Source organism: Steroidobacter cummioxidans, assembly GCF_003104955.1.
This window is the reverse complement of sequence record NZ_LSRW01000059.1, coordinates 1-53,365: the sequence shown is the minus strand read 5'-3', so window position 1 is coordinate 53,365 and position 53,365 is coordinate 1. Positions and strand designations below refer to the sequence as shown.

Annotated in this window: 51 protein-coding genes; 13 read left to right on the top strand and 38 right to left on the bottom strand. The window is 61.9% G+C overall.

Features of this window, described 5'->3' with window-relative positions:
• Window positions 1–261 precede the first annotated feature (261 nt).
• The 11 genes from D0550_RS25015 to D0550_RS36510 all read right to left on the bottom strand — a co-directional run bounded on the left by D0550_RS25015 (window position 262) and on the right by D0550_RS36510 (window position 11,036).
• Window positions 262–2,358, bottom strand: coding sequence for a TonB-dependent receptor domain-containing protein (locus tag D0550_RS25015; RefSeq protein ID WP_116811924.1), 2,097 nt, complete (start codon window positions 2,356–2,358; stop codon window positions 262–264).
• Window positions 2,359–2,566: 208 nt separating this feature from the next.
• Window positions 2,567–2,830: a hypothetical protein gene (locus D0550_RS25010; protein ID WP_153067334.1), complete on the bottom strand. Its 264-nt coding sequence runs from the start codon at window positions 2,828–2,830 to the stop codon at window positions 2,567–2,569.
• Between the two features lie 133 nt (window positions 2,831–2,963).
• Window positions 2,964–3,263 (bottom strand): addiction module antidote protein, encoded by a 300-nt coding sequence (locus D0550_RS25005; protein ID WP_116811922.1) that lies wholly within the window; start codon window positions 3,261–3,263, stop codon window positions 2,964–2,966.
• Between the two features lie 2 nt (window positions 3,264–3,265).
• A complete protein-coding gene (locus D0550_RS25000) occupies window positions 3,266–3,562 on the bottom strand; it encodes a type II toxin-antitoxin system RelE/ParE family toxin (protein ID WP_116811921.1) in 297 nt (98 codons plus the stop codon).
• A gap of 185 nt (window positions 3,563–3,747) precedes the next feature.
• Window positions 3,748–4,404: a glutathione S-transferase family protein gene (locus D0550_RS24995; protein ID WP_116811920.1), complete on the bottom strand. Its 657-nt coding sequence runs from the start codon at window positions 4,402–4,404 to the stop codon at window positions 3,748–3,750.
• A gap of 84 nt (window positions 4,405–4,488) precedes the next feature.
• Window positions 4,489–4,989: a GspH/FimT family pseudopilin gene (locus D0550_RS24990; RefSeq protein WP_116811934.1), complete on the bottom strand. Its 501-nt coding sequence runs from the start codon at window positions 4,987–4,989 to the stop codon at window positions 4,489–4,491.
• Between the two features lie 4 nt (window positions 4,990–4,993).
• The gene (locus D0550_RS24985; protein ID WP_116811919.1) at window positions 4,994–8,104 is read right to left on the bottom strand and encodes a pilus assembly protein; all 3,111 of its coding nucleotides are present in this window, start codon (window positions 8,102–8,104) and stop codon (window positions 4,994–4,996) included.
• Between the two features lie 25 nt (window positions 8,105–8,129).
• A complete protein-coding gene (locus tag D0550_RS24980) occupies window positions 8,130–8,657 on the bottom strand; it encodes a pilus assembly PilX family protein (RefSeq protein WP_206606527.1) in 528 nt (175 codons plus the stop codon).
• Window positions 8,654–10,072: a PilW family protein gene (locus D0550_RS24975; RefSeq protein ID WP_116811918.1), complete on the bottom strand. Its 1,419-nt coding sequence runs from the start codon at window positions 10,070–10,072 to the stop codon at window positions 8,654–8,656. Before D0550_RS24975 ends, D0550_RS24980 begins: the two co-directional genes overlap by 4 nt.
• Before the next feature lie 2 nt (window positions 10,073–10,074).
• Window positions 10,075–10,647 carry a prepilin-type N-terminal cleavage/methylation domain-containing protein gene (locus D0550_RS24970; protein ID WP_206606526.1) on the bottom strand — a complete coding sequence of 191 codons (573 nt, stop codon included), beginning with the start codon at window positions 10,645–10,647 and terminating at the stop codon, window positions 10,075–10,077.
• Window positions 10,635–11,036, bottom strand: coding sequence for a type IV pilin protein (locus D0550_RS36510; protein ID WP_116811917.1), 402 nt, complete (start codon window positions 11,034–11,036; stop codon window positions 10,635–10,637). The genes D0550_RS24970 and D0550_RS36510 overlap by 13 nt, the downstream gene beginning before the upstream one ends.
• A gap of 357 nt (window positions 11,037–11,393) precedes the next feature.
• Between D0550_RS36510 and D0550_RS24960 the strand changes: the two genes are divergently transcribed.
• Window positions 11,394–12,488: a VWA domain-containing protein gene (locus D0550_RS24960; protein ID WP_116811916.1), complete on the top strand. Its 1,095-nt coding sequence runs from the start codon at window positions 11,394–11,396 to the stop codon at window positions 12,486–12,488.
• 2 nt (window positions 12,489–12,490) lie between these two features.
• Entirely contained in the window at window positions 12,491–13,516 is a 1,026-nt protein-coding gene (locus D0550_RS24955; protein WP_116811915.1) for a VWA domain-containing protein, read from the top strand.
• On the opposite strand, the gene D0550_RS24950 is transcribed toward D0550_RS24955, so the two are convergent.
• The 15 genes from D0550_RS24950 to D0550_RS24880 all read right to left on the bottom strand — a co-directional run bounded on the left by D0550_RS24950 (window position 13,513) and on the right by D0550_RS24880 (window position 28,157).
• The gene (locus D0550_RS24950; protein ID WP_116811914.1) at window positions 13,513–14,274 is read right to left on the bottom strand and encodes an ABC transporter ATP-binding protein; all 762 of its coding nucleotides are present in this window, start codon (window positions 14,272–14,274) and stop codon (window positions 13,513–13,515) included. The genes D0550_RS24955 and D0550_RS24950 overlap by 4 nt on opposite strands.
• Complete coding sequence (locus tag D0550_RS24945) at window positions 14,264–15,022, bottom strand: ABC transporter permease (protein WP_116811913.1); 759 nt, start codon at window positions 15,020–15,022, stop codon at window positions 14,264–14,266. Before D0550_RS24945 ends, D0550_RS24950 begins: the two co-directional genes overlap by 11 nt.
• 15 nt (window positions 15,023–15,037) lie before the next feature.
• Window positions 15,038–15,472, bottom strand: a complete 435-nt coding sequence (locus D0550_RS24940) for a cupredoxin domain-containing protein (protein ID WP_206606525.1) — start codon at window positions 15,470–15,472, stop codon at window positions 15,038–15,040.
• A 43-nt stretch (window positions 15,473–15,515) separates the two neighbouring features.
• On the bottom strand, window positions 15,516–16,109 hold the full coding sequence (locus D0550_RS24935) for an SCO family protein (RefSeq protein WP_206606524.1): 594 nt from the start codon (window positions 16,107–16,109) through the stop codon (window positions 15,516–15,518).
• 7 nt (window positions 16,110–16,116) lie between these two features.
• Window positions 16,117–17,097 carry an ABC transporter substrate-binding protein gene (locus tag D0550_RS24930; protein ID WP_206606523.1) on the bottom strand — a complete coding sequence of 327 codons (981 nt, stop codon included), beginning with the start codon at window positions 17,095–17,097 and terminating at the stop codon, window positions 16,117–16,119.
• Window positions 17,098–17,200: 103 nt separating this feature from the next.
• The gene (locus D0550_RS24925; RefSeq protein WP_116811910.1) at window positions 17,201–18,421 is read right to left on the bottom strand and encodes an EAL domain-containing response regulator; all 1,221 of its coding nucleotides are present in this window, start codon (window positions 18,419–18,421) and stop codon (window positions 17,201–17,203) included.
• A 3-nt stretch (window positions 18,422–18,424) separates the two neighbouring features.
• On the bottom strand, window positions 18,425–19,561 hold the full coding sequence (locus D0550_RS24920; protein ID WP_116811909.1) for a protein-glutamate methylesterase/protein-glutamine glutaminase: 1,137 nt from the start codon (window positions 19,559–19,561) through the stop codon (window positions 18,425–18,427).
• Window positions 19,561–20,364 carry a CheR family methyltransferase gene (locus tag D0550_RS24915; protein ID WP_116811908.1) on the bottom strand — a complete coding sequence of 268 codons (804 nt, stop codon included), beginning with the start codon at window positions 20,362–20,364 and terminating at the stop codon, window positions 19,561–19,563. The genes D0550_RS24920 and D0550_RS24915 overlap by 1 nt, the downstream gene beginning before the upstream one ends.
• Window positions 20,365–20,412: 48 nt before the next feature.
• Window positions 20,413–22,188, bottom strand: a complete 1,776-nt coding sequence (locus D0550_RS24910; protein ID WP_116811907.1) for a methyl-accepting chemotaxis protein — start codon at window positions 22,186–22,188, stop codon at window positions 20,413–20,415.
• A 32-nt stretch (window positions 22,189–22,220) separates the two neighbouring features.
• Window positions 22,221–22,586, bottom strand: coding sequence for a response regulator (locus D0550_RS24905; protein ID WP_116811906.1), 366 nt, complete (start codon window positions 22,584–22,586; stop codon window positions 22,221–22,223).
• A 15-nt stretch (window positions 22,587–22,601) separates the two neighbouring features.
• Window positions 22,602–23,591: a methyl-accepting chemotaxis protein gene (locus D0550_RS24900; RefSeq protein WP_116811905.1), complete on the bottom strand. Its 990-nt coding sequence runs from the start codon at window positions 23,589–23,591 to the stop codon at window positions 22,602–22,604.
• 22 nt (window positions 23,592–23,613) lie between these two features.
• On the bottom strand, window positions 23,614–24,150 hold the full coding sequence (locus D0550_RS24895) for a chemotaxis protein CheW (protein ID WP_116811930.1): 537 nt from the start codon (window positions 24,148–24,150) through the stop codon (window positions 23,614–23,616).
• 9 nt (window positions 24,151–24,159) lie between these two features.
• Entirely contained in the window at window positions 24,160–25,866 is a 1,707-nt protein-coding gene (locus D0550_RS24890) for a methyl-accepting chemotaxis protein (RefSeq protein ID WP_116811904.1), read from the bottom strand.
• Between the two features lie 15 nt (window positions 25,867–25,881).
• Complete coding sequence (locus D0550_RS24885; RefSeq protein WP_116811903.1) at window positions 25,882–27,852, bottom strand: chemotaxis protein CheA; 1,971 nt, start codon at window positions 27,850–27,852, stop codon at window positions 25,882–25,884.
• On the bottom strand, window positions 27,849–28,157 hold the full coding sequence (locus D0550_RS24880) for an STAS domain-containing protein (protein ID WP_116811902.1): 309 nt from the start codon (window positions 28,155–28,157) through the stop codon (window positions 27,849–27,851). The genes D0550_RS24885 and D0550_RS24880 overlap by 4 nt, the downstream gene beginning before the upstream one ends.
• Window positions 28,158–28,376: 219 nt before the next feature.
• Between D0550_RS24880 and D0550_RS24875 the strand changes: the two genes are divergently transcribed.
• A complete protein-coding gene (locus D0550_RS24875) occupies window positions 28,377–29,015 on the top strand; it encodes a glutathione S-transferase family protein (RefSeq protein WP_116811901.1) in 639 nt (212 codons plus the stop codon).
• 1 nt (window position 29,016) lies between these two features.
• Here the strand turns inward: D0550_RS24875 and D0550_RS24870 are convergent, their stop codons facing one another.
• Window positions 29,017–29,916, bottom strand: a complete 900-nt coding sequence (locus D0550_RS24870; RefSeq protein ID WP_161966035.1) for an ROK family protein — start codon at window positions 29,914–29,916, stop codon at window positions 29,017–29,019.
• A gap of 190 nt (window positions 29,917–30,106) precedes the next feature.
• On the opposite strand from D0550_RS24870, the gene D0550_RS24865 reads away from it, so the two are divergent.
• Entirely contained in the window at window positions 30,107–31,714 is a 1,608-nt protein-coding gene (locus tag D0550_RS24865) for a GAF domain-containing sensor histidine kinase (protein ID WP_116811899.1), read from the top strand.
• Here the strand turns inward: D0550_RS24865 and D0550_RS24860 are convergent, their stop codons facing one another.
• The 6 genes from D0550_RS24860 to D0550_RS24835 are packed head-to-tail and all read right to left on the bottom strand — an operon-like array spanning window position 31,715 to window position 37,489.
• Window positions 31,715–32,188: a DUF6644 family protein gene (locus D0550_RS24860; protein ID WP_116811898.1), complete on the bottom strand. Its 474-nt coding sequence runs from the start codon at window positions 32,186–32,188 to the stop codon at window positions 31,715–31,717.
• A gap of 2 nt (window positions 32,189–32,190) precedes the next feature.
• The gene (locus D0550_RS24855; protein ID WP_153067333.1) at window positions 32,191–32,694 is read right to left on the bottom strand and encodes a DUF6644 family protein; all 504 of its coding nucleotides are present in this window, start codon (window positions 32,692–32,694) and stop codon (window positions 32,191–32,193) included.
• Window positions 32,695–32,712: 18 nt separating this feature from the next.
• Window positions 32,713–33,663 carry a hypothetical protein gene (locus tag D0550_RS24850; protein ID WP_174842515.1) on the bottom strand — a complete coding sequence of 317 codons (951 nt, stop codon included), beginning with the start codon at window positions 33,661–33,663 and terminating at the stop codon, window positions 32,713–32,715.
• Window positions 33,664–33,674: 11 nt separating this feature from the next.
• A complete protein-coding gene (locus tag D0550_RS24845; RefSeq protein ID WP_206606522.1) occupies window positions 33,675–34,454 on the bottom strand; it encodes a hypothetical protein in 780 nt (259 codons plus the stop codon).
• 8 nt (window positions 34,455–34,462) lie between these two features.
• Entirely contained in the window at window positions 34,463–34,897 is a 435-nt protein-coding gene (locus tag D0550_RS24840) for a DUF6152 family protein (RefSeq protein ID WP_116811896.1), read from the bottom strand.
• Window positions 34,898–34,912: 15 nt separating this feature from the next.
• Window positions 34,913–37,489: a TonB-dependent receptor plug domain-containing protein gene (locus D0550_RS24835; protein WP_116811895.1), complete on the bottom strand. Its 2,577-nt coding sequence runs from the start codon at window positions 37,487–37,489 to the stop codon at window positions 34,913–34,915.
• Window positions 37,490–37,850: 361 nt separating this feature from the next.
• Between D0550_RS24835 and D0550_RS24830 the strand changes: the two genes are divergently transcribed.
• Complete coding sequence (locus tag D0550_RS24830; protein ID WP_116811928.1) at window positions 37,851–39,299, top strand: porin; 1,449 nt, start codon at window positions 37,851–37,853, stop codon at window positions 39,297–39,299.
• A 47-nt stretch (window positions 39,300–39,346) separates the two neighbouring features.
• Here D0550_RS24830 and D0550_RS24825 read toward each other — a convergent pair whose 3' ends face one another.
• The 3 genes from D0550_RS24825 to D0550_RS24815 form a co-directional block, all read right to left on the bottom strand.
• Window positions 39,347–41,740, bottom strand: coding sequence for a TonB-dependent receptor (locus tag D0550_RS24825; RefSeq protein WP_116811894.1), 2,394 nt, complete (start codon window positions 41,738–41,740; stop codon window positions 39,347–39,349).
• Between the two features lie 182 nt (window positions 41,741–41,922).
• Window positions 41,923–42,711, bottom strand: coding sequence for a TfpX/TfpZ family type IV pilin accessory protein (gene tfpZ / locus D0550_RS24820; RefSeq protein WP_153067332.1), 789 nt, complete (start codon window positions 42,709–42,711; stop codon window positions 41,923–41,925).
• Between the two features lie 86 nt (window positions 42,712–42,797).
• The gene (locus D0550_RS24815; protein ID WP_116811892.1) at window positions 42,798–43,262 is read right to left on the bottom strand and encodes a hypothetical protein; all 465 of its coding nucleotides are present in this window, start codon (window positions 43,260–43,262) and stop codon (window positions 42,798–42,800) included.
• A gap of 175 nt (window positions 43,263–43,437) precedes the next feature.
• Between D0550_RS24815 and zwf the strand changes: the two genes are divergently transcribed.
• The gene (gene zwf, locus D0550_RS24810) at window positions 43,438–44,901 is read left to right on the top strand and encodes a glucose-6-phosphate dehydrogenase (protein WP_116811927.1); all 1,464 of its coding nucleotides are present in this window, start codon (window positions 43,438–43,440) and stop codon (window positions 44,899–44,901) included.
• Here the strand turns inward: zwf and D0550_RS24805 are convergent.
• Together D0550_RS24805 and D0550_RS24800 are read right to left on the bottom strand one after the other, a co-directional pair.
• Window positions 44,898–45,212: a PEP-CTERM sorting domain-containing protein gene (locus D0550_RS24805; protein ID WP_116811926.1), complete on the bottom strand. Its 315-nt coding sequence runs from the start codon at window positions 45,210–45,212 to the stop codon at window positions 44,898–44,900. The genes zwf and D0550_RS24805 overlap by 4 nt on opposite strands.
• 91 nt (window positions 45,213–45,303) lie before the next feature.
• Window positions 45,304–45,600 (bottom strand): hypothetical protein, encoded by a 297-nt coding sequence (locus tag D0550_RS24800; RefSeq protein ID WP_116811891.1) that lies wholly within the window; start codon window positions 45,598–45,600, stop codon window positions 45,304–45,306.
• A gap of 394 nt (window positions 45,601–45,994) precedes the next feature.
• Here D0550_RS24800 and D0550_RS24795 point away from each other — a divergent pair, with 394 nt between their 5' ends.
• The 7 genes from D0550_RS24795 to D0550_RS24765 all read left to right on the top strand — a co-directional run bounded on the left by D0550_RS24795 (window position 45,995) and on the right by D0550_RS24765 (window position 53,291).
• Window positions 45,995–47,605 (top strand): amidase, encoded by a 1,611-nt coding sequence (locus tag D0550_RS24795; protein ID WP_116811925.1) that lies wholly within the window; start codon window positions 45,995–45,997, stop codon window positions 47,603–47,605.
• A gap of 50 nt (window positions 47,606–47,655) precedes the next feature.
• Complete coding sequence (locus D0550_RS24790) at window positions 47,656–48,642, top strand: glycosyltransferase family 2 protein (protein WP_161966034.1); 987 nt, start codon at window positions 47,656–47,658, stop codon at window positions 48,640–48,642.
• 88 nt (window positions 48,643–48,730) lie between these two features.
• A complete protein-coding gene (locus D0550_RS24785; RefSeq protein WP_153067331.1) occupies window positions 48,731–48,946 on the top strand; it encodes a hypothetical protein in 216 nt (71 codons plus the stop codon).
• Window positions 48,947–49,018: 72 nt separating this feature from the next.
• Window positions 49,019–50,167, top strand: a complete 1,149-nt coding sequence (locus D0550_RS24780) for a DegT/DnrJ/EryC1/StrS family aminotransferase (RefSeq protein WP_161966033.1) — start codon at window positions 49,019–49,021, stop codon at window positions 50,165–50,167.
• Window positions 50,168–50,191: 24 nt separating this feature from the next.
• On the top strand, window positions 50,192–51,391 hold the full coding sequence (locus D0550_RS24775; protein WP_116811887.1) for a glycosyltransferase: 1,200 nt from the start codon (window positions 50,192–50,194) through the stop codon (window positions 51,389–51,391).
• Window positions 51,392–51,447: 56 nt separating this feature from the next.
• Complete coding sequence (locus D0550_RS24770) at window positions 51,448–52,167, top strand: BON domain-containing protein (RefSeq protein ID WP_116811886.1); 720 nt, start codon at window positions 51,448–51,450, stop codon at window positions 52,165–52,167.
• A 131-nt stretch (window positions 52,168–52,298) separates the two neighbouring features.
• Window positions 52,299–53,291 (top strand): ATP-grasp domain-containing protein, encoded by a 993-nt coding sequence (locus tag D0550_RS24765; RefSeq protein WP_116811885.1) that lies wholly within the window; start codon window positions 52,299–52,301, stop codon window positions 53,289–53,291.
• Window positions 53,292–53,365 lie beyond the last annotated feature (74 nt).

Below are 53,365 nucleotides of genomic sequence, written 5' to 3'. Positions count from 1 at the left end.
GGCTCGGAGATGTGTATAAGAGACAGGCTGCAAACAATTCAATTTGCAGGCTCAACACTCCGTCTCACATCGATGTCACACCTCGGTCACAGCGAGGCACTGACGACTGATGGCTACTGTTCGTTAGAGAACATCTCAGAGTCACGCGCTGTCCTGTTCGATTCACTTTGTTGGATCTGCACGGCCGGTGCCCCGATCAAGCACGGAGCTCCACGGCAGACTGCCGTGAAGCTCCGTGACCCGCGACTAGCTCACCGCTGATCAGAACGAAACGCGCAGACCCGCTGTCACACCTCGCCCCGGAAGAGGCACGACGTGAGCGAGGTACGAGGCGTGGTTCCACACGACCTCATCGAGCAGATTCGTGCCTCGCAGATACACCACAGCACCACGCTCACCGCGCGGGCTGTAGCTCAGCGTCAGGTTCAACATGTCGTAGCCCGGCGTGACGGACTCGAAATCCGCGATGTTGTCTTGCTCGTTCACTCGGTAGTACTCGAGCTCTCCGCTGAGAGACTGGACGTTTGCATTCAAGCGCGTGCCATAGCGCGAAGCTGGAATGCGAGGCAGGTCGCCGCCGTTCTTGAGCTCGGCCCGAACAGCGTCGCCGAACAGAGTCGCGGAGAAAGTCTCGTTGAACCGATATGTCGCCTCTGCCTCCAGGCCAGTGAACTCCGCATCGCCCTGCGTGTACTTGATCAGGCGAAAGTCTTCGAACTGATCGAGGGTGCGCGCGTAAATGTAGTCGTCGATCTCGTTGTGGTAGGCGCCGACCGAGAAAGTCAGATCGCCCACATTCTTTTTCAGCGTCACCTCGATGTTGCTGGAGGTTTCAGTTTCCAGCGTCGCGTTGTTCTCCACACCGCCGCAGGTTAGCGGGTGCGGCACCAGACCGCACTCGTAAGTGTTCGTCGCCAGGTGAATCCCGCGCGCGTAGAGCTCCTGTGCATGAGGCATCCGCTCCGAACGCGTGACTGCCAGCGTCAGCGAGTAATCGGGCACGAACTGCCAGATCGCCGCCGCCGAAACGGAGGTCGCGGAATCGTCGAACTGCGGCCGACCGCGTGAGTCGTTCAGCGGCGAATGCTTCTGCCACTCTTGCCGTGCGCCCAACTCGAAGTGCCAGCTCTCGCCCACTTCCACATGCTCGACGGCGAACACGCCGATAGTTCGGCTCTTGACTCGCGGCATGAAGGCTTCGGAGCCGAGCGCAGCGAACTCGTTCTGCGCCAACTGCATACCCACCACACCCTTGAAGGGACCGATTTCCCGGTGCTGCACTTCAACGCGCGCCTCGTAACCGTCGTTCTCGAACGTGGTCGCGACCACGCCCTCTTCCAACTCATAGTGGCGATAGTCGGTGTGGCTGGCCCGCAAGCGGACGCGCTCCACACCGGCGAACGGATCGGCCAGCTCGCCACGCAAGTCGATACGCTTACTCAGCAGCGAAATCTCGGGCACCGCTTCGTGCTCGTGCTCATGGTCATGGTCGTGGTCATGGTCGTCATGGCTGCCACAATGCAGAGCGCTGCCGTGCGGATGGCAGCCTTCGTACTCGTGGCTGTGTCCGGGAACGCCGTAGCCATCGTCCCGATAGGAATAAGCGAGACCGAGGTAGCCTCGCTCCCCCACCCACGACATGCCGAGGCTCGCGTTCTGCGATTCAGAGAACGTGCCATGCACTCGCGATTCGTCCAGTCCTCGTGCGCGATAGTCGTCCGCGTCACGCATCATCGCCTCGGCGTGAAGCACGAGGTTCTCGGTCGCTTGAGCCGTGATCTCGAATGCCCCGGCCTTCTCTTTGGCGAAGCTGTTGCCCCGCAAGCCAAACGATCCTTGCAGTCCGTTCTCCGGCAGCACCGTCGGGATTTTCTTGTCGAGCACATTCACGACCCCGCCGATGGCGCCGCTGCCATACAACAAGGTCGCGGGGCCCCGGAGCACTTCGATGCGATCGATCAGCAAGGGCTCGGCGGTCACGGCATGGTCCGGCGAAATATTCGACGCGTCGAGCAGCGCGGCACTATCCGACAACACCGCCACACGAGGTGCCGTCTGGCCGCGGATGACCGGCCGGCTCGAACCGCCGCCAAAGGTGTCCGAGTTCACGCCGGGAATGGAATTCAAGGTATCGCCGAGCGTCGCCTGCGAACGCTCGAACAGCGCCTGCCCATCCAGGATGCTGTAGGACGCCGCGAGATTCGTTGCATCCTCGTTCACCGCGCTGGCCGAAACTCGCACGGTCTCCAGGACCCGGTCCCCTTGCGTGTCCTGAGCCTGAGCCCCGAATGCGACACCCGAAAGCGAGCTCGCGAGCACCAGCCGAATGCTGGACGCGAGCACCTTATCAATCTTCATGACGATCTCCGAAATATGTTACGCGCACGACGCTCCGTCACGTGCGGCCGCAGCCGCTCGCGAAAGGCGTGAATGGTCTGATCTGAATCCGAGCTCGACCGGCGACCGCGCAAACGACGCGCAGCCGAATCGACGCGAGGCGCATTGCGCTCCACGGCGAAACAAACGGATGGCTCAGTAAACTCGCTGCAAACGGTGCAGCGTTGGATCAGCGCGCCGGAGGACCCTGGCTGAAGTAGAAGAAAGGAACATCGAAGGCAACCCACGCCGTTGCGACATCGACGACGGTTTCCGTCGCGACGAGCACCAGTTGCGAGAGAACAGCGGCGGTAGGAGCAGGTGCACCGGCCGGCAACGACAAGCAGAAGCTGCAGGCATTCGATGGGCCGTTCGAGGACAGCTCATCGCCGGTGTGGACGTGGGTCGCGAAAGCGACGAGCCACAGGCATAGCGCCAAGCCCAGCACGAACACGCGCGAGCGCTGTCGTGTCGGCGATCCACGGAAACGTGAACTCGAGGCTTGGTGCATGCGCGCCAGTGTCGCAGCCGCCTGACAGATTTTCAAGCACTGAGCAAGGCCGCGGCCCGCGTTGCTTCGAAGCGCTTTAAGCAACCTTTGCCGTCAGCTTCAATCCCAACGCCTTCACGACTTTGAGAATCGTCGCCAGACTCGGGTTGCCGTCCGGCGAGAGTGCTTTATACAAACCCTCGCGCGAGATTCCTGTGTCTTTAGCGAGCTGCGCCATCCCTCGCGCACGTGCGATATCGCCTAGCGCCGCGGCGATGTATGCGGCGTCATCGCCAGCCTCTTCCATGCAGGCTTCGAGGTAGGCCGCGATGTCTTCCTCACTGCCGAGGTAATCAGCGACGTCGTAACGAGAGAACTTTTCTTTCTTGCGCACCATGGTCAAGCCCTCCAGTCTTCCGCAATCTCGATCGCACGTTCGATGTCCGCTTGCTGTGTGCGCTTGTCACCGCCGCACAGAAGGAGAATCACGAACTCGTCGTGTCGCGTGAAATACACGCGATAACCCGGGCCGTAGTCGATTCGCATCTCACTCACGCCTGATCCCACCGGCTTTACATCGCCGGGATTGCCCCGCAACAACCGCAGAATCCGCGCCTCGATGCGCGCTCGGGCACGCATGTCGTGAAGGTCACGCAACCAACGATCAAACGTTTCGGATCTGAATACTTCGAGCATGGCGACTGTAAACCATAGATTACATCCCGTCAACCATGGTTAACACGCAGTGTCCCTCCGTGGTTGAAGCCTGTGGACCCATCTGATGGTGCCAGCGCCCGGCCGTGCTCCAGACAACGAAAAAGGGGGCCAAACCCGAGTTTGACCCCCTTTACCTGCTCCGCAATTTCTGCGTCTTGATGACTCTAGTCGGGACTATGCCCCTTGAGCGGAAAGTTCTCGCGCCACGGTCTCGCCTCATCGACGACACGCGCGATCGACGGACGCGCGAGCAAACGCGTGCGATAGCCGCGAAGCGCAGTGAGAGATTCAGGGATGGGATAGCCCCAGTGAGCATAAAAGAGCGCAGGTGCCGCTGCGCAGTCAGCGATGCTGAAGGCATCGTTCGCAGCCCACTCACGCCCTTCCATCCAACGATTGAGCCACGCGTAGCTCTTGTTCAGCGTCGCCTTCGACTCAACGTCTGCATAAGGATCGCGCTTGTCTGCATCGCGCAGCGCGTTGAGCACCATCCGCGACAGGGGTGTCATCACGTAATCGTCGAAGACACTATCCATCTGCCGCGCTTCGATGGCCGCGCGTGGATCAGACGGAATCATTGGCGGCGCGTTACCGTGATGAAGATCGAGATACTCGATGATGGCCGCCGATTCGATCACCGTGCGCTCGCCATCGACCAGCACGGGGAACTGCCCGGTCGGCGCCAGCCGGCCGATGGCCGCGGCGTTGTCCGGGTGATCGGCATCGATCATCAAGAACTCGAACGGCACGTTGCGTTCATAAATCGCGATCAGGGCTTTCCAATAGAACGCAGCGAACGGGTGGCCATAGATTCGCACCATCGACACTCTCCTGACGATCGACTGGGAGCAGTTTAACTGTTCCCGATCCGTCACTGGAATCGTGTCTGTTTCCTGAACAGCCGGCTACGAGCAAACGCCGGTACTGGTGCGCTTCACAAATGCCCGTCCGGTCGCGTCCATGCTCACGACTCGTTCCTGACTACCTGCAGCGGGGCTCGAACGGCACACCCTGAAGACCGCCGGAGTGGCATCGACACCGGTCGATTGAAACTGCAGCGTGGTCGTGCCGGAGAGCTCAGTGAGCTGAAATCCGCTGGGCATGCCGCTCACGATCTGGAGCACATCGGCGCCCCGCATTACCACCCATCCCCCGCTCCAATCGCCACCGCATTCATTGCCCCCTGCAGACGGACACATCGTCACCGTCGCCCCGCCCTTGATCGCCTCGCTGCGTGCCAGATTCATGCTGCCGAGCAGATCGTTCGACGACGCGCGCAACTGACTGTTCAAGCGGGAGCCACTGTACGAGGGCACGGCGACGGCAAGCAGGATGGCCGCAATGGAGAGCGCGACCACCAGTTCGATCAGCGTAAAACCCTGCTCGGAGATGATTCGTGGACCCATGTCGCTAGCGCTCGATGTACCAATACACACGGTTCTTCGGCTGCGCTGGCAGGCTCGACGGCGGAATCTTCGGTTCGCTGCCTTCCAGCGGCGAATCCGCAGTACAGCCGATGCAGAACGGCACCGTGCGCCCATCGTCCAAAGTCACCAGTCCCGCCACCGGTGATGGCGGCAAGCCGATATCAGGCGGCAGCTCCTGCGAGCGGTCACGGTTGCTCCCCTGACCCGCGGCATTCAGATACGAAACGTTGTACACGCGCGCCAAACCGAGGTTGGCGCTACACATCGCGGGAGCCGCTGCGGCTGGCTCGTGCGTGCTGAATGTAAGAGTTCCGAAGATCGTGATCGCCGAGGTGACCACCTGCTCGGTGGCATTGAGGCCGAGATACCAACCCTTCTTGGCGGCAAGCTGGTCGGCAGTAGGCATCTCGCCGTCCAGAATCGGCGTGAGCGAGCTCAAGCACAGCACGGCCGCCGAGCAATTGCTGGCCTCGGTCGTCAACCAGGTGGCATCCTGCGGCTTGTCCTTCAGCATGAAGAAATAATTCTGCACTGTGCTGACATACTCGCGCGGCTTCTCACGATCGCCTGAGCCGAGCAACAGCACATAGGCACCATTCTCGAGCAGCACGTCCGGCGCGAACATGAACTTGCGGTTGTAGCTGCAGCTGGTGTTAGCAGTATCGCAGCCAAGCGAAGCGATCTTCGTCATCGTCCAGTCGGCGGGCGCGTTGTTGCCGATGTTGATGCGATACACGTTGCCGCCGAGATCGACCACATAAGCATACAAAGCCAGGCCGCTGGTGAGATCCGGCACCACGGCCACTTCGGCGATCACGCCGCGTTCGGTGTTGAAGCTGCGCTGGACCGCGCCCGTAGCCGCATCGAGCACATACACTTTGTGCCCCTTGCTGCTCGACGTGCACGTGTGCGGTTTGGCGTCTTCGCAGTTGTCGTAGCCGCCACCCATGATCAGCAGCGGCTGCGGCGTGCCGGCCGAGCTGTAGCCTGTCGCGGTGAATGTTTTGACAGGCGACCAGGTCTGGCCGATGTCGCTGAAGTCGCTGCTGGTGCATTGTGAGTCGTCGCAGCCGACCTTCCACGCCAGCTTGATGTCGCTCGGATGAGCAGCATCGATATTGAACGCGTAGACGGCGCGACCGCCCCGTCGCATCGTCGCGAACACGCTGGCTTTCGAGCCCGATCGATAGGCCGTGATGGCACCGTCCATGGCGTAGGGCTTGGGTTCCGGCGAGCCGGTGGTCACCGTCGGAAAGTTGATGGGAACGACGTTCTCGTACAGACGCTTGAAGTGTTTATGGAACTCCGGCGGCACAAAGCCCCACAGCTCGCCGCCCGGCGCCACGCCATCGATCTCGCCATCGCCGCTGCTGCCGCCCGGACGGTTGCCGTTGACCGCGCGGAACACGCCATCGTTGGCGGCATAGAACACCACGACTTCCGGATTGGAATCGGTGCCGAAGTTGAGGGCGACGGGCCGTGAATGCACCACATCGCCGTGCGCCGAGGGGCGCATCGCAATCGACGTCGTAGCCGTGGGCGTGATCGAATCGCCCGTATGCTCGTCATCGACATCCTGACCGCGCGCCCAGTTGATGATCTTCTGGCGTTGCGCGTCGTTGGTAACGCCGAGCATTGCCGCGGTCACGTTGCTGACATTGAAGCTCGTCACCGATGAGCAAGTGAAGCCGGTACAGGTGCTGAGCAGACGATTGGCGCTCGGGGTCGCTCTGAGCAACTGCGCCTGACCGCCCTTTTCGACAAACTTGCCGTCCGGATAATCCGAGCTCATGGGCGGAAACGAGCTGTTCTCGACCGCACAACCTTCCTGGCCCTCGAACTGCTGCGCCCGGAAGTTCCAATATTTGTTGGGGCTGGTCCAGAAGCTCTTGGAACAGACTCGGACGAAGCCCGAGACGGGATCCACCGCCGGTGAGCCCAGTGCATCCTGCAACCGCAAGTCACTGCCACTATAGCCCAGCTTGTATTGCTTGAGGTTGCCGACCCAGCGCGGCAACGCTGTGCCATCGGGGCGGAACAGACCGACATAAACTTGATTGAGGTACGTGCCCTGAGTGCTGGCGCTCAACGGCAAGCTCACTGAGGCGAACACGCTGTTGGTCGCCTGGATTTGCGCGAGCACGTCACGAACCGCTCTCTCGATCTCCGAGCCCACGTCGCTCGTGCTCTGATACGTGCCGCCGTTGGACAACGCCATGTTCTCCAGCAAGGACGACCAGCCCGGTCCCTGCCCGCTGGTCTTCTTGTTCACCTCGATGGCATACGTGATCACGCCCATCCGCTCATGGAGAAAGCGAGCCCATTCGTCGGTGACGTTGTCCTGCGAGCCGGCGATCGGCAGCGGGATGGTCTTGGTGTTGCCACCGGCCTCCTGCAGCATCGCAGTGGCCGTCGAGACGATCGAGGAGTTGTCCTGCGACGGGCCGTTGCTGAGATAGACGATGAACCGCTTGCTGCAACTGGCGCCGGCGCCGGGCGCGTTGTAGCTGGCTGCCGATTTCGAGCCGAGCGCATTGCCAGGCAGAGCGTAGATCGCCTTCATGGCTGCTTTCGAAGCAGCCGTCGTGGCGCTGTTCGACCAATCCGCGCCCGTGTTGCCAGTGTAGTCCGCCTTCGCCTTGTTATTGCCCGAACGCGCCTGGCCGCCACTGAGATAACGATAGGCCTCGGCCATCACCAAACTGGATTGCCCGCCGTTGCCCTTGTCCTTATTGACGTCCATCGCCGTGAACATTGCGGCATACAACGCTTTGTTGGCCGCATTCATGGGCCGGATCGCCGCGCGCACGTAGCCGCCCGGTACGTTGCTGTCGCTGCCGCTGGTCTCGGCCGCAAACATCACGCCCACCTGAACCTTGTCGGCGGGCAGGCTCGCAAAGACATTGCGCAGAGCGGTCATTTCGTTGTCGAAGGCCTGCGACCAGTTCGCCGTGTTGTCGATGATGAACAGCACTTGCGGCTGATCGCCGGAGCTGGCCTGGGCACCGATGAACAGATCGATATCTTCGGCCGCCGCGTTCCAGCAGGCGCTGGCGGCGAGCATTCCGATCAACCACTTCCTGGACCGCGTCATAGTTCGCTCCCGCAACCCCATGCGCTCAGACATTGCAAACGGCGTTGTATTGGACTTCAGTCAGCAGCACACGCACGCCCTGATGGACCTGCACAGCCGTGCCCTGCGCGACCGTGCCTTGATCGAAGGCCGAAACATTGGCGTGCAGATCCCACAGCGTGCGATACGCATCACTGGTCGACGCCGCAAACGCCGTGCCGAGGAACACGCTGCTCGGCGGCACGTTGGTTCCGGCGATGCGCTCGGCACTGATGCAAGTGGGTCTGGCGAAGTCGACGTGAAAATCCATGATGCCGTCGTTGTCGATATCGACGTCCACAGTCTGCGCCGCCGGCGCCGCGGTAAAGGCTGAGCTCATCACGAGCTCGATGCCGCGATTGGCCGCCGCGATCGCTTCATCGCGCAACTGCATGTTGCCGACGGATTGCACGTTCGTATTGGTGAGATTGAATGCGCTCACGACCATGACGGTGATCAGCGTCAACAGGATCAATCCCACCACCAGCGCGGCGCCCCGCTGCCGTGCGGCTGCATGGATGGATGGCATGTTCATGGCTCGGGGGTTTCCCTGCGGCCGGAGATATTGTTCAGCCGCATGCTGGTCGTGAAAACGTGGCGCTTGAAGTGGTCGTTCGCGGCGGCGATGGTGTTGGCCGCCGGGCATGAGCCGTCGATCTCTGGCTCACCCAAGCAGTAGATTTTGCTGTCCGTATAACCTTGCGAAGGATCGCGGCTGCGAGCCAGTACGTACAGCTTCACAGCGACGACATTCATGAGCTCGTCGGCGGTACACGGATCCGCCGTCGTGCAGCGTCTGAAGAAATCAGGCGCACCGTCGCCGCGATTCGTCGAGCGCATCTTGGTCGACACATCCTCCCAGTGCACCGCCTGGCCGTAGTCGACATCCGCGCCCGTCTTGCCCGTGTGGTCGATGCCCAGCTCGACGCGCAATGCTTCCACGCCATCGAGCAATCTCACCGGCGTTCGCTGGGCGGTCACGCCACCGGAGACGTCGAGTTGCGAACGCATCAGTGTTGGCACCGTGCGTCCGTCGTCGTCCGGATGAGGCAGGTCCGCGATGTAATAGATGTTTGAGATCAAGCGACGCTTGTCCGCCAGTGTTCCTGCGGTGAGCGGCAGGCTGGCCGGCGTTCCCGTGCCGACGCAATCGCGCCTGTGCAAGGGAAAGGCGCTGGTGCTCAACGCATATTCGAAGCCATACACGGAGGTGGAGTCGGGAATGACGGCCCACGGCGAGTCGAACACGGCCGTCCTGCTGCTGCCCACATACGTGCTGATGTTGCGCAACTGGCCCATGCCGGTGCCGCTCACGATGCGCAAGGTGACACCGGCGTAGGCACCATCGACTGTCGACGCATGGCTGTCGAGAACGATGCTATTGGAAGTGGCGCCAGTCACGACGCCGGCGTTCTTCTCCGCCGCGCACATGCCGGTTTGCATGTACGGTCGACCTGCCGTGTCGGCATCGCAATTCAGTCCACCGGGGACACAGGTTTCCAGATGCCGAACCACGATCACATCGGTGCCCGCGCGCTTCGCCGGGAACGACACGCAGCCCGCTCCGGACGGCAAGGCATCCGAGCTTTGCACCGGTACGCCGATCAAATTGATCTTGTACTGACCGGTCCACGACGCATAGGCGAGGCACGCATTCGGAACCGCTGTCGGCACGTCGGCGGGGACATGCTCGAACGTCAGATCGTCGAACTGCGGCACGAAGCCCGCCCAATAGCCGGCGTGCACCAGATCGTTCTGTAACAGCTGGACGGCCGAGCGCCCGGTATCGATCAGGCTATTGCTCTTCGTCATCTCGTCGTTGGCGCGTGCCAGATTGACGTAGACATTCACCATCGCCAGCAGCACCAGCAGGGAGATGGTCATTGCCACCATCAACTCGACCAGCGTCATGCCGACCTGGCGGCCCCGGATTGTTTTGATGGCGTTCACGGCTACTTGAGATCCGCGATGCGAACCAGGGTAGTCACGGCGCGTCGGCACAGATCGCCCGGACACTGCGCATCGTCATAAGCGCCCTGCCCGCACCCGAGGCTCGCTGGGGGACTTGCCACCGGCGCAATGCCCTGCCATGCAACCGTGATCAAATATTCGTTACTGGACAGCGCTTCGACGCAGCCTCGCGCTCCGATCATCGCGCCGGCTTTGCTGCCGCCCTCGATTTCCGCCGCGCCGAGCAGTGCGTTACACCATTGATTCGCGTCGATCTCCGCTCGCGTACCCGCCAACAGAGGGCAAACGCCGCCATCCGCCAATGGATTGGTAGTGCCGGTGACATAGCTCGCCGCATGCGCGCGATTGGTCGCGAGGCGGCTCGACATGTCCTGCAAAAGCATCAACGCTTGCGTGCGCTGATAGCTCTCCACCTGCGAGACGCCGAGACGGGATTGCAATCCAGCCAGGCCCAGCAGCCCGATTGCCAGAATGACGACAGTAATCAACACCTCGATCATGGAGGTGCCGTACTGACTGAGTCGTTTCGGGCCGGCCGCGGTCATCGCGACCATTTCTCGGCGGGCGCCTTTCTTCCTTGGCTGTCGAGGGTGATCTCGCCATCGCTGGACTGCGATCCGATGGGAGTGAAAGTGATCTGGAACGTCGGCCTGGACATGCCCTCGATCGGGCCCATGCTCCAGGTGTAGTGGCTGCTGACCTCGGCCGGCAAGGTGTAGCCCGTGGCCTCGAAGGCAGACTTATCCGCGTAACGGCGGTTAGCCAGTAAAAAGTGCTGCTGGCGATTGGCGATGTCCATCATCGCCTCCTTCGCCGCCGTGCGGTTCGCCCGAATCATGTGCTGGCGATAGCTCGGCACGGCAATGGCCGCTAGGATCGCGATGATCATCAGCGTGACCATCAGTTCGATCAGCGTAAAACCTTGTTGCGAAGAGTCGCGCATGCTCCGGCCAGTGGTGAAAACTGGGCGGATTGTTCTGTGCTGCTGGCAGGGAATTCTCGGCAACAATCACACTTTGCAGGGTGCGTGTGGCATTTACTTATCGCATCGCTATGCACACCGGACATAACGATCGCGTGAGCCAGGGTTTCGCTGATGCGTCAGCTCGGAGTACTCCCCTTCGTTGCGAAGTGCCAGGTGCGCGCCCAGCACATCGTGTCGGAAATTACAGCGCGATAGCGCCGCGCGCCTCGACCCACGTTACGAAAACTTAAGCGGATCTTCATCCCGTTCCGCCGCCGCGTTCTTACCATCGACGTTGAACTGGTGTTGTCGTAACGGTGTATCGAGGGGCTTGCCATGGCCCGCCGCAAGACCGAAGTCTTCAGCATGTCGTTTCTCGACTGCATCACCTGCGCGTTCGGGTCGGTGGTGCTGGTGTACACGCTCATCAATGCGCAAGGCGGTCTGCGGCGAATCACCGAAGAGCGCACCAGCGACGCGGAAGTCAGCCAACTCGAAGAACAGGTCCTGGAGGGCGATCAGCAGCTCGTGCAGCTGCGCAACTCGCTGCAAAAGACCGACGCGGAAATCGTACGCACCGAAGGTCTGGCACCGCGCGTGCTGGCCCAGATCGAGCACACCAAGCTGCAGCTGGCCGACTCCGATAAGGAGACGCTCGCCAAGCACGATGACATCGAGCGCCTCAAAGCGGACTTGAAGTCCCTCGAAGAGGGTCAACGACGGCTCGAAGGCGGCGCCCGCAGCCCAGGCCCACGCGGCACCAACATTCGCGGCTTCGAAGGCGAAGGCAATCGGCACTACCTCACCGGCTTGAAAGTGCGCGGCGAGCGCATTTTGTTTCTGGTCGATACGTCCGCCAGCATGCTCGATGAGACGCTGGTGAATGTCCTGCGACTGCGCAACATGTCGGATGCACACAAGCGTACGGCGGACAAATGGCGGCGCACCGTGGCAATCACGGAGTGGTTGACCGCGCACATTCCAGAGACCAGCAAGTTTCAGGTCTACGCCTTCAATACCCACACGTGGCCGCTCAAGAAGGACAGCGCGGGCAAATGGCTGGACGGCAACGATGCCGATGCGCTCGACGCGGCGATCAAAGGGCTGCATGAGCTCGTTCCCAACGACGGCACCAGTCTCGAGAATGCCTTCGCTGCGATCTCTGCGCTGACGCCCGCACCGGATCGGGTGATCCTCATCACCGACGGTCTGCCCACGCAAGGCAGCTCGGCGCCGATGATCCGCAAGACCATCGATGGCGACGGCCGCTACAAATTGTTCGAGAAGGCGATGGCGAAGTATCCACGCAATGTGCCGTTGAGCGTGGTCCTGCTGCCCTTCGAAGGCGACCCCCAAGCCGCCAGCGCCTTCTGGGTCGCCTCGCGACGCAGCGGCGGCGAATTCATGATGCCCGCCAAAGACTGGCCCTGACCATGGCACGTCATCACATCCGTCGCGAAACCGAGGTGTTCAGCATCTCCTTCCTGGACTGCATCACCTGCGGACTGGGGTCGGTCATTCTGCTGCTCGTGCTGAGCAATATGCGTAACCCTGCCATCGAAGAGGCCCAGCAAGCAAAGCACGCACGAGTGCTCGACTTGCAAGACCAGTTGGTGGACATTCGTGGCGAGAGCGAAATCTTGAATCGCGATTTGCGAGCCAAGGAAGAGCAGCTCGCCGACGAGAAGGCCCGCATCGCCCGCCTGTATGGCGACCTGAGCTCAGTCCGCGGCAAGTTCTCGGCATCGAACAAGGACTCCGAAGCCGCCAATCGCATCCAGGGACAACTGGTCGCGGCCCGCGAGAAGCTGACCGAGGAAATGAAACGGCTGTACGCCGGCCCGCAGTTCAAGCATCAGAACGGCGACATCGTCGGCGGCGTGCCCATCGACAGCGAGTACGTGGTCTTCATCATCGACACGTCCGGCAGCATGTTCAACTATGCCTGGCCGATGATGCTGGCGAGCATGCAGGAGATCCTGAACATCTATCCGCACCTGAAGGGTTTCCAGGTGACCAATGACGTCGGTACGCCCATGTTTCCCGGCTATCAGGGCAAGTGGATCATGGACAGCCCGGAAGCGCGCAAGATGGTGCTCGATCGATTGCGCACCTGGAATGCGTTCTCGGCGTCCAACCCCTCGCAGGGTATCGTCAGCGCCGTCCGCACGTATTGGGCTGCGGACAAGAAGATCAGTCTCTACGTTTTCGGCGACGAGTTCACTGGGCCCTCGATCGACACGGTGGTCAAGACCGTCGACATGGTCAATCGCACCGATCAGAGCGGCGAGCGCCGCGTGCGCATTCACGCCATCGGTTTTCCGGTGACTCCGCAGGCGCCCCAATACACCAGCATTCGCTTCGCCACTTTGATGCGGATCATTTGTCAGAAGAACAACGGCATGTTCGTCGGCATGCACGAGGCCGAGAACCGCGGCCCCAGAATGAAAGTGAGCTAGCTCGGGTCGTCGCTCTCCACGCCCAGCTCCTTCAAGATCGCCATGCGCAGCTGCTGCACTTCCGGACTGGTGAGCTTTCTCGGATGCGGCATCTTCACATCGAAGGTTGCCTGAATCCGGGTGGGCCGGGGTGACAGCACCATGACGCGGTCGGCGAGATGGATCGCCTCCTCCACGTCGTGAGTAATGAGCAGCACGGTATGGCGCTCCCTCCCGAGAATCTTCAGCAGCTCGTTGCGCATGCGCAAACTCATCAAGGCATCCAGCGCGGAGAACGGCTCATCCATGTAGAGAATGGCGGGTTTCACCGCGAGCGCGCGCGCGATCTCGACCCGCTTGAGCATGCCACCGGAGAGCTCGTGCGGATAACTGCCTTCGAAACCTTGCAAGCCGACGATGTCCGCGTAGTGGTCGGCGATCGCAATCTTCTCGCGGGTCGATTGGCCCCCGTTGAGTCCGAACATCAGATTCTCTTGCACGGTGAGCCACGGGAAGACCGAGCCGTGCTGTGAGATGAGGATGCCTTGCGGGCCCGGCTGAGTACGCATGGCGCCATCGATGAGGACGCGACCGGAATCGGGCGGCATGAAGCCCGCGATCATACGCATCAGCGTGGACTTGCCGCAGCCGGAGGGGCCGACGATGGCGATGAACTCACCGTCCCCGACCTGCAGACTCACATCGTCAACGACACCCAGCGCACCCTGGTCGGTAGCAAAGCTTTTGCGTAGACCCGCTACGTCGATCTTAATGGGCATAGCGCCACCGCACGATCTTCAATCCCTCCAGCCCGCGCATCAGTCCGTCCAGCAGCAATCCGATCAAGCCGATGATGATCATGCCCGCGATCACGAGGTCATAGCGATTGCCGGCATTGCGCGAATCGATGATCAGATAGCCGAGCCCGGAGCGCAGCGCGATCATCTCTGCGGCGACCACCACCAGCCACGCGACGCCCAAGCCGATGCGCATGCCGACGATGATCTGCGGCAACACGGCCGGGATCACGACCTGAGTAAACAACTTGTAGCGCGACACCCCGAAATTCTCGGCGGCGCGCAGATAGCGCTTTTCGATGGTGTGCACGCCCGCGACCGTCTGCACGATCATCGGAAACACCGAGGCGATGAAGATCAGATAGATTGGCGACGCATTGCCGACGCCGAACCACAGAATCGCAATCGGAATCCAGGCGATCGGCGAGATCGGACGCAGGATCTGAAACAACGGATTCAACGTGTCATAGGCGCCGCGCATCCAGCCCATCCAAAGGCCGAGCGGCACCGCTACCGCGACCGCCAAGGCAAAGCCAGCGCCAACGCGCCCTAGCGACGCACCGATGTGTAGCCACAGCGTGCCATCGCGGATCAGCTCGATGGTGCCGGTCACCACCTGCCACGGCGTTGGAAAGATCACACTGCGCGTCGTGCTCACGACCAACCACCAGGCGGCAATCAATAGCACGATGATCGCGATGCCCGGCAGGGACTGCCGAAGTCTGCTCATGCGTCCACACTCGAATCATCCATGATGTTCATGGGGTTCATGGTTCTTGTTACCGAAAGCCTCGGTCAGTTGCAGCGCCCGCCAGCGCAGCCGGCCCCAGAGCGAATCTGGAAACGCGTCGACAATGATAGTCATTTGTCCGCTGCTGTGCGCGGTGCAAGCGAACTGATATTCCGAGGCGACTTCGAACGGCAGGCGAAAACTCTGTCCTGGCATGAGCAACGCCGGGCCGAAGGTCTGAGGCACCGTATCCTGGTTCGTCAGCAACAGCACATCATTGATACCGAGCGTGAGGCGGATGTGCTGTGGAAGGATATCGACGAGGTCACCCGACATGCGTCGCTGCCACGTGCCTTCGGGAATGACAAAGGGTTGCTCACGGCTCGCACGCGCAGGCAACGGAGCCAATGCGCCCCAGCCAACAACGCCCACGACGCCAAGAGCGAGCATGGATAGCCAGCCTCGGCGACTCATGTTGTACGCACCCGCGAGCTCATTCGCTCAGCAACGCACGAACATCATGCACATAGTCATCCGGCAGTCGGCCATATGGCATCATCCCGCGCAGCAGGCCTTGCCGATCGATCAGATACACCGATGAGGAATGGCCGACGGTATAACTGTTGCCCAACGGCTTGCGATCGGCCATGACGCCGTAGTTCTTACGAACAGCCTCGAGCTGCGCGGGCGTACCCGTGCCACCGATAAAGGTGCGATCGAAACCGCCCAGATAAGCTCGCATCCGCTCGGCGCTATCGCGTTCCGGATCGACAGTCACATAGACGACCTGCAACTGTTCGCCCTGCGCACCGAGGCGCTTGCGTGCTTGAGCCAGCGTGGCCAGCGTCGTCGGACAGACTTCGGGGCACGAGGTGAAACCAAATCCCAACAGGACGACCTTGCCCCGATAGTTTGCCAGCGACAGCTCACCCCCGCTCGATGCCTGCAACGACAGCTCCGGCGCGGCGCGCGGCGGCTCGAACACACCGGCCTTGAACGCTGGGCGATCGGCGGCAAGCGCAGTCATTGCCGACAACACTACGGTCATCGCCATCAGCCAGCCCGCAACGCGTCCTCGATGGTTCATGATGGCATCAAATATTGATGACCGCCGGTTGCGCGGCCTTGGCGAAGCTCTCATCCATGTAAGTCTCGTAAGCAACCGGATGTTTGATCGTGCCCGCCTCGATCGACAGTTGCATGAGCTCTTCGAACTCGCTGCGGATCATGCGCAGATCGCCATACGTGACCCGGTCGGTCGGGTTCTCCATAACGAAGCGAATCACATTTGGATCCTGATTGAAGTACTGGCGGCCGGCAGCAATCTGCACCGCCTTTTCGCGATTGGCTTGCTGCAGATCGAGCCACTGGCCCGCACCAAGCACATGGTTCACCAGATCCTGCACCAGCGGACGATTCGACTGAATCAACTCCTCACGCACCGTGAGCACGCAGCAGATGTAGTTGCGCCATTCATCCCGAGTCATGCGCAATGGCCGCGCATATCCGGCGCTCTGAGCCGCCGCGCCGAACGGTTCGCCGGTGCAGTAGGCGTCGACCGCGTTTGCATACAGCGCCGCTGGCATATCGGGCGGCGGCATTTCAATGATATCGATCTGCGCCGGCGTCATGCCCTCCTGCGCCAGCATCTTGCGCAGGAACAGGAAATCCACCGCGAACCGGCTGGGAATGGCGATCCGCTTGCCCGCGAGCTGTCGAAACTTCTGATAGGGCGAATCGGTGCGCACCATGATGACCGCGCCGGAGCGATGCCCCAGCGACACGATCTTCACCGGGATCCTCTTGTCCGCCAGGTCCATGACCAACGGCGCCAGCATGTACGCAGCCTGGATGCGCCCAGCCATGAGCGACTCTTTGATTTCCGGCCAGCCGCTGTACTTGCTGTACTCGAATGTCATGCCCTGCCCGGCGCCTTGTGGCGCATTGGCGCGAGCGACGCAGGCCACGGGCAAAGTCAGGTTGCAGGTCACAGGCAGGCCACCCACGACCAGGGGCCCCGACGATGTGTCACGGGAACAGGACACCAGGCCAGCGGGCACAGCCGCAGCCATCATTGCCTGAATCAATTGTCGACGCTGGAGCCGATAGGTAGGGAGCATCGTCGATACAAGCCGAATAAAATTCGGCCGGTAGTGTATCCGAATGCCCTGAGCAACCCTAGGCGCGCAGCTGCGCGGCCTGCACCCGATATTGTTTCATCCAGCCAATCAAATCATCGCCCGGCATGGGCCGTGCGATCAGCCAGCCTTGACCGAGCGTGCAGCCGAATTCCTGGAGCATGCGCCACTCCTGCAAAGTCTCGACGCCTTCGGCGACGGTGACCAGGCCGAGTCGATTGGCCATCTCGATCGCCGAGCGCAGAATCACCTGAAGGCTGTCGCGCTCCGGCGCGCCCCGCACGAAGCTGCGATCGATCTTCAGCTCCGTGAAAGGAATGCGCGCGAGCTGCTGCATGGAAGAGAAGCCGGTGCCGTAATCGTCGATCGATAGCCCAAAGCCTCGCAGACGCAATTGAGCCAGCACGCTCAACGCCGTTCCGACGCGAGTGACCAGCGAGCTCTCGGTAATTTCGATGACGATCTGATCGGGCGTGAGACCGTGACACTGCTGCAGTGATGCGATTTCCAATGCGAGGTCGGAGCGTTCCAGCAGCATTGGCGACAGATTGATTGCCACAGGTAGATGCAGACCCCGTGCGCGCCACGCTGAGCTTTGCAGCATCGCCTGATTCATGACATCGATCGTCAGGCGATGAATCAATTGATTGCGCTCCGCCACCGGGATGAACTGATCCGGCGGAATCGGGCCGAGCGTCGGATGCGTCCAGCGCGCGAGCGCTTCCACTCCACGCACGATGCCGGTACGAATGTCGGCCTTGGGCTGGTAATGCACGTAAATCTCGTTGCGCTCCAGCGCGTCCGACAACGCCGCCGCATCGATGGCCAACTCTGCACGTTGCGCAGAGCGCCGCAGCTCCCGCCCCTCCGCGCTCTGAATGGCTTGCCGCAAGACATCCGCCTGCAGCGGCTTCTGAACCGCGGCGAGCACATGCAATCCGAGCACGCCGCCCATCTCACGAACGGTATCGATCAAGGCGCGCTCGCGCGACGATGCGACGATCACGGGAATATCGAAGCCTCGCTCCTGCAGCTTCACCAGGAACTCCGGCCCGTCCATCGTCGGCATTTCCAGATCGACGATCACCAGCTCGGGCCGGGGCGAGAGCGCGGTCAACAGCGCCAGCGCTTCGCGACCGTTGCTGGCCTCGTGGAGCTTTTCTATGCCCAGCTCGCGACAGATGGAGAGCGCGTAACTACGCTGCACATGGCTGTCATCGACGATCAGCACCGAGCCAATCCCTACAGGTGCGGCGGTCATATTTTATTTCCCTTCTATGCGCTTCCCGGCGCCGAAATCCAACATGGAGCGCGGCAGCTCATTGAGCGGCAAGACACGTTGCGCTCCACCCAGGCGAATCGCCTCTTTGGGCATGCCGAACACCACGCAACTGGCCTCGTCCTGCGCAATCGTGCTGGCACCGGCGTCGCGCATTTCTTTGAGGCCACGCGCACCGTCATCACCCATGCCCGTCATGATGATGCCGAGGACGTTGGCGCCGGCGCACTTGGCGGCAGAACGAAATAGCACATCGACCGAGGGCCGGTGCCGGTTCACCAAAGGACCGTCGATGACTTCCAGGTAGTAATAAGCACCGCTGCGCTTGAGCATCATGTGCTTGCCGCCCGGCGCAATCAGTGCGAGACCCGGCAACAGGCGATCGCCATGCTTTGCCTCGCGCACTTCGATCTGACAAAGGTTGTTCAAGCGGCTGGCAAATGCCGCAGTGAACTTTTCAGGCATGTGCTGGACGATGGCCATGCCAGGGCTGACTCGTGGCAGACAGGTCAGCACTTGTTCCAACGCCTGCGTGCCGCCCGTCGACGTACCGATCGCAATGATGCGCTCGGTGGTCTGTTGCATGGCCTTCGGACCGCTCGGCGAGAGGATCGCGTCCGCGGTGAGTTTCGGTATCACGCCGGGCTGCTGGTGCGGCTCCGGACGATGCGCCCCACGCAGCCGATTCACATTCGCATGCGATGCCGCTTTCACGGCGGACGCAAGATCCGCCGACGCGTCTTCGATGAAGCGACGCAGTCCGAGCTTCGGTTTGGTGACGATGCTGACCGCGCCTGCGGCCAACGCCTCGAGGGTGGTGGCGGCACCCGCCTCAGTCAGCGTCGAGCAAATGACCACGGGCGTCGGCCGCTCGCTCATGATCTTGCGCAGGAAGGTCAATCCATCCATGCGCGGCATCTCGACGTCGAGCACGATGACCTGCGGCCATTTGGTCTTCATGCGCTCCATCGCGAGCAATGGATCTGCAACCGCGCACAGCACCTCGATGCCGGGATCGGCATTGAGCACCTCAGTCAACGCCTGGCGCACCACCGCCGAGTCATCGACGATCATCACCTGCACACGGCGCTGCGAGCTGTTCTGCACGGGGTGTGCGTTCATCACGGCTTGCGATAGATCGAGGGAGCGACCGCGACTGCCGTCGAGTTCAACTCGTTCAAGGTCTCGGAGTGACCGATCACCAGGTGGCCACCGGGCTTGAGTACCGACATCACACGCTCCACGACCTGTCGCTTGGTGTCAGCGCTGAAATAGATCATCACGTTGCGCAGGAACACGAAGTCGAAGGGTCCGAGCTTGGGCAGCGTGGTGTTCAAGTTGACCTGCATGAACCGAACTTTGTCGCGCAATGGACGGTCGACGAGCACCGTGCCTTCCTGCGCGCCAGTGCCACGCAGGCAGTACTGTTGCAAATAGGCACGCGGAATATGCGTGGTCCGCGAGACGGGATAGTGACCGGTGCGCGCCCGGTCGAGCACGCGTGAGCTGATATCGGAACCGAGAATCTCAAATGGCGTGTGCTGCAAAGTCGCCGCAAGCACCATCGCGATGCTGTAGGTCTCCTCGCCCGTCGAGCAGGCCGCGCTCCATACTTTGAACGTCTGCCCGCGACCGCGAGCCTGTTCCGCCTGCTCGCGCAGCAAATCGAAATGTTTCGGCTCGCGAAAGAAGTATGTTTCGTTCGTGGTCAGCAGGTCGATCGCAACCTGCACCTCCTGCGCGTCGTGACCGCTGGAAAGCACCTTGAAGTACTCGGCGAAGGTCGGCAACTTGCGCAGATCGAGCCGTTTGGACAAACGGCTCATGACCAGCGCCTTCTTCGAGGGGGACATGGTGATGCCCGCCGCGTCGTAGATGAAACGCTGGAACAGCGCGAACTCCTTGTCAGTAATCGCAATCGTCATCGGCGCAATCGTCTTCAGGTGAGCGGGCGGTTGAGGTCAGTATCGAGATCAGAATTTGGCGAAGCTGCCGAGATCGGGATCGTTCGGCGCCAGCGCCAGGTTGCCGACGGTGCCTGCCGTCCTCCTGACTGTGGGTTTCTCCGCAACGGCCTTGTTGACTTTCTGCTTGGCGGCGCGCGCACCCTCCACCTTGAAGAATGCAACGGTCTGCTGCAGTTGGTCGGCCTGACCGCTCATCTCTTCCGCGGTCGCCGCCAGTTCTTCGGACGAGGACGCGTTTTGCTGCGTCGTCTGGCTCAGCTGAGTCATCGCCGCGTTGATCTGATTTACGCCCGATGCCTGCTCCTGCGAAGCCGCCGAGATCTCCTGCACCAGATCCGAGGTCTTGGTGATGCTAGGCACGATTTCATCCAGCAGCTTGCCGGCGCGTTCGGCCAGCTCGACGCTGTTGATGGCGACCGTGCCAATCTCCTGGGCCGCGATCTGGCTGCGTTCGGCGAGCTTGCGCACTTCGGCAGCCACAACTGCGAAGCCCTTGCCGTGTTCGCCGGCGCGGGCCGCTTCGATCGCTGCGTTGAGTGCCAGCAGGTTCGTCTGATAGGCGATGTCGTCGATGATCGAGATCTTCTGCGCGATCTGCTTCATCGCCGAGACCGTGGCCTTGACCGCTTCGCCGCCCTCGCTCGCTTCGCCGGCGGACTTGCGAGCCATGCTGTCGGTAACTTTGGCGTTCTCGGTGTTCTGAGAGATCGACGCGGTCATCTGCTCGATGGACGCGCTGGTCTCCTCCACGCCCGCAGCCTGCTCGCTCGCAGCCTGCGACAACGCCTGCGCCGTCGTGCTCACCTGCTGAGATGCGCTCGACATCGCATCGGTCGCGGTGTTGATCTCGCCAATGATCATCGACAGCTTCAGCACGGTGCTGTTGGCGTATTCCTTCATCTCGTTGAAGACGCCCTCATATTGCTTATCGATGGTGTTGGTCAGATCACCTTCGGAGATCGCACGCATCACGCGCGACACCTCCTCGATGCTGCCGCCAGCGGCGGACACCATGTCGCGCATGGCGCGGAGCATGTCGCCCACCTCATCTTTGGCATTCGATTCGATAGCGACGGAGAAGTCGCCTTTCGCAAGACGATTGGCCGCCTGCACTGCGACGCCGAGCGGACGCGTGACGCCACGGCTGATGAGGAGAGCCAGCACGATACCGATGAGCACGCCCACCGCGAGGGTCACGAGGATGGAGTTGCGGCTGAACGTGTAGACCGAGGCAGTTTCCTCCAGCGCCTGACGCGCCCGCGCCTCCTTCTGCTCGGTTAGCTCGGTCATCATCGCATCGAGCGAGTCGGCGTGCTGACGTACCTGATCGAGCGACCGGACCAGCTCTTCACTGCGGCTCTGCAACGGCTGCTTCGCGGCCAGCGTGAGCGCGTGCTGCATCTCCTTGTCATAGGCGGCCCAGGTCTTCTCGACCTGCCTGAAAATATCTTTGGCGCGGTCCGAGAAGAACAGCGGCTCGGCCTTCTCCATCGACTGCAGCGCGCCGACGGTACTGCTCTTGATGGATTGCAGATGATTCTCGCGCTCGTCTTCGCTGGTGGCGAGCAGGAAGTTGGAGCGCGCGCGGCCGATGGCGATCAACTTGATGTTCGCTTCCTTGATGTGCGACAACCCCATCAATTCCTCGTTGTACATGGCATCGGCCTTGTCATCGATCTTGCCGGCACCGTACAGGCCGACCAGGCCGATGATGACGCTGATCAGCACCAGCACCATGAAGGCCGCAATCAGGCGGGGGCCGATCCGCAAATTCTCGAGCATACAATCTCCGGGTTCGTCTCTTTACAACGTCATCAGGCCAGACACAGCTTGGCCACCGCATCCAGCATGGTCTGCGGTTGGAAGGGCTTCACGATCCACGCCTTGGCGCCGGCCGCGCGGCCTTCATTCTTCTTGTCTTCACCGGCCTCGGTGGTCAGCATGATCACCGGCGTGAACTTGTAGTTCGGGTGCGCCTTGACGGCCTTGAGGAACGTGATGCCGTCCATGCGCGGCATGTTCACGTCGCTGATGATCAGATTGATCTTGCCGGCCAGCTTGGCGAGCCCATCCTGGCCGTCGGTGGCCTCGATGACTTCATAGCCGGCACGGGTCAGCGCGATGTTCGACACCTGCCGCACCGAGGCGGAGTCGTCGACGATCAGAATTCGCTTAGCCATTTACCTTCGCTCCATTCAAAAGAATTCGATCTCCGACCCGCCCTGCACCTTGAGGGTCGGCGCGGGCACGCTGCCCGCCGTCGTCTGGTGATTGCGGCGCTGCTCGTCAGTGGTGTAGGTGCTGACCATCTGCGCCATGTACGCTTCCGCATCGATCTGCGGCTGCTCGCCGCGAGCCACGGCTTCAGCGCGCGTGTCGAGGTCGCTCATGCTGCCGACCACTTGCGCCATGATCTGGCCGACGCGATCCTGGAACTGCAGCTGCACCATCGACTCTTCGATCTCACCCTTGATGACGCCGCTTTCGCGACGCAGATCTTCGGCGGACCGGGCCAGCCCGGCGCTCATCTCGCTGAACTGACTGAGCACGCCCTGAATACGAGCGCCCGAATCGTGCAGCGCCTCGCCTTCGCGAGCCGACACGGTTTCGTTGGTCTCGATAATTTGTCCGAGCGATTGATTGACCAGGGCGATTTTCTGCGTGATGCCTTTGCCGGTGTCACGCGATGCGGTGGCAAGGTTGCGAACCTCATGAGCGACGACGGCAAAGCCACGGCCCGCCTCGCCCACATGCGCCGCCTCGATGGCCGCATTGAGCGCCAGCATGTTGGTCTGGAACGCAATCTGTTCGACTTCGCTCGCCATCTTCGCCAGCTCGCTGCTGTGTGCGGCCAGCGAGCGGATCTGTTCGGCCAGCGTCGAGCGGCTGCGATGGATTTCGTTCAACGCATCCATCACTCGCGCCAGCTCGCGCTTGCCGGCGTCCAGCGCCTGCGACAGATCGGCACTGCCGGAATTGTGCTGAGACGCATCCAGCGCCAGATCCAGACGATTGACGATGCCGGCAAAGCGCGCAGTGAGCTCGACAATGGCCTCTTCGGTCTGCAGCCGCGCTGTCTCGATCTGTTTACTCCAGATCGGCAGTGCCTGGACACAGACCGCGTCCGCGGTATTGACCTCGGGTTGCTCCGCAGGCGCGCTCCGGACGCGACTGAATAATTTCACGACGTTTTGCACTGTGACTGTCCTATGCGGCAGGCTGCACGGCTTCGCCAGAGGCGGCGGCGTGGGTCAGCATCTCCAGCTCTTCGACACACAGCACCCGATCCACGTCGAGAATGATCACGAACTTGCCGCGCACCTTGCCCATGCCTTGAATGAAGTCGGCGCGGATCGAGGCACCAAAGCTCGGCGGCGGTTCGATTTCGCTGCCGGGAATCTCGAGCACTTCGTTGACGGCATCGACCACCACGCCGAGGACATGACTTTCGTCCGCGAGGCGAGTCTCGACGATCACGATGCAGGTTTTCTTGGTCACAGCCGCGCTCGGCCGTCCGAAGCGCGCGCACATATCGACGACCGGCACGGCAGCGCCTCGCAAATTGACGACGCCGCGAATGAACGCCGGCATCATCGGAATTTCGGTGGGCGCCGAGTATTCCAGGATTTCCTTGATCGACAGAATGCCGAGCGCGAAGGTCTCGCGCCCCAGCATGAACGTCAGGTACTGATTCAGATCGTGCCGACGCTCGGCTTCATCCACGCTCTCCACAGTTTGGCTCATCATCTGCTCCTAGAAGCGCACGAACTGATCGAGCGACACGCTGTGATCGTGGCCGTTGCCATTCGCCTTGCCATTGCCCGCGTGTGCATGCGCGGCCATCGCCACTGCGCCGGCCGGCATTTCCCCCGGCTGTGACTTGGGCGCCCAGCTCGACGGCATGCGATTCACACGCGTCGCAGGCTTCGCCGCCGGCTTGGACGGCGCGCTCGATTTGAGACCTTCGACCCTGAAGAACGCGATGGCAGCCTGCAGCTGCTGCGCCTGAGTGCTCATTTCTTCGGCGGTCGCGGCCAGCTCTTCGCTCGACGACGCGTTCTGCTGCGTCAACTGCGACAACTGCGACATCGCCGTATTGATCTGCCCCACTCCCGAAGACTGCTCCTGGCTCGCCGCAGTGATTTCCTGCACCAGCTCGGAGGTCTTGCGAATGGCAGGCACCATTTCATCCAGCAGCTTGCCCGCACGTTCCGCCAGCTCGACCGAGGAGCCGGCAACTTCGCCGATTTCCTGCGCGGCCACTTGCGAACGCTCCGCGAGCTTGCGCACTTCAGCGGCGACGACTGCAAAGCCCTTGCCGTGTTCACCGGCGCGAGCCGCTTCGATGGCTGCATTCAACGCCAGCAGGTTGGTCTGATAGGCGATGTCGTCGATGATCGAGATCTTCTGCGCGATCTGTTTCATCGCCTCGACGGTCTGACGCACGGCCTGACCGCCTTCGGCGGCCTCCGAGGCGGCCTTGCTCGCCATCTGATCGGTGATCTTGGAGTTGTCGGTGTTCTGGCTGATCGAGGCGGTCATCTGTTCGACGGACGCCGAAGTCTCCTCGACGCTCGCCGCCTGTTCGGTGGACGCCTGCGACAGCGACTGCGCCGTTGCCGACATTTCTTCCGAAGCACTGGTCAAGGTATCTGCCGAAGAGCGCACCTCACCGACCACCTGCGACAGCCTCTCGGTCATGGTGCTGATCGCGTGCAACAGCATGCCGGCTTCGTCACTGGAGTTAGCAGTGACACGCGCCGTCAGATCGCCTTCAGCCATGCGGTTGGCAACCGAGGCCGCCAGACCGATGGGACGCGTGATGGACAGCGTCACCCATACGCCCGCGATGAGCGCCAGCAGTGCCGCGATGCCGGCACCGGTAAGCATCATCTTGCTGGCCTTGAGATAGGTCGCTTCGGCGTCCCTGGCAGCTTCGGCCACCGACTCCTTCTCATGCGCGAAATACGCATCGGTTACGACCGTCATGGCTTCGCGAGCGTCACGCTGCTCGTTGCGCAGCCACTGCATGGCTTCATCTTTCTTGCCAGCCTGCAGCAGCTCGACCAGCTTGTCCTGGGCTTTCGAGTACTCCGTGCGCACGCGCATTACATCGGCCAGCTTTTCCTTACCGACCGCAGAGCTCACCGACGCGGTGAGCGTCTCGAGAACCTTGTCGTTGCGCCCGCGCACGGCCTGCATCTGTTGAATGGCCCTGTCGAGCTGCCTGGCATCGCTGGCCATCATTTGATCGCGGGCCGCCAGACCCAGCGTCTCGGCGTTACGCTGCAGCTCCAGCGCCAGCTCCATCTTCGGGGTGCGGTTGTCGACGATGTCATCGGTGCTGGCGTTCATCAGCTTGAAGCCATCGATACCGATGTACGTGACCGCACCGAGCAAGACGATGATCAGCGCGAAGCTGAGCCCCAGGCGCACTCCTATCTTCAGATTGCGAAACATGAAACCTCCGGAAAATCAGTCCATGAGAGCTCGGCGGGGCGCGACCTGGACCTGACGCGAGTCCAGGCACAGATCGAGCAGGCTGGGCACGTCGAGGATCAGCGCCAGCTGGCCCGTTCCCAGAATGGTCGAGCCGCCGATACCGCGGATGCGGCTGAACAGCCGCGACAAGGGTTTGATCACCGCCTGCATTTCGCCAAGCAACTCATCGACGACGATGCCGATGCGCTTGCCGCCGCTGCGGATCACAACGATGCTTTCGCGGCGCGAGGCCGACGAACGAACGGAAAACATTTCGCGCAGGCGGACGAACGGCAGCACCGCACCACGCAGATTGATATAGCGCTGGTCGCCGTCCGCCGAGCGATGCTCGTCGCCCAGCTCGACACACTCTTCGACCAGCTCCAATGGAATGACGAAAGACGAGCCGCCCACACCGACCAGGAACCCGTCGATGATGGCGAGGGTCAGCGGCAGACGAATGCGTACCGTCGTGCCCTCACCTTCCTTGCTGTCCAGCTCGACCGTGCCGCGCAACGCATTGACGTTGCGTTTGACCACGTCCATACCGACACCGCGGCCGGACAGGTTGGTCACCTGCTCTGCCGTCGAGAAGCCGGGCTCGAAAATCAGCGCGAACACTTCGCCATCGGAGAGCGCACTGCCGTCGGTAATCAAGCCGCGCTGGATCGCCTTGGCGACGATGCGCTCACGCTTCAATCCACCACCGTCGTCGGCCACTTCGATGACCACCGAGCCGGAGTCGTGATACGCATCGAGCCGCACCACGCCTTCGACGTTCTTGCCGCGGCTGCGGCGCAGCTCGGCCGTCTCGATGCCGTGATCGATGGCGTTGCGCACCAGATGCGTCAACGGATCGGTGATGCTCTCGATCAAGGTCTTGTCGAGCTCAGTCTCGGCGCCGCCAATCTCGAGCCGGATCTCCTTGCCGATCTCGCGCGCCACGTCACGCACCACTCGCTGGAAGCGCGAGAACGTCGGCCCGATCTGCACCATGCGCAGCTTGAGCGCCTGATCGCGCACCTCTTCGACGAGCCGCGCCAGGCGCAGCGTCGATTCATTCAGTTCAGACAGGCCCGCTTTGCGAGCCGTGATCGTGGTGGTGGCACCGGCCGTCACCAGCTCGCCGATCAGGTCGATGAGCTTGTCGAGCTTGTCGCCATCGACGCGCAGCGAGTTGCTCTTGCCGCCCTTGCTCTCTCGCGCTTCGGAAATCTCGCGCTTCTCGACGACCACATCGCTGGCCACCGGCGCTTTCGCGCGTACCTGCAGCGTGCAGTCGTCGCGCACGAACTCGAACGCACCTTCGATGCGCGCCTGGGTCTCGCTGCTCGCCAGCTCGATCTCGAAGCCCAGATAGCAAGCCTCGGCATCGAACGCTTCCACGGCGGGCAGTCGCTCGGTCAACAGCTTCAGCTCGACGATTTCGCCGAGCGTGCTGAGGTAGCGGATGAATGACAGCGGGTCCATGCCATTGCGCAGGACCTCTGTATGAAACTGCACGGTGATCTGCCAACGGCCTGCGGGGCCTGCGGCTGGCGCAATGGAGGATGGAGCAGTTGCATGCGCCGCGGCGGGGCCACCGGCGTGCGCGCTCAGTTTCTGCAGCAGGCCTTCACCCTTGGTGGTGAGCTGCAGGTGGTCGGACTTGCCGTCGGCGACCGCATCGACCAGATGCGCAATGTGATCGCGGCATTCGAGCAGGATGGCGGCGAGGGTCCGATCCATCTGCAATGAGTTGGCACGCACCCGATCCAGCACGCTTTCGACCACATGCGTGAAAGCGACGATGCCGTCCAGCCCGAACAGACCGGACGAGCCCTTGATGGTATGGGCCGCGCGGAAAATCGAGTTGACGGCTTCCGAGCCGCTCTCCCCCTGCTCGCACTCGAGCAGGGCTGCTTCCATCTCGCGCAGCAACTCGCGGCTTTCCGCGATGAAAGTAGGCAGTGCGGCGTCGGTCATGAGGCGATCTCCGCCTGCTCATTGCTGAGGGCGACGTTGCACAACTTGAGCACGTCGATCACGCACTCGCTCGGCTGCACGACCTCCAGACCATGCCCGTTCGACTCGGCCATGCGCCGGGCCATCAACACCAGCTGCAAGCCAGCGGTGTCGAACTCGGTCACCTCCGACATATCCAGCTGCACATCGCCAGCATGCGCACGCACCGCTGCGAACAAGGTCTGAGCAACCTCATTCGCGCGGTAAATGGTCATTTCGCCATCCACACGCAGCTCGCCATTCGAAAGTTTCTGATCCTGGTCCATCGCTTAGTCCTACGGGTCCACGTTACGTATCGGCCGGGAACAGTGCTGGTAAAGCACGGAGAATCCCTGAATGTCCGTCGGGCTGGCCACCCAGGGTCGTATAAGACAACACCCTCAAACAGCCACCGCGACTGTGCTGCTGCCGGCGCGCGGCAATTGATTCTTCTATCGCGAACGTCGTAGGGTTGGTTTGTTGTTGAAACACATCACGGAACGCGCATGACCTCATTGCAAATCGTTGGCCGACGCAGCTCGCATTTCACACGCATCGCACGCCTGTTCGCCGAGGAGCTCGGCGTGTCATACGAGATCGCGCCCATCTATGACATGACGGCTCAGGATGCCGCGATCTACGCGAACAACCCGGCGTTGAAGCTGCCCATCCTGCGGGTTGGCGACGACGTGGTGTTCGGTACTGAGAATATTTGCCGCGCACTGGCCGATCGCGCGCAAAAATCTACTGCGGTAGTGTGGCCCGAGCAGTTACGAAGCAACGTTTCTCGGAATGCGCAGGAACTGGTCTGGCATTGCATGAACTCGCAGGTGCAGATCGTGTTCGGCACCGTGGTCTGCAAGCTGCCGGGAGACAATCTCTACTTCGACAAGGCGCGGCTTGGGTTCGCGGGCGCGTTGGCGTGGCTGGATGCTCACGTGTCAGAAGCGCTGCATGCGCTGCCAGCAGCGCGCCAGTTGAGCCTGTTCGAGGCGTCGCTGTTCTGCATGATCGAGCACCTGCACTTTCGCAAGACGTTGCCGGTCGAGCAGTACTCGAATCTGGAGGCTTTCAGGCAGAGCTACGCGACGCGCCTCTCGGCGCAACGCACGGCTTATGAATTCGACGTGCCGCCGGGCGGCTGATCTAACCGCCGGACGTGAGCGCTCGCTCCGCCAACAGGAACGCGCCGGCAATCCCGGCGCGGGTTCCGAGCTCTGGAGCGCAGATATAAGTGTCGAGCGCGCCGGGCTGGCTCAAGGGTTCGAGATATCCTCGGAGTGCGTTCTCCGCCGCAGCGCGGATGTGCGGGAGCAATAGACCGTTGGCCATCACGCCACCACCAAATACAACCCGCTCCACCGAAACCATGAGCGCAATGGTGGCGGCAAGTTGTCCGAGATAGCCGCCGATGATGGACCATGCTTCGTGGTGCGGCGGCAGAGTATCGAGCTGACAATGCCAGCGCGCCTGGATCGCAGGACCGCTCGCAAGACCTTCCAGACAATCGCCGTGAAACGGGCACACGCCGGGAAAATCCTGTTCACGCGCATCCCGTCGCACCAAAATATGCCCCATCTCGGCATGCATGAGCCGCCGCGTCGTCAAATCATGAGGCGCGACACCGCCGCCGATCCCCGTGCCGACGGTGACGTATGCAATCGAGCCCAAGCCGCGTCCTGCGCCGAGCTGCCACTCCGCCAGCGCTGCAGCTGACACGTCGGTGTCGATCAAGATCGGCACGCTGAAGCGCGAGCGTAGTGGCTTCAGCAATTCCACTCGCGACCAACCGGGCTTGGGTGTCGCCAGCATCTGGCCATGCGTCGACTCGTGAGTGCGCAGATCGATCGGCCCGAAACAACCAAAGCCGAACGCTGCGATGCGCCCGAACTTCTGTTCTGCCGTAGTGAAAAACTCTACGCACGCGGCTAACGTAGCTGTCGCATCGACGGTTGGCAGCACCACGCTGTCCAACACGTTTTGTGATGACGTACCGATGGCGCACACGAACTTGGTGCCGCCGCCCTCGATGGCTCCGTATAACAAGGCGCTGACGCTCCTGGATCGACCATGAGTAATGTCATCAATATAGCCTGTCCACGGGGCCGCCAGGGCAGCGTGACGCTCATCACTGCGGGCCTTCGGCAATCCCTCACTTGAGGTGAACGGCCTCTCAGTTCAGCAATGCATCTGGCCTGGATCCTCATGGCACGGCTGCCGCGGCCGAAGAGCTAGTATGTCTTCCGAAAGACCCACCTTGTCCGACGCGACGCGGGCGCCCATGCCGCTGAACGAGCCGTCGCGTCTGCTGGCATTGCAGTCCTACGAGATCATGGACAGCGGTCAGGAAGCACGCTACGACGACATCACTTTGCTCGCATCTCAGATCTGCCGCACGCCCATCGCCCTGATCTCGCTGATCGACGCAGACCGCCAGTGGTTGAAAGCCAAAGTCGGACTCGATGGCAGCGAAACCGCCCGGGAACTGGCCTTCTGCGCCCATGCCATCGTCAAGCCGGATCAAGTGCTCACCGTGGAAGATGCTCGTCTGGACGAGCGCTTCGCGACCAATCCTTTCGTCACCGGCGACCCGCATGTTCGCTTTTATGCCGGCGCGCCACTGGTGTCCGCGGACGGCCATGCCCTCGGCGCCCTGTGCGTCATCGATCGCGAGCCGCGACAGCTGGAGCCCGGGCAGAAGGAGGCCTTGCTCGCCTTGTCACGCCAGGTCATGGCGCTGCTGGAAGAGCGTCGCACGTCAGCCGCGCTGCGTGGCGCGATGCAGGCGCTGACGCGCAGCGAGGTCTTGTTTAGAGAAGCGTACGAGAACGCGCCGATCGGCATCGCGCTGGTTTCGATCGAAGGCGAATGGCTGCGGGTGAATCAATCCCTTTGTGAGATTCTCGGCTACACGGCCGACGAGATGACGCGCACGACCTTTCAAGCCATCACACATCCGGAGGATCTGGAATCGGATTTGCTGCTGGCGCGCCGGACGTTGGCTCGAGAAATCCGCTCCTACCAGATGGAGAAACGTTATCTCCACCGCAATGGTCATGCGGTGTGGGCGCATTTGAGCGTCTCGCTGGTGTGGGACACGCAGCGGCCGCTGTATTTCATCGCGCAGGTCCAGGACATCACCGAGCGCAAGAACATCGAGCGCGGCAAGGCGGAATTTCTGACGATGGTGAGTCATGAGCTGCGCACGCCAGTGACGGCCTTGCGTGGCGCTCTGGGAATCCTGGCCGCCGGCGCCGCGGGTGAGTTGCCGCCCAAGGCTCAAGCGCTGACGGCACTGGCCGATCGCAATGCCGATCGCCTGCATCGACTGGTCAATGACATTCTGGATGTCGAGAAGATCGAATCCGGCGCGTTTGCGTACCGTCGTACCGACATCGATTTGAACCAACTGGTCGCACAAGCGGCCGTGGAGCTGCGGCCGTACGCCGATCAGTACCAGGTCAAGATCGATGTGAAATCCGATCTGCCGCGCGCCTTCCTGCACGCCGACGCGGATCGCCTGATGCAGGTCCTCGCGAACCTCATCTCCAATGCGGTGAAACATTCACCGGCGGGAGGCGCCATCGACGTGCATGTGAGTCGCTCGGCGCAGACCATCCGGGTGAGCGTCAGCGATCATGGCGAGGGCATTCCTGAACAGTTCCGGCCGTACATTTTCGAGAAGTTCGCCCAGGCGAACTGGACGGCGACCAATCCCAAAGGCGGCTCCGGGCTCGGCCTGCACATCAGCCGCGCGATCATTCAGCACCATGGCGGCGTCCTCGCTTTCCACACTACGAGCGGACAAGGCTCGACGTTCTACTTCGAGCTGCCGGTGCTGTGATCAGATAAAGCCGATCATCCGCCCCGCCATCGCCACGCTGAACCAGGCTGCGAGCGAGATGGCGACACTGGTGCGAGCAAATGCCGGCGTCGGCGCGGTCTGTGCCGCGGTCTTGCGAAACAACGCCAGCTGCACGATCACCGCCACGAAGAACAGGATCATCTTCAAGCGGAACGCCGGATTGTAGAAATACAGCTTCGGCGTGGCGATGAACATCAGCGTGCCGCTCAGGGCCGTCAGCGCCAGCCCCAACCACACCAGTTTGGTGGCCTCCCGAGCGATGTCCGTGATCGGCTGATGTTTGAACGCCAGACCCACCAGATGCAGGCTGATCAGCACCAGCGACGCCAGCAGCGCCACCAGTCCCATGACGTGAACGATCTGCAGGCCGGCGCCGACCAGATGATCGGTCTTGCTGATGGCATGCGCCAGCGCGCTGTCCTGCAGCCAGGAGAGTACTTCGAACGTCGTCATGCTCAGCCCCAAGTCGGCAAATAGGGAATCAATCGACCGCACACCACGACCAGTGTCCACAGACCGAAGGAAGCAACGCCCGCGTATGCCACGCTCGAAGGCAGGACGGCGTGACTGTCCCGCACCGGCGCTCGCTGCGCGATCACGAACTCGAAGTACAGCGCGTTGAGTCCCGCGAACGACATGAAGATCATCTTCGCGACGAATGCCGGACTGTCGAGCATGCGTGCCGCCGCCGACCAGAACAGCAAACCACCGGAGATGAACACGGCAATGAAGCCTCCGATGACGTATGGCCGCAGATGACGCAACACGTCGATCACCGGCACGCGTGTCATGAACAGATTCATCAGGCGCAGGTCGGTGAGAAAGATCAATCCCACCGAGATCGACAGGCCAATGAGATGGATGCCCTCGATGATGGGATAGGCATAGCGCGACTCGGCGATGGCCACGCCGATCGCCGACGCCTCGATCTGCTCCGCCAATGCATATAAGGTAGACATGCGATCTTTCCGAGGCGGCTATTTGGCGCCGAGCACGGCGACGTTGCCGAACGGTCCGTTGTTCTCGACGCAGATCCGCTCATAGCGCTCGATCAGCGGCGGCTTGCCGGCCGGCTGATTCGCATACGCCACTTCGTAGTGCCAGCCATCCGGCTCGTCCTGGAGCGTGAAGCGACGGGCCGGGATCGTCGCCGTCCACGGCCGCGTAAACACGGTCGGGTCCGTGATCGTCGCGACGTAGTTGTAGCGAGTGCCCTCGCTATTGAAGATATAGCGCTCTTCGATATGCACGTTGTCGCTGAAGAACTCACCGGTGCGCGCCAGGCGGGCCTTGGCATTGTTGTTCGCGACATCCACGATCAGTGTGTTGCCCTCCCAGCGGCCGCGCGAATCGGCGTTCCACAGCTTGACGCTCTCCGGCAGATGCGGCTTGCCGTCCAGATGAATCACGCGCGTGCCTGAGTTGAACAGAAACAGCACGTACCCGGGAAACTGCCGGATCTCATAGCCGTGCCAGGTGAACGACTTCGGCACACCGGCAGGCGCGCAGCGAGCGAGCGGCTCGACGTACTGCTGCTTGATCGGATCATGAAAGTAATGCAGGAACTCCTGCTGAGCTGCACGCGCCCACGGCTGGAATGGCACTTCACCATCGGTCGGATCGCTCACGCGGCTCGGCGCACGCTCGGAACGCGGCGTCTTCGGCGGACCGTTGCGCCCCGGATCGCCCGGCACGCCGCCTTGCGGATCCGTCCAGTTGTTGTGATTGGCAATGGTGTTCGACCAATGCCCCTGCACATCCGGCTGACCGTCCGCGAGGCGCTTGCCGGTCCACTTGCCCGAGTCGATCTTCGGCACGGTCTTTTCACGCTGGATCCCCGCGCCCGGCGGCGGCTGTTGCGCGTAGGCCTGCGTCCCAGCGAGCAACGCCGCCGCCGTCGCGAGCTTCACTAGCCATCTCGTATTCATGCTGTGAACCATCATTCGGTCGTGCCCTGCTGCGGCACCGGGTAGAACTTGTCGTAGCCCAGCGTGAAGCAGTAGTTCTCGATCAGCTGGAAATCCTTCTCGCGATGCCGATGCAACTGCACGCTGAGGGTCCACGGACGCGAGAACACTTCTGGATCTTCGAGGGTGGCCTGATATTGCAGGGTGTTCTCATCCAGGAACTGCCAGCGCTCGACCACATGCAACTTCGGGCCATGGAAGTTGCCGGCCCGATCCAGCCACGTCTCGGTGTTGAAGTCGGTCACGTCGACGACCAGCGTGTCGCCTTCCCAATGGCCGCGTGAGTCGCCGAGATAGAACTCGTTGTCGGTGACCTCCGGATGCAGCGTGCCGTTCGTATGAATGGTGCGCACCGAATGGCCGAACTGGAACAACAGCGTCAGGTCGCGATCGCGTTGGAAGATCTGGAACGGCTCGCGGTAGTAGATGCCCCGCGGTGTACCGAGCGTCCAGCATTTCAAGCGCGGATCTTCTGTACCCCGAGCGGCGAAATTTTTCTTCTTCTGCTCCAGTGCAGCGGGCAAGTACGGAATGTATTTGCCGTCGATCACGCCCGCGCTCGGCGGCGCGTCGGCCCGGCCGGAATGTGGCTCCAGGTCGTACTCGGCGGCACTGGTGGTTTCCCAGATGCCGGAGAAATCCGGCTTGCCGCTCTTCAGTCGCGGAATCTTCGGCGCAGCCGTTGCCATTGAAGTGGCAAGCAGGCCGCCGATCAACAGCGCCGCGACACCGGTTTTCATCACTGCGGGCATCGTCGCTCTCACTGAATCAGGCTCGCGGTTCGGGCCGAGGGTGCATCCTGTGCACCGCCGGTCTGGAACTCACGTCCATCCGGCAGCGTGACGATCACCGAATAGCCGTACGGCCCGCCGTTCTTTGCCAGATAGCCCCGAATGTGAATTTCGGTGCCCGGCGCGACGTCGGTCTTCTTCAAGCCGATCTTCGCCAACTGATTCGGCGCGCCGAATTCCACGCCCCAGTTGGTCACTGTGCCCTTGGCGTCGGTCACGTCGAAGTACAACCAGCTGTGCGGATTGACCCATTTGATCTTGGTGACCTTGCCTTTCAAGTCGATGGGCTTGTCGGCATCGAACTCGGCCGCGAACGCATGATGCGCCGAAACCTGGCTGGATCCCGCCAGCAGATAGCTGGCGGTGAGCACCGATAGGAACGTCTTGCTGATGGCTTTGCTCATGGCTGCTGCTTCCGATCAGAACGAGAACGTCACGCCGCCCTGGATGAAGCGGCCCGCCGCGCCATTGGGCGCGATGAACGAGTACGGATTGATGCCGCTCGAGCGGTTACCGTTGACGTACTTCTCCGGGTACTTGTTGAACACGTTCTGCACCAGCAGGTTCAAGCGCAGGCCCTGCAGCAGCTCGTAATCGAAGCCCAGGTCGAGATATGTCTCCGGCGAGAATTCCTGATCGATGTTGCCGTTCAGGGTCGCCTGGCCCGGCACGTCGCCAACGTTGTAGGTGTAGCTGTCGTAGTACGTCCCCGTCAGCTCGAGCGACCATGGGCCCTGGCTATAACGGCCATTGAGAATGTATTTGCTCTTCGGCACACCGGTCTCGGCATCGCGAATACGCGAGTTGCCGATCACGACAATGTTCGTACCGCCGACGTTCACCGAGCGATTCACGCCTTTGACTTCGGTGTCGAGGAAGCTTGCCGCCGCCGTGAGATCGAGCGTGCCTGCGAAGACGTTGAGTTGCTGCCGGCCAACGAGATCGACACCCCGCGTGCGCGTGTCCCAAGCATTCAGGTAGTACGTCGCCTGCGTGTATCCATTCAGACCAATGGCATTGAACGCCGACGCAACAGTCGCGCCCTGCACGGTGTCCGTGATGGTGATGACATCGTCCACGTCCAGCTGATAGGCATCGATGGTCACCGAGCTGGTGCTCGTCGGACGCAGCACCAACCCCAACGAGATCGTGGTCGACTCTTCCGGATTCAGCGGTTTGGCGCCGAAGCCAGCCGCTTGCGGATCGCTGGAGCGGAACAAGCGCGTGCGCCCCGGCGTGAGAACGCTCTGACCGTTGTTGGTGAACGTGCTCGTGTAGCCCGTGGACTGCTGGCCCAACTGCGCCAGACTCGGCGCATGGAAGCCGCTGCTCAGCGTGCCACGCAACGCCACGGCGGGCACGAACTCATAGCGGCCGGTCAGTCGATAGTTGGTCGTGCTGCCGAAGTCGGAGTAGTCCTCGAAGCGCGCGGTCAGGCCCAGATCCAGTTTGTCGAACACCGTGAAATCCAGACCGGCGTAACCACCGTACACATTGCGCGTCACCGAGCCTGCATCGAGTGGATTGATACCTGCAGTCGACGAGCCCGTCACCGGAACCACCGAGGTATCGGCGGCGAAGTTCACGCTGGGGAACAGCGAGGCGTACTGGTTATAGATGCCACCCGGCCCATACAACGAAGCGACCGTGCGTCCCCCGAGCGGACCGGCGGTGTAACCCGCTGCGTCGCCCAGATCCGCCACGCCCCAATACTCGTGTCGATACAACACACCGGACGACAGCACCGATGACTGCAGGCCCGGGATATCCAGAGTCTTCGTGTAATCGAGAGTCACGCTGGTGGTGCGACTCTTCCAGGAGCCGAGATAGAACTTGGTCGGGCTGTCCGGGCCGTAGCTGGGATTGATGGTGTTCTCGGTGGTCCGCCCGGTCTCGTTCTGACCGAACGACACCGCGAAGTCGAGATTGCCCAGCGCGCCACCGTCATAGCGCACACCTGCAACGGCCGCGAAGTCCTCGGCGTCATAGGTCATGAACGGCTGGTAGCCATTCGGATACACCGCAATGACTGCGGTCTCCGAGACGCGGGTCGGATCGGTCGCGGAGGCCGAGCGAGTATTCGCTTTGACGATACGCTCGGGATTGACGTAGTTCAGCGCCGACTTGTCGGCATAGTTGGCCCAACCGTAGGCGCGCACGCTGTCGCTCAAGCCGAGCTCTGCATTGATCAGCGCGGTCCAGTTGTCACGGGTCGACTGGCCCCACTGGCCGTATTTCTTGTTGAATGTTTCATTGCGAGGATCGCCGTTCGGGAACAGCTGACGCCAGTCCGCCTCGCTGCGATCGACGTTGTCGTTCTTCAAGCGATCGATGCTGATATTGATGAAGCCGTCTTCACCGAGCGAAGTCGCGACGTTACCCAGCAACTGATGCGTGTCACCGCCACCGTCGCTGTATCCGCCATAACGTCCGCTGAGCTCACCGCCCGAGGAATCTTTCCGAAGCACGATGTTGATGACGCCCGCGATCGCATCGGAGCCGTATTGGGCCGCGGCGCCGTCGCGAAGCACTTCGACGCGCTCGATCGCATTGACCGGAATGGTGTTGATGTCGACGACCTGCGCCGCCGGCCATGGATCGGTGCCGGACAGCTGCGCCGACAGATGACGACGTTTGCCGTTGACCAGCACCAGCGTGTACGCCGGGCCCACGCCCCGCAGCGATGCCGAACGTACGCCCTGCCCCTTCACCGCGTTCTGACCTTGCGGGAAGTTGAAAGACGGATGCAGCTTCGAGAGCGCCTGATTGACGGTGACCGCACCGGTCTGGCGTAGCTGTTCGGGCGTGATGACATCGACCGGCGCAGTACTGGTCAGTGCCGTGGTGTTTTCACGTGCGGTACCGAGCACCACGATGCTATCGATGACACCGGCATCCGTGCCTGCTCCATTTGCATCCACATCCTGCGCGTGCAATGTCGAAATCGGGTTGACGCTCAACAAAGAAACAAAGGCCGCAGCAGAAACGCGACGCATGATGGCAATTCTTCCTTCCAAACCTACGGGCGGCGCAATCTAGCGACGCGCGCTCAGGCGGCGAAATGCCGTGTCGTTATTTGCATTGCATGGGACCGTATGTGATCGATTTCTAACTCGGCGACGACCGAAACCGGGTCGGATAGTGACCGGTATCACCGTCGCCGCGACCTTGTGACCCGCCTGTCACTGACGACCACGGCCTCGTTACCAACGAATCGTCGCCGCCCGATGGGAATCAGCCCGCGCCTTGCGCAAGGCACAGCCCTGTCATGCCGCTGCAATCTTTCGCTGGCTCGTCACAATTCAGTAACAAATCGTTCATACACTGCGACGCGTCACCGACTAGCGAATGCACTCGATGAAGAGACAGTCCACCCCGCTCACCCACGCCGTCGCCGTTGCCGCAGCTGCCCTTTCGCCGGGTGCGCTCGCCGAGACGCTCGAGCTGTTCAGGGACACCGAGACCGGGGCCCTCTATGCCGAACCGGGTCCGAATCGCGTGCCGTTGGGGAAATTCAAACCGGTGGATGAAGCCAAGTCCGCGGATGCAGCCAGGCCTGTAGATGCGGCCAAGCCCGTGGACGCAGCCAAGCCGGCGGATGAGGCCAAGCCCGCGGTCGCCGCCGATGCCACGCGTAGCCCATTCAATAGCCGCTTTTCGATCCGCGGCTACCTGCAAACCCGATACACGCAAATGCTGGGCGGCGATGAGGGCATCAATCTTTGGTCGGACCGTTCCGTGGGCGATGAGCATTCCCTGGGCGATGCGGACAAGAACTATCTGATCCGTCGTGCGCGACTGATCTTCCAGGGCGACTTCGGTGACCGGCTGTCCTTCTACATTCAACCCGACTTCGCCAGCAGCGCCGGCACCACCGGCAACGTTGCCCAGTTGCGGGACGCCTACGGGGACGTTTATCTGACCACGGACCGCGTGCATCGCCTGCGTGTCGGTCAGTCCAAAGTGCCGTTCGGTTGGGAGAACCTGCAATCCAGCTCCAACCGCCTGGCGCTCGATCGCGCCGACGCGCTCAACAGTGCGGTCCGTGACGAGCGCGATCTGGGCGTCTTTTATTATTTCACCCCCCGGCACGTGCAAAGCCGCTTCGATGAGATCAACAAGCAGGGCCTCAAGCACAGCGGCAACTACGGCATGTTCGGGCTCGGCTTCTATAACGGTCAGGGTGCCAACCGCGGCGACCGTAACGATGGTCAGCACATCGTTACGCGACTGACTTATCCGTGGCAGTTGGCGAGCGGACAGTTCTTCGAAGCCGGCGTGCAGGCGTACAGCGGTGAGTACGTGCCGAGCACCGGTGCCTATCGAGCGCCCGGCGACGTGAGCCGCACCCCAATCGTCCCCGATCGATACGAGTTCGGTTACCTGGATGAGCGCGTGGGTGTGAGCGCCATCTGGTATCCGCAGCCATTCGGTGTGCAGGCCGAATGGAACTGGGGCACCACCCCGGGGCTCGACCTCGCCACCAATACGATCGTGCCGACGAATCTGTATGGCGGCTATGTGCAGGCGATGTACAAGCTCGATCATCGCTTCGGCACCTTCCTGCCATTCATCAAATGGCAGTACTTCGACGGCGCCAACAAGGCCGAGACCAATGCGCCGATGAACCAGGTGAACGATTGGGAGATCGGGGTGGAATGGCAGATCGCCGCGTCGCTGGAACTGGCCGCCGTCTACCACCGGATGAATCGCAACAACCTGGTGACCGGCAACCGGGCGGGCCGGCTCGACTATCAACATTTCAAAACCGACGCATTGCGCTTGCAACTGCAAATGAACTTTTGAGGGGGCGCGCTCGCCGTCATCGAGCGTGTCCCGATGCGCGGCAAGAATCAGAAGCTGGAGCGCAGAATCACGCCGACGTAACGACGCGGGCCGATGCCGTCGTAGCCCACCGGTGCGCTGTTGCTGAAGTCGTTGACGCTGGTGGTGTACTTGGTGTCGAGCGCGTTCTTCGCGACGATGCTCAGCTCGTACCTCGCTGAGGCCGTCTCGTGCGTGATGCCTGCCCCCAGATCCGTGAGCGAATAGCCCGACTGCTCGCCATACGGCGACAGCAGCTGCTCCAGGTTGTGCCTGGAGCGATAGACATGGTTGCCGAAGAAATGCGCACCGAAGCCCGATGCCAGCGGCAGCTGATAGTCGAAACCAACGATGCCGCTCCAGCGGGGCGCACCGACGATCTGACGGCCGGTGTTGTTGCACACTGCCACTGAAGTCGGGAACGAGCGTGGGCACGTGGCCGTCGACCAATCGGTGTACTCAGCCTCGTTGTATGCGCCACCCGCGGTGATCTGCAGGTTCTCGCTGACACGAACCGCGGCGTCGAACTCGGTGCCAACCGCGCGAATCTCGGGGATGTTGCCGAGCCGCGAGCTGAAGCCCGTCGGCGACGTTGCATCCGGCTCGCTCGTCACGTTCTGATAGTCCCGCACGCGGGTGTAATAGACGTTGACGTTCAGCGTCAGCAGGTCATCGAACAGCTGGCTCTTCACCCCCGTCTCGAAGTTCAACGACTTTTCCGGCTCGACGTTGGCGATCCTGCCGTTGTTGTCGAACGCCACCGCCCCGGACTTCTCACCGGCACTCGCAGATGCATACAACAAGACCCGGTCGGTCAATTGGAAGCTGGGATTGATCAGCCAGGCAATGGAATCATCCTTGATGCGCTTGCCCTGGAATGTGCCGTAGTCAGCACCGGTCTGCGCCGCGCGTATCGCATCGGCGGTAGCATTGCCCGTCGCAACCAGCGGCGAGCCATCGAGCAACGTCGTGCGCCGATAGACCTCGTTAGTCTTGTACTCCCAGGTCTGGCGCAAACCGAGGGTCAGACTGGCGCGCTCGGTCAAATGCCAGTTCACCTGACCAAACACTGCGGCGCTGTCCGACACCGGCTTCTGATTGGTGACGGAGAACACGTCACGCAACGAGGCTTGCAGGAGCTGGCGCCCGGCGACGGTATTCAGCGTGCGATACTGCGAGTCGCTTGCGTAGAACGCACCGGCATCCGCTCCATAGGTATTGCGGCTGGTGGTATCCGTATCGATATTGAACAGATAAATGCCGGTTTGATACTCGATGCGCTCGTTGATGTCGCCCGCAAGACGAAACTCCTGCGAGATCTGCCGCGTGTCGACCAGCGTGCCGCTGCGGGCGACTGCAAACCGCGTCTGTTCCTGATCGTTCTTCGCATCGAAGTGAAACCAACGCGCGGCCGTGATGGATGTGAGCTCCACCGAGCCCGCATCCCAAGTCACGACCGCGGATACACCGTAGTTGTCGGTAATCAGCGGCCGTGCCATGTCCAGCTCGATTTTGTCCCACGAGCCAATGATGGGCGTGTAACCCCCGAAGTAGTCGCGAGCCAGACGGGTCGTATAAGTCGTCGCGCGCACCGAGCCGTCGTTCAACGTCGTCGGGTCGACCATGAACGGTTTGGTATTGCTGTTCTCGTGAGTGAAGGCGCCATCGAGATTGAGTTTCACGGATAGCGCATTGCTCGGCTGAAGCAGAAATTGCACGCGCCCGCCGTAGCGATTGCGCTCGTGCCAATGCCCGCCGTTAGCGACGTTCTCGATATCACCTTCCTGATTGTCGACAAACGCGGACGCACGAAATGCCAGTAGATCGTCCACCAGCGCGTTGGAGTACGAGCCGCGCGCCTTATAGGACTCCCTGCTCAAGCCGCCTTCCAGCTCGAGGCTGGCCTGCGGCGAGAACGATGGCGCACGACTGGTGTATTTGATCGCACCCAGCGACGTGTTCTTGCCGAGCAAGGTGCCTTGCGGGCCGCGCAGGATCTCGACGCGCTCCAGATCGGTGAAGTCCTGATAGGTCATGCCGACGTGCCCCAGGAACACGTCGTCGACGATCACGCCGACCGCCGGCTCCATGTTGTCGTTGCCGCTGGTTTTGCCGATGCCGCGAATGGAGATGCCCGAGCGGCGCGCATTCGGTGTGGTTGCAGTCAGACCGGGCGCACGCTGGCTCAACTCAGCAACGGTAAAGGTGCGATCGCGATCGAGCGTGGCGCCGCTCACAACGGAAATCGGAATCGGCACTTCCTGCACCCGCTCCGAACGGTTGCGTGCCGTGACCACCACCTCTTCCAGCTTGCGCTCGACCGAGCCGCTGGCATCCTGAGCGAACGCCGGAACATTCAGGGCCACGCTGCCGCCCAGCGCCGTGACCCACCCCAACCAATGTTTCATTTGATGAGACCGCATGCCGCGCCCTTCCCTTCAGGCGGCTGCAATCTATGACCGGGACGGTCAACAGGTCAGTCACGATATGGTTGTGACAGAGTCATCGACCGGGCACCAGCGGTGACCGACGGCCACGGAATCCACCGTTGCCGACCCGGTCACGCCGGTAACAGTGTATTAATAGATAACGAATTGGTCGGAGGTTACGAGTCGAAAGGATCGAGCGGCAGATACGCCAGCGGCGGGCCACCATTCACGTCCACCAGCGCCGTCCAGAACCCTTTGCCATGAATGGGCAACCAGCGCAGCTGTGATTCAGGTATTTCGAGCTTGGCGGCCGCGACCAGTTGTTTGGCCTCGGGGTGATGTTTGTAGAGCGCCTCCAACGGCTGCGAACGCTGCTGAACCTGCTCCTTGACTGCCTCGTAAGGAACGTAGTAACGAGGAAACATTTGCAGGTCCTTACCATCCAAAACGGCCAGGGTGAGGTCGCTGCTTTCTTTTGGGTCGGTGGGACGCTGTGTGCCGACCAGCTTGGGACCCCATTTGGGGCGGGTCCGGTACGGGGCCTGGGCGTTCAGCAGATCCTTGTCGTCGATATCTCGCGCCGACACCACTTCAAAGCGATCCACCGCGAACGCCACATACACGGGACGCGCACTGGCGATCGACATGACTCCATACACGAATGCCGCCAGCTGCACCGCTCCCACGATGCTGTAGTCGGTGATCAACTCGCGTCGCGACTTCTTGCTGTTGTAAATGACCAGCGAGATCAGCGGGCCGAGGACCAGATCGCACACGCTGATCAGCACAAAGAGCGCGACGCCGCCCTGCATGACCTGAAAGGGGTCCGGAAACCAGACCAGGAAAATCACCGCGGCGGCGAACGCTGCCATGGCCAGCGTGACCAGGAAATGCAGCAGCATCGCACGAAACTTTTCGCGCCAGGCAATCATGGGACGATGGAACTCCGACAACACGCCAGGCACGAATTATCCAGCGCTCTGCCGGCGGCTGCCAAATCCGTGGCTGCCGCAGTCGAGCAGCTTGTGCGATAGATCACATCTTGCGCCGTTCAGCTCGCTGTCTGTGCTTTGCGGCTGGCGATCGCGATGGGCACGCCGATGCCGAAGGCGTGCACGATCAGGCTGGTAATGACCAGGATGGGCACGAACTTGACCTGGCTCGGAAATGCCGAGAGCGGCAATACCACCAGGTTCATGACCCAGTAAACGAGAAATCCATACAACGCCCCCCAGCCGACGGGGTGTGTCACGAGGAAACGCAAACGGGTGCTCGCGAAATAGAAGATCGCGGCGATGATCATCATCAGCACGAAGTGCAGCACCAGCCCGAGGGTCGCGGTGGCCGCGCCTCCCTGATACGCAGGCGAGCCCAACAGGCCGCTGGCGACCGACTGGAGAATGCGCACTGGCGGCACACCGCGCGTCGCCGAGAAGCCGACCGCGTATGTGATATCGATGAGTCCGGCGACGAGGCCACCCCACAAAATGGCGTAAGCGGCGCGATTGCGCGACATGCTCTGTCCCCCATCCTACGGCGCGTCAGCGCCTGCTTGTGCCTGCATCGGGCTCGTTATGCGCGCAATCTAGCGAATTAGCAGACAAATGTCTGCGGTGGCCTGCGGTATCTTGCGATCAGCACAGCCTGCGGTCTGCGCTATGCTGCTCGTTGAACTGATTCGGACGATCTCGATGGCGAAGATACCTCCTGGCGTTGGCCCGCGTTTTCCGCAGGTCGTGGTGCTATTTGGTGCAACCGGCGATCTGGCGCGGCGCAAGCTGCTGCCTGGCCTGTTTCATCTGACCAGTGCCGGCTTCATTCCCGGCTGCCGCATCATCGGCGTGTCGCTCAACGAAATGAGTCCGGACGCCTTTCGGGACCTGGCCCGTGAGGCGCTGAAGGAGTTCTCGGCGCGGCGGGTAGCCGATCCGGAATGGCAGGACTTTGCAGACAGTCTGGACTATGTGCCGCTGAGTGCCGGACCGGCAGCGCTCAAGGCCGCAGTCGAACGGGCCGAGGCGACCTTCACCGGCGAAAGCCGGCGCCTGCACTATCTCAGTGTGCCGCCAAATGCCGCGTTGTCGGCAGTGCGTATGCTGGGCGAGGCCGGGCTGGTCCCGCGCTCCCGCATCGTCATGGAAAAACCGTTCGGCGTGGACCTGCCGAGCGCCGTGAAGCTGAACACCGAGCTGCACGAAGTGTTCAGGGAAGATCAGATCTTTCGCATCGATCATTTTCTCGGCAAGGAGCCGGCGCAGAACATTCTCGCGTTCCGTTTCGCCAATGGCTTGTTCGAGCCGATCTGGAATCGCAACTTCATCGATCACATCCAGATCGATGTGCCCGAGAGCATCGGCCTGGCCACTCGTGCAGCGTTTTATGAGGCGACCGGTGCGTTTCGCGACATGGTGGTCACACACTTGTTCCAGATTCTGGCCTTCGTCGCCATGGAGCCGCCGACCTCGCTCGAGCCGATCCCCATCAGCGAGGAAAAAAACAAAGTGTTTCGCAGCCTGCTGCCGATCGAGCCAAGCGACGTAGTGCGGGGCCAATACGCGGGCTATCGGTCCGAGGAAGGTGTGAACCCACAGTCGGAGACCGAAACGTTCATCGCGCTGAAGTGCGTGATCGATAACTGGCGCTGGGCCGGCGTGCCCTTCTATCTGCGCACTGGCAAGCGCATGGCCGAAGGCCAGCGCATCATTTCGATTGCGTTTCGCGAGCCGCCGAAGAGCATGTTTCCAGCCGGCTCGGGCATCGGCGAGCGCGGCCCCGATCATCTCACCTTCGACCTGGCAGATCAGTCGAAGATGTCGCTGTCGTTCTACGGCAAGCGGCCTGGCCCGGGCATGCGGCTCGACAAGCTCAGCCTGCAATTCGCCATGCGCGACACCGGTCTGATCGGCGACGTGCTGGAGGCTTACGAACGTTTGATTCTGGATGCGATGCGCGGCGATCGCACGTTGTTTACGACCGCCGACGGTATCGAGCGACTGTGGGCACTGTCGACCACGCTGCTGGAGAATCCGCCACCGATCCGGCCGTATCCGCAGGGATCCTGGGGACCGAATGCAATCCACCAGCTGATCGCGCCACGCGCCTGGCGATTGCCCTTCGAGCGCGTCTGGCGCGATCCGGACAAAATGGGCAGTTAGGCGCTCTTGCGGCGGCGGCTCGCCAGCAGACCGAGCCCGCCGATAGCAAACAATGCCATCGTGCCCGGCTCGGGAACGTTGGCGGCGTCGACCACGAGATTGTCGAGGAAGAACTTGCCGTCGCCGCGGATGCCGGGAATGCCGGAAATGATCAGCGTGTCCATGATGCCCAGACCGAGGCCATCGAAGCCGAACAACCAGCTCTGCCCGCCAGCCCACGCAGCGTAGTTGGAAGGGTCGGCGGCCGGAAAATAAACATCCGACGTCGCAGTGATCACGCCGTCCAAATAAGCATCGAAGCGCAATGACATGCCGTGATTGTTCAGGCCACTGAGCAAGTCGACGCTGTTGAGCGTGAACTCGCCATTCCGCCGTGATTCTGCAGCGGACCGTTAAGCAGTTTCAGCAGACCCGAAACCGTTTTTGATTCGCGCGATCGGACAACAGCGCGTCCGGATAGTCCTTCGCATAGTTGGTTTCGTACGTGCACAGCGTGTCCGAAGAGATGGCGACCGACGAAGCGCCGTATGAGCGCGCGCACTTCTGCCACTGATCCATCGAATAACCCGCGTTCTCGTAGTTGGCATAGGAGAAATCGGGCGAAGCATCGAAATCGTTGAATCCAACCGTGACCAGTCCGGCGTGAGCCGTGCAAGCGAAACCGGCAGTCAACACCGTTGCCATGACAATACGCTTCATCGAGTGCTCCCTTGAACCGTCAACCAGCCCGCTGCTCGAGCCGGGCGCACTATGTCCCGGCAAGTTATGTCGCGCTAGTGTCGAGTTGCTGTACAGGGCAAACACTGACGTTGTCACAATCGTTCTACTGAATATCGTCGGTGGCCAGCGACAACTGTGACGTCGCGCACCGGGCACGCCGATCGATATGTGACACGAGTCGCAGTATGACAGCAGCCAGATCGACTAGGCCGATTCGAGCGACACGCCGGGCCTGCGGCGGCCTGCGCAAAAATGTATACCGGCCGGCAGCGTCCGTCCCGGCCGCCCGCCCCTCCTTGTCGCTGGGCCGCAGGTTGGATATATGTTCCTGCCAAAGCCAATCTGGCGCGGGTGGAAACCAATAATGCTGTCGATGAAGAGGATCTTCGGGACATCGCTGCGGGGTTCTTTGGGAATGGTGGCCACGCTGTCCATAGCAGCCGGCGCCGTGCACGCAGCCGACGAGCCTGACACTCGGACACTGAGCGAGCTGCGCAGCGATCTGGACTCCCGCAAGACCACCTCGGTCGAGCTGGTCGAGGCCTTTACGCGACGGATCGAAGCCATCGACCGCAATGGTCCGCAGCTGCGGTCCGTCATCGCCATCAATCCCGACGCGCTCAAGCAAGCGCGGGCGCTCGATAAGGAACTGCAGACCAAGGGGCCGCGCGGCCCATTGCACGGTATCCCGGTGCTCCTGAAGGACAACATCGAGTCAGCCGATCCGATGCCAACGACCGCTGGTTCGTTGGCGTTGATCGGCAACCTGACCAAGCGGGATGCACCGATCGCAGCGAATCTGCGGGCGGCGGGCGCCGTCATCCTGGGCAAGACCAACTTGAGCGAGTGGGCGAACTTCCGCTCCAGCAGCTCGACCAGCGGCTGGAGCGCGGTCGGCGGCCTGACCAAGAACCCGCACGTGCTCGATCGCACGCCCTGCGGATCGAGTGCCGGCAGTGGCGCGGCCATCGCCGCGGCCCTCGCGCCGGTCGCTGTAGGCACCGAAACCGACGGCTCCATCATCTGCCCCTCGGCCATGAACGGCATCGTTGGCCTGAAGCCGACCTTGGGCCTGCTCTCCGGCAAGCACATCATTCCGATCGCGCACAGCCAGGACACGGCGGGCCCGATGACGACCAACGTGAAAGACGCTGCGTTGCTGCTGGCCGCGCTGGTCGGCGATGCGCCCGCGTGCGATCCACCGTCCGCCGGCTGCGCCAAGTCCGATTACACCAAGGGCCTCGTGCCGACCGCGTTGAATGGCAAGCGCATCGGTGTGCTGCGCTTCGAGCCGGGCCGAACGTCCTATGTCACGCCGGTGTACGAGCGGGCGCTGAATCACTTGAAAGACGGCGGCGCCACGCTGATCGAGATCAAGCTGCCGCAGCTGGACGGGCTGGGTGAAGCCGAGACCCTGGTACTGCACGCCGAGTTCAAAGCCGATCTGAACGCCTATCTGACCGGCTCGCCGGCGAAGATTCCGGTGCGCTCGCTGGAGCAGCTGATCGAGTTCAACAAGAGGACGCCGGCGGAGCTGGCGCTGTTCAATCAGGACACCTTTGAAAAAGCGAACGGCATGCCGCCGTTGAGCGATGCGAAATACCTGACCGCGCGTGCCGATGGCAAGCGCCTCGCCGGCGTTGAAGGCATCCTGAAAATGCTCGCCGAGCACCAGCTGGACTTGATCGTCGCACCGAGCACCGGCGTCGCGCCGCGCGTGGATACGATCAACGGCACGCGCTCGCCCGGCTCCTTCACTTCCCTGCCCGCTGTGGCCGGCTATCCGCACCTCACCGTGCCAATGGGTGAATTGAAGGGTCTACCGTTGGGCATGTCCTTTATTGGCGCGCCGTGGTCCGAAGACGTGCTGCTTGCGGCGGGCTACGCGTTCGAACAACGAGCGAAGGCACGCATCACGCCGAAGTTCCTGCCGTCGGTCGAGGGACAGGAACGCGCGTTCGCCCCGGCGGTGCCCTCACCTTAACTTCAGGCACCGCTGACCCCTGCCATCTACGCGCAGGTAGAATGCGCGTCATGGCAACGCCCGAACCCACTTCCGCTCCCCGCCCCCGCGCCTCGATCAGTGTCATCGTGCCCAGTTACAACTGCGGCACGCGGATCGGCGAGGCGCTCGATTCCATCCTCGAACAGACCGTAGGCGTCGAGCAGATCATCGTCGTCGACGACGGCTCGACGGATGACACGGCCACGGTGGTCGGCCGCTACAAGAATGCGCGAATTCAGTACATCCAGCGGCCGCACGAGGGCATGGCGAGCGCGTGCAACGCCGGTCTCGATGCGGCTCGCAGTGAGTTCGTGACTTTTCTGTATGCCGGCGATCGGTGGAGCCCTGCGTTCGCCGAGCGCATGCACGACTATCTCACCGCGGATCCAGGCATCGCCTGTGCCTTCAGCAATTTCGTGCACCTCGATGACTCGACCGGCAAGATGCTCGGCGATCAGTTCAGCCACTATCCTGAGATCAAGCGTCCGGTGCTGCTGCGTGACGCGCCCAATGCGCACGGCCGCATACCGCAAGAGCGAGCCTTCGGGGCATTGGTGAGCTGTAGCGACATTCCGGCCTACCTGCAGGTCATGATGTTTCGCCGAAGTGCGATCGAGAACCTGCGGTTCGAGCCCAGTCTCGGCCCCGGCGCGGACACGAGCTTCGCGCTGCAAGCTTTCATGCGAGGCATGATCGTGTTCACGGACGAAGTTCTGGCGCTGGTCCGCAACCCCACCCGCGAGGACGCACTGAGCGAGGGCGCGCTGCCCGTTCACACGCTGAATGGATTGAAAGCTCTGGCGCCGCATGTCACTCGCGAGCGCGACGTGACGCCGTACCGGGAACGTCTGAGCAAAGCGCACATCGATGCGGCGTTGTCGTTGATGAAAGCCGGCCAGGCACGCGCCGCCCTGCGCACCTATCGCGGAGCCTTTCAGTTTCCAGGCTTGCGCATGCGCAAGTTTCGAGGTTTCTTGCGCTTGCTCGTAGGATTGCCTCGGGGCTTGTTGAAATAAGTTCGCGCTCACCCGCCGTGCAACTTCCAAGGCGGCGGTGCGTTCCATCTTAGCGGCGCTGGTAGCGATGCGCGCCGCGGAGGTGGAGATGGCTTTCAATCGAGCAGTGCTGCATCGGGATTGGAGCTCCGGATCTCCTGCGGGTGAATGGGTCGGACGGCTCTGGCGATGGCGCCAGTGGGCACTGTTGCTGCTGGCTGTGATCGCGGGCGCCATGGCGACCGTCAGCCTGGTCAAGAATCCGCCCGATAAGCCCCCAATGAGCACCAGCTACCTGCCGGAATCGCAAATCGGCTCGCCGTAATCGCTGCCCTACCCCTTAAGCGGGATCCTACACTGTTACAATTCGCCGACACCGGGGCAGGAGTACCGAAAGTTGGCAGATTGGCGCGTTCCGCTATCCGTGCTGGATTACGGAGTCGAGGAGGCAGATGCCGCACAGCGCGTCATCGCCAGCAAGTGGCTCTCCATGGGCCCCGAAGTCGCGGCGTTCGAGCGCGAATTCGCAGAAATGCAATCGGCGCGACACGCCTACGCGGTAGCAAACGCAACCGCCGCTCTGCATCTGGCGATGCATGCGATCGACATCGGCCCCGGCGACGAAGTGATCCAGCCCGCCATCAATTTCATCGCTTCCGCCAATATGACCTTGCTCGCGGGCGCCACGCCGGTATTTGCCGATATCTGCAGTCTGGCCGAGCCAACCCTCGATCCCGCTCATGTCGAGCGGCTCATCACGCCGCGGACCAAAGCCATCGTTCCCATGCATTACGGCGGCAATCTGGCGCGCATGAGCGAGCTGGTCGAGCTGTGCAAGCGACATGGACTGGCCTTGATCGAGGATTCGTGCCACGCCGTCGGCGCCGCCTATCACGATGCTCAGGGTCGCGCGCCGCACGGTGTGATGGCCGGCAGCATCGGCGACCTCGGTACATTTTCCTTTTACGCGAACAAGAATCTGGCGTGTGGCGAAGGCGGCATGCTGGTGACGAATCGCGATGATCTGGGCGATCGCATCCAGATGCTGCGCAGTCATGGCATGACCCGCTCTTCCTGGGAACGTCACCAGAGCCGCGCCGGCTACGACATCGCGCGTCCCGGCTTCAACTATCGGCTCGACGAGCTGCACGCCGCGATTGGCCGGGCGCAGCTCGGCAAGCTACTTGCTGGCAACCAGCGACGACGCGACCTATTGGCGCGCTATCGCGAAGGATTACAGGGTGCCGAGCGCTGGATCATGGTATTCGCCGAGCAGATCGAGCATTCCTCCGGTCACCTGATGGTCGTGGTGGCCGATTCGACCGAGATGCGCGCCAAGGCAGTGGAGACCCTCCGCGAGTCAGGCATACAGACCAGCATGCACTACCCTTCCATCCTGGAATTCAGTGGCTTTCGCGATCGCTTCCGCACGCCGCTCGAGCTGACTCAGGAATTTTCGAATCGTGCGATCACGCTGCCTTTGCACCCCGGATTGCGCACTGAGCATGTCGACGAGATCACGCACCTGCTGCGTGCGATTCAATAGCGCAGCCTCACGGACGGCGCGGCGATGAGAGTCACCCTGTTTGCCGCACCTTTCGGACAGGGCGGCCAGATGCATATCCACTGCAGACGTTACGTGCGGCTGTTGCAACTGGCCGGGTGCGACCTGACGCTGGTCGAGCACAGTGGCTTTCAGTCGCACCCGATCCCGGGCGTCGTCCATCGCAAATATCCGCGCCGCATGCGCCGGCTCGATTCGTTGCTAACAACGCACGCCCTCTCGTCCCTGCACAAACGCCGCCTCGAGCCGTTGTTGCGTTCGACGAACGCGGATCTGTGCCATGTGCAGTGGGTGGATGAACGCGTGCTCGATGTGAGTATCGCGGGCGGGCGTCCGCTGGTAGCAACTGCCTGGGGCAGCGATTTGAACGTGCCGGCGCAAGCGGCACCGACCGATCCAGCACGCCAACGCATCGGCGCCGCGCTTCGCGCCCTCGATTTGCTCATCGTCGATTGCGACGACAGTGCCACCATGGCGAACCTGTTGGCCGGTACTGAAGTACCCGTCGCAGCACTGCCGATCGGCATCGACACCCAGCTGTTTCATCCGGGCCTGCCGCAAGAACGAGCCCAGTGGCGACAGCGATTGCAGATCGAGCCCGACGCCCGCGTTTTCCTGTCAGCGCGGCAACTCGGTGCAATCTATCGACCCGCCGAGATCATCGCAGCCTTTGCCGAAATGCCGGCCGCAGCTCGCGAGCGCTCGTATTTGATCATCCGAACCTTCGGACACAGCGTCGGTACGTCGTTGCGCTCGCTACAACAGAAGGCCGAAGCGCTGGGCATCGCTCAGCGTGTGCGCTGGGTGGGCAGCATGCCTTACGAACAGCAACCCGGATTGTTCGTGGCCGCCGACTTCACCGTGAATTTTCCACACATGGACGCCTTCCCCGTCACCTTCCTCGAAAGCCTCGCGTGCGGCGTGCCGGTGCTGACCAATCCGCTCAAGGCGTATGAATCGAACGGCGCGACGCCGTACCTGACATTCGCCAGCGAAGACTCCGTAGCCGCGCTGAGCGCGACCATGACAGCAGCGCTCGATGATTTAGAAAGCTTGCACGCTCAGGCCGCACGAGGACGCGCGCACGTCGTGAGTCATTTTGACGAGCGCATCAGTGCCGCACGCCTGAAAGAAATATATGACCGCCTGCTCCTGCGCCATTCCGCAGGGAACCGTGGGAATGCCGACTCGTTTGTTCCTCAGTAAGCTGCGCTCGACATCGCAGCCGTCGGAAAACCACCGAAGAGCGAGAGGACACGACCATGGCATTGAGAGACTTTTTTCGGGGCCCCCATCGCCGCGATCACGATGAGCGCACCCGCTATCCGCTCGATCCGCTGTCGCGGGAATCGTGGAACGAGGAAGCCGAGGCACGCTACGGTGAGCAGGTCTATCGTGATTTCGATGACGAGCGCCGCAGCTTCAACGATCGCTGGCAGGACTCGTACAGCAGTCCGCGCCGACGCTCCAGAGACACGAAATTCCAGTATGGCGGCTCGAGCAGCAATCCTTTCTACGGCGAGCGTCCACTGACGCGCGCCGGCGGCACCTACGACACGGATTACTTTGGCTCCAAGTTCGGCCTCCCCACCACCCAGTGGCGACGCGACGACAACGACAGCCAGCAGTTCGACGATCTGGTGTACGGCGGCCGCAACGCGCCTTCGCCGATGCGGGGCGAGTTCAGTGGTCGCGGGCCGCGCGGCTATCGTCGCTCCGACGATCGCATCCGAGAGGATGTGTGTCAGTGCCTGACTGACGATGACCACATCGATGCAAGCAACATCGAAGTCGCCGTGAAGGATCGCGAGGTGACGCTGTCGGGCACGGTGACTTCGCGCATGCAGAAGCGCCATGCGGAAGACCTGATCGAGGGCTTGCCCGGCGTGCACGACGTGATCAACAGCATTCGCGTCGTCAGCGAGACCCAGGGCAATCTAGGTGCGCATCAATCTACTCGTATGGGTGGACAGATCCGCTGACCTCGTCGTCGTAGCGGCACGCAGCGAGGCGTGCCGCTGCGAATCATTTTTCGTAACCACTCTGAAATGGACAGAGCGCGTCGACGCGGGCAGCATGCGGGTTTGTTTACCTCAACGACGAGGGCCGTCGCATGCATTGCTGGCTTCTCTTTCATCGGGAATTGCGGCGCGGTGTGCCCGAAGCGGCGGAAGTGTTCCGTTTCCAGCAGTCCGCCGCGCAAGCGGGCATCCGGCTCGATGTGCTCAATCCGCGTGATTTCGAGCTCATTGTCGATTCCACCGAAGGCTGGTCCGCGGTCTATCAAGGCCGCAAGCTCGCCAAGCCCGACCTGATCATTCCACGCACCGGCAGCGAGACCAGCTATTTCACGCTGGCCGTCTTGCGACATTTCGAGCGCCAGGGCATCGCGATGGTCAACAGCCCAGCGGCGGTCGAAGCGGTTGCCGACAAGCTGCAAACTTTGCAAATCCTGTCGGGGGCGGGCATTCCGATTCCCAAGACCATCCTGGGCAAATTTCCCGTCGACGTGGGCGTGATCGAGCGCGAGCTGGGCTTCCCCGTGGTCGTGAAAACTTTGCGTGGCACGCGGGGCAACGGCGTGCTGCTGTGTGCGAATCGCGAGCAGTTCAACGATCTGGCCAATTTGCTGGATGGCGCGCAGTCCGGCACCGATTTTATTTTCCAGCAGTATGTGCAGGCGAGTCACGGCCGCGACGTGCGCGTGCTCGTGATCAATGGGCGCGCCGTCGCCGCGATGGAACGCCGCTCGACCGACGGCAGCTTCAAATCGAACATCTCACTGGGCGGCGTCGGCACGGCATTCGAGCCGCCCCCGGACATGGCCGAGCTGGCGGTGCGCGTCGCGAATGTGCTTGGGCTCGATGTCGCCGGTGTCGATATCCTGCTCGATTCGAACGGTTATCGCATCTGCGAGGCCAACTCCTCGCCTGGCTTCCAGGGGTTGGAGAAGGCCTGCCACATCAGCGTGCCCGACGCGATCTTCAGCGCCATGCGCGATCGACTCGGCTTGCCTACGAGCGTCCGTCGTCGCAGTTCCTGGCAAACGTTTTTTGCTGGACTCGCTACGCAATCGCCGTGCGTATGGACAGTCGCCCACCCCTAGTAGCGCAGTGCGCGAGCCTAGTTAGCCTCTGTAGCAGCCTCTGCAGCCCTTACACGCAGCAGCGGCCAGACGCT

Bases quoted from the DNA above. Each gene is read 5' to 3' on its own strand.
- D0550_RS25015 (WP_116811924.1), bottom strand. From the start codon at position 2,358: ATGAAGATTGATAAGGTGCTCGCGTCCAGCATTCGGCTGGTGCTCGCG.
- D0550_RS25005 (WP_116811922.1), bottom strand. From the start codon at position 3,263: ATGGTGCGCAAGAAAGAAAAGTTCTCTCGTTACGACGTCGCTGATTAC.
- D0550_RS25000 (WP_116811921.1), bottom strand. From the start codon at position 3,562: ATGCTCGAAGTATTCAGATCCGAAACGTTTGATCGTTGGTTGCGTGAC.
- D0550_RS24995 (WP_116811920.1), bottom strand. From the start codon at position 4,404: ATGGTGCGAATCTATGGCCACCCGTTCGCTGCGTTCTATTGGAAAGCC.
- D0550_RS24990 (WP_116811934.1), bottom strand. From the start codon at position 4,989: ATGGGTCCACGAATCATCTCCGAGCAGGGTTTTACGCTGATCGAACTG.
- D0550_RS24985 (WP_116811919.1), bottom strand. From the start codon at position 8,104: ATGACGCGGTCCAGGAAGTGGTTGATCGGAATGCTCGCCGCCAGCGCC.
- D0550_RS24980 (WP_206606527.1), bottom strand. From the start codon at position 8,657: ATGAACATGCCATCCATCCATGCAGCCGCACGGCAGCGGGGCGCCGCG.
- D0550_RS24970 (WP_206606526.1), bottom strand. From the start codon at position 10,647: ATGGTCGCGATGACCGCGGCCGGCCCGAAACGACTCAGTCAGTACGGC.
- D0550_RS36510 (WP_116811917.1), bottom strand. From the start codon at position 11,036: ATGCGCGACTCTTCGCAACAAGGTTTTACGCTGATCGAACTGATGGTC.
- D0550_RS24960 (WP_116811916.1), top strand. From the start codon at position 11,394: ATGGCCCGCCGCAAGACCGAAGTCTTCAGCATGTCGTTTCTCGACTGC.
- D0550_RS24955 (WP_116811915.1), top strand. From the start codon at position 12,491: ATGGCACGTCATCACATCCGTCGCGAAACCGAGGTGTTCAGCATCTCC.
- D0550_RS24950 (WP_116811914.1), bottom strand. From the start codon at position 14,274: ATGCCCATTAAGATCGACGTAGCGGGTCTACGCAAAAGCTTTGCTACC.
- D0550_RS24945 (WP_116811913.1), bottom strand. From the start codon at position 15,022: ATGAGCAGACTTCGGCAGTCCCTGCCGGGCATCGCGATCATCGTGCTA.
- D0550_RS24940 (WP_206606525.1), bottom strand. From the start codon at position 15,472: ATGCTCGCTCTTGGCGTCGTGGGCGTTGTTGGCTGGGGCGCATTGGCT.
- D0550_RS24935 (WP_206606524.1), bottom strand. From the start codon at position 16,109: ATGAACCATCGAGGACGCGTTGCGGGCTGGCTGATGGCGATGACCGTA.
- D0550_RS24930 (WP_206606523.1), bottom strand. From the start codon at position 17,097: ATGATGGCTGCGGCTGTGCCCGCTGGCCTGGTGTCCTGTTCCCGTGAC.
- D0550_RS24925 (WP_116811910.1), bottom strand. From the start codon at position 18,421: ATGACCGCCGCACCTGTAGGGATTGGCTCGGTGCTGATCGTCGATGAC.
- D0550_RS24920 (WP_116811909.1), bottom strand. From the start codon at position 19,561: ATGAACGCACACCCCGTGCAGAACAGCTCGCAGCGCCGTGTGCAGGTG.
- D0550_RS24915 (WP_116811908.1), bottom strand. From the start codon at position 20,364: ATGACGATTGCGATTACTGACAAGGAGTTCGCGCTGTTCCAGCGTTTC.
- D0550_RS24910 (WP_116811907.1), bottom strand. From the start codon at position 22,188: ATGCTCGAGAATTTGCGGATCGGCCCCCGCCTGATTGCGGCCTTCATG.
- D0550_RS24905 (WP_116811906.1), bottom strand. From the start codon at position 22,586: ATGGCTAAGCGAATTCTGATCGTCGACGACTCCGCCTCGGTGCGGCAG.
- D0550_RS24895 (WP_116811930.1), bottom strand. From the start codon at position 24,150: ATGAGCCAAACTGTGGAGAGCGTGGATGAAGCCGAGCGTCGGCACGAT.
- D0550_RS24890 (WP_116811904.1), bottom strand. From the start codon at position 25,866: ATGTTTCGCAATCTGAAGATAGGAGTGCGCCTGGGGCTCAGCTTCGCG.
- D0550_RS24885 (WP_116811903.1), bottom strand. From the start codon at position 27,852: ATGACCGACGCCGCACTGCCTACTTTCATCGCGGAAAGCCGCGAGTTG.
- D0550_RS24880 (WP_116811902.1), bottom strand. From the start codon at position 28,157: ATGGACCAGGATCAGAAACTTTCGAATGGCGAGCTGCGTGTGGATGGC.
- D0550_RS24875 (WP_116811901.1), top strand. From the start codon at position 28,377: ATGACCTCATTGCAAATCGTTGGCCGACGCAGCTCGCATTTCACACGC.
- D0550_RS24865 (WP_116811899.1), top strand. From the start codon at position 30,107: ATGTCTTCCGAAAGACCCACCTTGTCCGACGCGACGCGGGCGCCCATG.
- D0550_RS24860 (WP_116811898.1), bottom strand. From the start codon at position 32,188: ATGACGACGTTCGAAGTACTCTCCTGGCTGCAGGACAGCGCGCTGGCG.
- D0550_RS24855 (WP_153067333.1), bottom strand. From the start codon at position 32,694: ATGTCTACCTTATATGCATTGGCGGAGCAGATCGAGGCGTCGGCGATC.
- D0550_RS24850 (WP_174842515.1), bottom strand. From the start codon at position 33,663: ATGAATACGAGATGGCTAGTGAAGCTCGCGACGGCGGCGGCGTTGCTC.
- D0550_RS24845 (WP_206606522.1), bottom strand. From the start codon at position 34,454: ATGCCCGCAGTGATGAAAACCGGTGTCGCGGCGCTGTTGATCGGCGGC.
- D0550_RS24840 (WP_116811896.1), bottom strand. From the start codon at position 34,897: ATGAGCAAAGCCATCAGCAAGACGTTCCTATCGGTGCTCACCGCCAGC.
- D0550_RS24835 (WP_116811895.1), bottom strand. From the start codon at position 37,489: ATGCGTCGCGTTTCTGCTGCGGCCTTTGTTTCTTTGTTGAGCGTCAAC.
- D0550_RS24830 (WP_116811928.1), top strand. From the start codon at position 37,851: ATGAAGAGACAGTCCACCCCGCTCACCCACGCCGTCGCCGTTGCCGCA.
- D0550_RS24825 (WP_116811894.1), bottom strand. From the start codon at position 41,740: ATGCGGTCTCATCAAATGAAACATTGGTTGGGGTGGGTCACGGCGCTG.
- D0550_RS24815 (WP_116811892.1), bottom strand. From the start codon at position 43,262: ATGTCGCGCAATCGCGCCGCTTACGCCATTTTGTGGGGTGGCCTCGTC.
- zwf (WP_116811927.1), top strand. From the start codon at position 43,438: ATGGCGAAGATACCTCCTGGCGTTGGCCCGCGTTTTCCGCAGGTCGTG.
- D0550_RS24805 (WP_116811926.1), bottom strand. From the start codon at position 45,212: ATGTCATTGCGCTTCGATGCTTATTTGGACGGCGTGATCACTGCGACG.
- D0550_RS24800 (WP_116811891.1), bottom strand. From the start codon at position 45,600: ATGAAGCGTATTGTCATGGCAACGGTGTTGACTGCCGGTTTCGCTTGC.
- D0550_RS24795 (WP_116811925.1), top strand. From the start codon at position 45,995: ATGAAGAGGATCTTCGGGACATCGCTGCGGGGTTCTTTGGGAATGGTG.
- D0550_RS24790 (WP_161966034.1), top strand. From the start codon at position 47,656: ATGGCAACGCCCGAACCCACTTCCGCTCCCCGCCCCCGCGCCTCGATC.
- D0550_RS24785 (WP_153067331.1), top strand. From the start codon at position 48,731: ATGGCTTTCAATCGAGCAGTGCTGCATCGGGATTGGAGCTCCGGATCT.
- D0550_RS24775 (WP_116811887.1), top strand. From the start codon at position 50,192: ATGAGAGTCACCCTGTTTGCCGCACCTTTCGGACAGGGCGGCCAGATG.
- D0550_RS24770 (WP_116811886.1), top strand. From the start codon at position 51,448: ATGGCATTGAGAGACTTTTTTCGGGGCCCCCATCGCCGCGATCACGAT.
- D0550_RS24765 (WP_116811885.1), top strand. From the start codon at position 52,299: ATGCATTGCTGGCTTCTCTTTCATCGGGAATTGCGGCGCGGTGTGCCC.